General features: G+C 64.6%; 53 protein-coding genes (2 of these 53 only partly in view). 14 read left to right on the top strand and 39 right to left on the bottom strand.

The genetic code is table 11. The features are described 5' to 3' along the window. A protein-coding gene (gene fliL / locus RMET_RS27090; protein ID WP_017514583.1) for a flagellar basal body-associated protein FliL crosses the window boundary here: on the bottom strand, nt 1–206 show its beginning. Its footprint begins 283 nt before the window's first position; the window shows 206 of its 489 coding nt (coding positions 1–206); the start codon lies at nt 204–206; its stop codon lies off the left edge, out of view. 448 nt (nt 207–654) lie between these two features. On the opposite strand from fliL, the gene RMET_RS27085 reads away from it, so the two are divergent. Then, nucleotides 655–3,246, top strand: a complete 2,592-nt coding sequence (locus RMET_RS27085) for a bifunctional aconitate hydratase 2/2-methylisocitrate dehydratase (RefSeq protein ID WP_011519701.1) — start codon at nt 655–657, stop codon at nt 3,244–3,246. 244 nt (nt 3,247–3,490) lie between these two features. On the opposite strand, the gene RMET_RS27080 is transcribed toward RMET_RS27085, so the two are convergent. Further along, entirely contained in the window at nt 3,491–4,534 is a 1,044-nt protein-coding gene (locus RMET_RS27080) for an AraC family transcriptional regulator (protein WP_011519700.1), read from the bottom strand. Between the two features lie 286 nt (nt 4,535–4,820). Between RMET_RS27080 and RMET_RS27075 the strand changes: the two genes are divergently transcribed. After that, nucleotides 4,821–5,813: a Bug family tripartite tricarboxylate transporter substrate binding protein gene (locus RMET_RS27075; RefSeq protein ID WP_011519698.1), complete on the top strand. Its 993-nt coding sequence runs from the start codon at nt 4,821–4,823 to the stop codon at nt 5,811–5,813. A 54-nt stretch (nt 5,814–5,867) separates the two neighbouring features. Here the strand turns inward: RMET_RS27075 and RMET_RS27070 are convergent, their stop codons facing one another. Then, nucleotides 5,868–6,437, bottom strand: a complete 570-nt coding sequence (locus RMET_RS27070; RefSeq protein ID WP_011519697.1) for an RBBP9/YdeN family alpha/beta hydrolase — start codon at nt 6,435–6,437, stop codon at nt 5,868–5,870. Nucleotides 6,438–6,464: 27 nt separating this feature from the next. Beyond that, on the bottom strand, nt 6,465–7,310 hold the full coding sequence (locus tag RMET_RS27065) for a TauD/TfdA dioxygenase family protein (protein ID WP_011519696.1): 846 nt from the start codon (nt 7,308–7,310) through the stop codon (nt 6,465–6,467). Nucleotides 7,311–7,510: 200 nt separating this feature from the next. Between RMET_RS27065 and RMET_RS27060 the strand changes: the two genes are divergently transcribed. Beyond that, complete coding sequence (locus RMET_RS27060; protein WP_011519695.1) at nt 7,511–8,446, top strand: beta-keto acid cleavage family enzyme; 936 nt, start codon at nt 7,511–7,513, stop codon at nt 8,444–8,446. A 61-nt stretch (nt 8,447–8,507) separates the two neighbouring features. Then, on the top strand, nt 8,508–9,254 hold the full coding sequence (locus RMET_RS27055) for an SDR family NAD(P)-dependent oxidoreductase (RefSeq protein WP_029307076.1): 747 nt from the start codon (nt 8,508–8,510) through the stop codon (nt 9,252–9,254). A 79-nt stretch (nt 9,255–9,333) separates the two neighbouring features. Here RMET_RS27055 and RMET_RS27050 read toward each other — a convergent pair whose 3' ends face one another. From RMET_RS27050 to RMET_RS27030, 5 genes are all read right to left on the bottom strand, one after another. Beyond that, complete coding sequence (locus RMET_RS27050; RefSeq protein WP_011519693.1) at nt 9,334–10,092, bottom strand: SDR family NAD(P)-dependent oxidoreductase; 759 nt, start codon at nt 10,090–10,092, stop codon at nt 9,334–9,336. 94 nt (nt 10,093–10,186) lie between these two features. Next, a complete protein-coding gene (locus RMET_RS27045) occupies nt 10,187–11,347 on the bottom strand; it encodes a porin (RefSeq protein ID WP_011519692.1) in 1,161 nt (386 codons plus the stop codon). 309 nt (nt 11,348–11,656) lie between these two features. Beyond that, nucleotides 11,657–12,649 (bottom strand): Bug family tripartite tricarboxylate transporter substrate binding protein, encoded by a 993-nt coding sequence (locus tag RMET_RS27040; RefSeq protein ID WP_011519691.1) that lies wholly within the window; start codon nt 12,647–12,649, stop codon nt 11,657–11,659. Between the two features lie 117 nt (nt 12,650–12,766). Beyond that, a complete protein-coding gene (locus RMET_RS27035; protein WP_008644170.1) occupies nt 12,767–13,834 on the bottom strand; it encodes a beta-keto acid cleavage family enzyme in 1,068 nt (355 codons plus the stop codon). Between the two features lie 70 nt (nt 13,835–13,904). Then, nucleotides 13,905–14,885 (bottom strand): quinone oxidoreductase family protein, encoded by a 981-nt coding sequence (locus RMET_RS27030; RefSeq protein WP_011519690.1) that lies wholly within the window; start codon nt 14,883–14,885, stop codon nt 13,905–13,907. 331 nt (nt 14,886–15,216) lie between these two features. Here RMET_RS27030 and dbpA point away from each other — a divergent pair, with 331 nt between their 5' ends. Then, on the top strand, nt 15,217–16,620 hold the full coding sequence (gene dbpA / locus RMET_RS27025; protein WP_011519689.1) for an ATP-dependent RNA helicase DbpA: 1,404 nt from the start codon (nt 15,217–15,219) through the stop codon (nt 16,618–16,620). A gap of 162 nt (nt 16,621–16,782) precedes the next feature. Here dbpA and RMET_RS27020 read toward each other — a convergent pair whose 3' ends face one another. Then, complete coding sequence (locus RMET_RS27020) at nt 16,783–18,135, bottom strand: serine hydrolase domain-containing protein (protein ID WP_011519688.1); 1,353 nt, start codon at nt 18,133–18,135, stop codon at nt 16,783–16,785. Nucleotides 18,136–18,401: 266 nt separating this feature from the next. Here RMET_RS27020 and RMET_RS27015 point away from each other — a divergent pair, with 266 nt between their 5' ends. Next, nucleotides 18,402–19,406 (top strand): dienelactone hydrolase family protein, encoded by a 1,005-nt coding sequence (locus RMET_RS27015; protein ID WP_011519687.1) that lies wholly within the window; start codon nt 18,402–18,404, stop codon nt 19,404–19,406. A gap of 163 nt (nt 19,407–19,569) precedes the next feature. Here the strand turns inward: RMET_RS27015 and RMET_RS27010 are convergent, their stop codons facing one another. Both RMET_RS27010 and RMET_RS27005 read right to left on the bottom strand, forming a co-directional pair. Next, nucleotides 19,570–19,911 (bottom strand): hypothetical protein, encoded by a 342-nt coding sequence (locus RMET_RS27010; protein ID WP_011519686.1) that lies wholly within the window; start codon nt 19,909–19,911, stop codon nt 19,570–19,572. A gap of 164 nt (nt 19,912–20,075) precedes the next feature. Further along, entirely contained in the window at nt 20,076–20,555 is a 480-nt protein-coding gene (locus RMET_RS27005) for a polyhydroxyalkanoate granule-associated phasin (RefSeq protein WP_035821776.1), read from the bottom strand. Nucleotides 20,556–20,582: 27 nt separating this feature from the next. On the opposite strand from RMET_RS27005, the gene RMET_RS33770 reads away from it, so the two are divergent. The 3 genes from RMET_RS33770 to RMET_RS26990 all read left to right on the top strand — a co-directional run bounded on the left by RMET_RS33770 (nt 20,583) and on the right by RMET_RS26990 (nt 22,796). Then, complete coding sequence (locus RMET_RS33770; RefSeq protein WP_152560240.1) at nt 20,583–20,762, top strand: hypothetical protein; 180 nt, start codon at nt 20,583–20,585, stop codon at nt 20,760–20,762. A gap of 11 nt (nt 20,763–20,773) precedes the next feature. Next, nucleotides 20,774–21,700: a LysR family transcriptional regulator gene (locus tag RMET_RS26995; RefSeq protein WP_011519684.1), complete on the top strand. Its 927-nt coding sequence runs from the start codon at nt 20,774–20,776 to the stop codon at nt 21,698–21,700. Nucleotides 21,701–21,800: 100 nt separating this feature from the next. Further along, nucleotides 21,801–22,796, top strand: a complete 996-nt coding sequence (locus tag RMET_RS26990; protein WP_011519683.1) for a Bug family tripartite tricarboxylate transporter substrate binding protein — start codon at nt 21,801–21,803, stop codon at nt 22,794–22,796. Between the two features lie 54 nt (nt 22,797–22,850). On the opposite strand, the gene RMET_RS26985 is transcribed toward RMET_RS26990, so the two are convergent. The 7 genes from RMET_RS26985 to araD all read right to left on the bottom strand — a co-directional run bounded on the left by RMET_RS26985 (nt 22,851) and on the right by araD (nt 30,855). Next, nucleotides 22,851–23,468, bottom strand: a complete 618-nt coding sequence (locus RMET_RS26985) for a LysE family translocator (RefSeq protein ID WP_011519682.1) — start codon at nt 23,466–23,468, stop codon at nt 22,851–22,853. Between the two features lie 74 nt (nt 23,469–23,542). Next, the gene (locus tag RMET_RS26980; RefSeq protein WP_011519681.1) at nt 23,543–25,132 is read right to left on the bottom strand and encodes an EAL domain-containing protein; all 1,590 of its coding nucleotides are present in this window, start codon (nt 25,130–25,132) and stop codon (nt 23,543–23,545) included. A 285-nt stretch (nt 25,133–25,417) separates the two neighbouring features. Beyond that, nucleotides 25,418–26,251 (bottom strand): intradiol ring-cleavage dioxygenase, encoded by an 834-nt coding sequence (locus tag RMET_RS26975; RefSeq protein WP_011519680.1) that lies wholly within the window; start codon nt 26,249–26,251, stop codon nt 25,418–25,420. Between the two features lie 107 nt (nt 26,252–26,358). Continuing rightward, entirely contained in the window at nt 26,359–27,297 is a 939-nt protein-coding gene (locus RMET_RS26970; RefSeq protein ID WP_011519679.1) for a 2-hydroxyacid dehydrogenase, read from the bottom strand. A 43-nt stretch (nt 27,298–27,340) separates the two neighbouring features. Further along, complete coding sequence (locus RMET_RS26965) at nt 27,341–28,309, bottom strand: Bug family tripartite tricarboxylate transporter substrate binding protein (protein WP_011519678.1); 969 nt, start codon at nt 28,307–28,309, stop codon at nt 27,341–27,343. 79 nt (nt 28,310–28,388) lie between these two features. Then, nucleotides 28,389–29,108 (bottom strand): ribonuclease activity regulator RraA, encoded by a 720-nt coding sequence (locus RMET_RS26960; RefSeq protein WP_011519677.1) that lies wholly within the window; start codon nt 29,106–29,108, stop codon nt 28,389–28,391. Between the two features lie 7 nt (nt 29,109–29,115). Next, nucleotides 29,116–30,855 (bottom strand): L-arabinonate dehydratase, encoded by a 1,740-nt coding sequence (araD, locus tag RMET_RS26955; protein WP_029310012.1) that lies wholly within the window; start codon nt 30,853–30,855, stop codon nt 29,116–29,118. A gap of 248 nt (nt 30,856–31,103) precedes the next feature. Between araD and RMET_RS26950 the strand changes: the two genes are divergently transcribed. Continuing rightward, a complete protein-coding gene (locus RMET_RS26950; RefSeq protein ID WP_322790412.1) occupies nt 31,104–31,394 on the top strand; it encodes a helix-turn-helix domain-containing protein in 291 nt (96 codons plus the stop codon). Between the two features lie 51 nt (nt 31,395–31,445). Here the strand turns inward: RMET_RS26950 and RMET_RS26945 are convergent, their stop codons facing one another. The 9 genes from RMET_RS26945 to fliF form a co-directional block, all read right to left on the bottom strand. Beyond that, a complete protein-coding gene (locus tag RMET_RS26945) occupies nt 31,446–32,915 on the bottom strand; it encodes an SLC13 family permease (RefSeq protein WP_029310013.1) in 1,470 nt (489 codons plus the stop codon). Between the two features lie 156 nt (nt 32,916–33,071). Beyond that, the gene (alkB, locus tag RMET_RS26940; protein ID WP_029310014.1) at nt 33,072–33,734 is read right to left on the bottom strand and encodes a DNA oxidative demethylase AlkB; all 663 of its coding nucleotides are present in this window, start codon (nt 33,732–33,734) and stop codon (nt 33,072–33,074) included. 66 nt (nt 33,735–33,800) lie between these two features. Beyond that, entirely contained in the window at nt 33,801–34,835 is a 1,035-nt protein-coding gene (locus RMET_RS26935) for an alpha/beta fold hydrolase (RefSeq protein WP_011519672.1), read from the bottom strand. 182 nt (nt 34,836–35,017) lie between these two features. Then, complete coding sequence (locus RMET_RS26930) at nt 35,018–36,505, bottom strand: flagellar hook-length control protein FliK (protein ID WP_011519671.1); 1,488 nt, start codon at nt 36,503–36,505, stop codon at nt 35,018–35,020. A 15-nt stretch (nt 36,506–36,520) separates the two neighbouring features. Next, nucleotides 36,521–36,973: a flagellar export protein FliJ gene (gene fliJ / locus RMET_RS26925; RefSeq protein WP_011519670.1), complete on the bottom strand. Its 453-nt coding sequence runs from the start codon at nt 36,971–36,973 to the stop codon at nt 36,521–36,523. Next, nucleotides 36,966–38,426, bottom strand: a complete 1,461-nt coding sequence (gene fliI, locus RMET_RS26920; RefSeq protein WP_011519669.1) for a flagellar protein export ATPase FliI — start codon at nt 38,424–38,426, stop codon at nt 36,966–36,968. The genes fliJ and fliI overlap by 8 nt, the downstream gene beginning before the upstream one ends. Beyond that, nucleotides 38,419–39,255 (bottom strand): flagellar assembly protein FliH, encoded by an 837-nt coding sequence (gene fliH / locus RMET_RS26915; RefSeq protein ID WP_011519668.1) that lies wholly within the window; start codon nt 39,253–39,255, stop codon nt 38,419–38,421. The genes fliI and fliH overlap by 8 nt, the downstream gene beginning before the upstream one ends. Then, on the bottom strand, nt 39,242–40,255 hold the full coding sequence (gene fliG, locus RMET_RS26910; protein ID WP_011519667.1) for a flagellar motor switch protein FliG: 1,014 nt from the start codon (nt 40,253–40,255) through the stop codon (nt 39,242–39,244). The genes fliH and fliG overlap by 14 nt, the downstream gene beginning before the upstream one ends. After that, complete coding sequence (fliF, locus tag RMET_RS26905) at nt 40,242–41,933, bottom strand: flagellar basal-body MS-ring/collar protein FliF (protein ID WP_011519666.1); 1,692 nt, start codon at nt 41,931–41,933, stop codon at nt 40,242–40,244. Before fliF ends, fliG begins: the two co-directional genes overlap by 14 nt. A gap of 369 nt (nt 41,934–42,302) precedes the next feature. Between fliF and fliE the strand changes: the two genes are divergently transcribed. Then, entirely contained in the window at nt 42,303–42,623 is a 321-nt protein-coding gene (fliE, locus tag RMET_RS26900; RefSeq protein ID WP_011519664.1) for a flagellar hook-basal body complex protein FliE, read from the top strand. A gap of 70 nt (nt 42,624–42,693) precedes the next feature. Here the strand turns inward: fliE and RMET_RS26895 are convergent, their stop codons facing one another. From RMET_RS26895 to RMET_RS26860, 8 genes are all read right to left on the bottom strand, one after another. Continuing rightward, entirely contained in the window at nt 42,694–42,969 is a 276-nt protein-coding gene (locus RMET_RS26895) for an EscU/YscU/HrcU family type III secretion system export apparatus switch protein (protein WP_011519663.1), read from the bottom strand. Continuing rightward, nucleotides 42,966–44,309 carry a flagellar hook-length control protein FliK gene (fliK, locus tag RMET_RS26890; protein WP_011519662.1) on the bottom strand — a complete coding sequence of 448 codons (1,344 nt, stop codon included), beginning with the start codon at nt 44,307–44,309 and terminating at the stop codon, nt 42,966–42,968. The genes RMET_RS26895 and fliK overlap by 4 nt, the downstream gene beginning before the upstream one ends. Nucleotides 44,310–44,408: 99 nt before the next feature. Further along, on the bottom strand, nt 44,409–44,753 hold the full coding sequence (locus tag RMET_RS26885; protein WP_011519661.1) for a flagellar protein FliT: 345 nt from the start codon (nt 44,751–44,753) through the stop codon (nt 44,409–44,411). A 21-nt stretch (nt 44,754–44,774) separates the two neighbouring features. After that, nucleotides 44,775–45,209, bottom strand: a complete 435-nt coding sequence (gene fliS / locus RMET_RS26880; RefSeq protein WP_011519660.1) for a flagellar export chaperone FliS — start codon at nt 45,207–45,209, stop codon at nt 44,775–44,777. 24 nt (nt 45,210–45,233) lie between these two features. Further along, nucleotides 45,234–46,706 carry a flagellar filament capping protein FliD gene (fliD, locus tag RMET_RS26875; protein ID WP_011519659.1) on the bottom strand — a complete coding sequence of 491 codons (1,473 nt, stop codon included), beginning with the start codon at nt 46,704–46,706 and terminating at the stop codon, nt 45,234–45,236. Nucleotides 46,707–46,748: 42 nt separating this feature from the next. Continuing rightward, on the bottom strand, nt 46,749–47,129 hold the full coding sequence (locus RMET_RS26870; RefSeq protein ID WP_011519658.1) for a flagellar protein FlaG: 381 nt from the start codon (nt 47,127–47,129) through the stop codon (nt 46,749–46,751). Nucleotides 47,130–47,244: 115 nt separating this feature from the next. Continuing rightward, nucleotides 47,245–48,441 carry a flagellin FliC gene (locus RMET_RS26865; protein ID WP_011519657.1) on the bottom strand — a complete coding sequence of 399 codons (1,197 nt, stop codon included), beginning with the start codon at nt 48,439–48,441 and terminating at the stop codon, nt 47,245–47,247. 222 nt (nt 48,442–48,663) lie between these two features. Then, on the bottom strand, nt 48,664–48,984 hold the full coding sequence (locus RMET_RS26860) for an RNA chaperone Hfq (RefSeq protein ID WP_011519656.1): 321 nt from the start codon (nt 48,982–48,984) through the stop codon (nt 48,664–48,666). Between the two features lie 911 nt (nt 48,985–49,895). Between RMET_RS26860 and RMET_RS26855 the strand changes: the two genes are divergently transcribed. Next, complete coding sequence (locus tag RMET_RS26855) at nt 49,896–51,929, top strand: methyl-accepting chemotaxis protein (RefSeq protein WP_011519655.1); 2,034 nt, start codon at nt 49,896–49,898, stop codon at nt 51,927–51,929. A 67-nt stretch (nt 51,930–51,996) separates the two neighbouring features. Here RMET_RS26855 and RMET_RS26850 read toward each other — a convergent pair whose 3' ends face one another. Both RMET_RS26850 and RMET_RS26845 read right to left on the bottom strand, forming a co-directional pair. Further along, nucleotides 51,997–53,109, bottom strand: coding sequence for a CoA transferase (locus tag RMET_RS26850; RefSeq protein WP_011519654.1), 1,113 nt, complete (start codon nt 53,107–53,109; stop codon nt 51,997–51,999). An 8-nt stretch (nt 53,110–53,117) separates the two neighbouring features. After that, a complete protein-coding gene (locus tag RMET_RS26845; protein WP_011519653.1) occupies nt 53,118–54,119 on the bottom strand; it encodes a tripartite tricarboxylate transporter substrate binding protein in 1,002 nt (333 codons plus the stop codon). A 141-nt stretch (nt 54,120–54,260) separates the two neighbouring features. Between RMET_RS26845 and RMET_RS26840 the strand changes: the two genes are divergently transcribed. After that, nucleotides 54,261–55,202 (top strand): LysR family transcriptional regulator, encoded by a 942-nt coding sequence (locus tag RMET_RS26840; RefSeq protein ID WP_035820604.1) that lies wholly within the window; start codon nt 54,261–54,263, stop codon nt 55,200–55,202. On the opposite strand, the gene RMET_RS26835 is transcribed toward RMET_RS26840, so the two are convergent. After that, the gene (locus tag RMET_RS26835) at nt 55,159–55,713 is read right to left on the bottom strand and encodes a DMT family transporter (RefSeq protein ID WP_011519651.1); all 555 of its coding nucleotides are present in this window, start codon (nt 55,711–55,713) and stop codon (nt 55,159–55,161) included. The two genes, RMET_RS26840 and RMET_RS26835, sit on opposite strands and share 44 nt — an antisense overlap. A gap of 109 nt (nt 55,714–55,822) precedes the next feature. On the opposite strand from RMET_RS26835, the gene RMET_RS26830 reads away from it, so the two are divergent. Next, a protein-coding gene (locus RMET_RS26830) for a LysR family transcriptional regulator (protein WP_011519650.1) crosses the window boundary here: on the top strand, nt 55,823–56,546 show its 5' portion. The gene runs 188 nt beyond the window's last position; only the first 724 of its 912 coding nucleotides appear in the window; the start codon lies at nt 55,823–55,825; its stop codon lies off the right edge, out of view.

Below are 56,546 nucleotides of genomic sequence, written 5' to 3'. Positions count from 1 at the left end.
GTGAACGCATCCAGCGGCACGAAGATCGGCGGTGGCACCACCGGGGCAGCAGGAGCCGCCGGTTGACGGCTGCCACCGATGATGTTGCCCAGCACGAAGCCGCCAACGCCCAGCGCCACCACCAGCACACCGCCGCCGATCAGCAGGAGCCGGCCGCGCTTGCTCGGGGTGCCACCGGTCTGGGAGGGGGAAAGCGTGTTCGCCATGAGATGCCTGTGTCGGAATGCCTGCATTCTTCCCGAATTGCAGGCAAGCAAAGGGCCGATAAAAAGGGGGAATCCCGCTCAGCTTGGCCGTTTGAGCTGGGCGGACGTCGGGCGCACGGGTGCATAGGAGCGCCATTTGCGCCTCCTTGCTGGTTAACGAATGTGAAGAGCGGAACTTAAGACCGGCACGGCGGGCGAGTCACCAGGTCCGTCCGCGCGGCACCGTGCGGCCAAGTGGGGCTCCGGCAAAGTGCTTGCGGGGGCAGATGAATCGTGTTTCGGTAAGTAATTGATCTGTAACGGTTTGCTCGTATCGACTCTTATATAAGATATAAGACATTTGATCTGGCGGGGACTTCGGTCTACAATCACGCGCAACTGGCCGCCTTGCGCACCAGTCCTCACAGAGACGGCAGTACCGTTACAACCCTATTACCAGCAGGTTCCTATGCTTGATACCTATCGCGCCCATGTCGCCGAACGCGCTGCGCTTGGCATTCCCCCTCTGCCTCTGACCGCCAAGCAGACCGCCGACCTGATCGAACTGATCAAGAACCCGCCGGCGGGCGAGGAGCAGGCGCTGCTGGACCTGATTACCTATCGCGTGCCTGCAGGCGTGGATGACGCCGCCAAGGTCAAGGCCTCGTACCTGGCCGCCGTGGCCCTGGGTTCGGAAAAGACCCCGCTGATCTCGCGCGCCCGCGCTACCGAACTGCTCGGCACGATGCTGGGCGGCTATAACATCTCGCCGCTGATCGAGCTGCTGGACGATGCCGAAGTGGGCACCGTGGCTGCCGAGGCGCTGAAGAAGACGCTGCTGATGTTCGACGCCTTCCACGACGTGAAGGAAAAGGCGGACAAGGGCAACGCCAATGCCAAGGCCGTGCTGCAAAGCTGGGCCGACGCCGAATGGTTCACGAGCCGTCCGGAACTGCCGCAATCGCTGACGATCACCGTGTTCAAGGTGCCGGGCGAGACCAACACCGATGACCTGTCGCCGGCCCCTGACGCCACCACGCGCCCGGACATCCCAATGCACGCGCTGGCCATGCTGAAGAACAAGCGCGAAGGCGCCGCGTTCCAGCCGGAAGAAGATGGCAAGCGTGGCCCGGTCAAGTTCATCGAGTCGCTGAAGGACAAGGGCCACCTGGTGGCCTACGTTGGCGATGTGGTCGGTACCGGCTCCAGCCGCAAGTCGGCCACCAACTCGGTGCTGTGGTTCACTGGCGAAGACATCCCGTTCGTGCCGAACAAGCGTTTCGGTGGCGTGTGCCTGGGCAGCAAGATTGCTCCGATCTTCTACAACACGATGGAAGACGCCGGCGCGCTGCCGATCGAACTCGACGTGTCGAAGATGGAAATGGGCGACGTGGTGGAACTGCGTCCCTACGAAGGCAAGGCCCTGAAGAACGGCGAAGTCATCGCTGAATTCAAGGTGAAGTCGGACGTGCTGTTCGACGAAGTGCGCGCCGGTGGCCGCATTCCGCTGATCATCGGCCGTGGCCTGACCGCCAAGGCCCGCGAGTCGCTGGGCCTGCCCCCGTCGACGCTGTTCCGCCTGCCGCAGAACCCGGTCGACACCGGCAAGGGTTTCACGCTGGCCCAGAAGATGGTCGGCCGCGCATGCGGCCTGGCCGAAGGCAAGGGCATCCGCCCGGGCACGTACTGCGAACCGAAGATGACCTCGGTGGGCTCGCAGGACACCACTGGCCCGATGACCCGTGACGAGCTGAAGGATCTGGCTTGCCTGGGCTTCTCGGCCGACCTCGTGATGCAGTCGTTCTGCCACACCGCCGCTTATCCGAAGCCGGTGGACGTGAAGACGCACCACACGCTGCCGCAGTTCATCAGCACCCGTGGCGGTATCTCGCTGCGTCCGGGCGACGGCGTGATTCACTCGTGGCTGAACCGCATGCTGCTGCCCGACACCGTGGGCACCGGCGGCGACTCGCACACCCGCTTCCCGATCGGTATCAGCTTCCCGGCCGGTTCGGGACTGGTTGCCTTTGCCGCCGCCACCGGCGTAATGCCGCTGGATATGCCGGAATCGGTGCTGGTCCGCTTCAAGGGCAAGATGCAGCCTGGCGTGACGCTGCGTGACCTGGTCAATGCCATTCCGCTGTACGCGATCAAGCAGGGTCTGCTGACCGTGGCCAAGCAAGGCAAGCAGAACATCTTCTCGGGCCGTATCCTCGAAATCGAAGGTCTGCCCGACCTGAAGGTGGAACAGGCCTTTGAACTGTCCGACGCCTCCGCAGAGCGTTCGGCCGCCGGTTGCTCGGTGCGCCTGAACAAGGAACCGATCATCGAATACATCAACAGCAACATCACGCTGCTGAAGTGGATGATCGCCGAAGGCTACCAGGACCCGCGCAGCCTGCAGCGCCGTATCAAGGCCATGGAAGCATGGCTGGCCGATCCGAAGCTGCTGGAGCCGGACACCGACGCCGAGTACGCCGCCGTGATCGAAATCGATCTGGCCGACGTGCACGAGCCGATCGTGGCCTGCCCGAACGACCCGGACGACGTGAAGACGCTGTCCGACGTGGCCGGCGCCAAGATCGACGAAGTGTTCATCGGTTCGTGCATGACCAACATCGGCCACTTCCGTGCCGCTTCGAAGCTGCTGGAAGGCAAGCGCGACATCCCCGTGAAGCTGTGGGTCGCCCCGCCGACCAAGATGGACCAGAAGCAGCTGACCGAGGAAGGCCACTATGGCGTGTTCGGCACCGCTGGCGCGCGTACTGAAATGCCGGGCTGCTCGCTGTGCATGGGTAACCAGGCACAGGTGCGCGAAGGCGCGACGGTGATGTCGACCTCGACGCGTAACTTCCCGAACCGTCTGGGCAAGAACACGAACGTGTATCTCGGCTCCGCCGAACTGGCTGCCATCTGCTCGCGCCTGGGTCGTATCCCGAACAAGGAAGAGTACATGGCCGACATGGGCGTGCTGAACGCCAACGGCGACAAGATCTACAAGTACATGAACTTCGACCAGATCGAAGACTTCAAGGAAGTCGCGGACACGGTGTCGATCTAAGTGTCGATGTTCCTCGGCGGCGACGCCGAGGAGCGAACTGAAGTCCGATGAACCCCGCGTGCGCGTGAAGCGCACGCGGGGTTTTTTCATGGGTGATTGCGCAAGCCCGATCAGGATTGCCTGATGGCTGCCGCGTGTGACTGTCATTGGGGGGATGGACCAGCGTGAAGGAGATCGGCCGGATCGTGCTGGCTAGTGGCTGATTCTCCGGTCGCCGCTTACGCGTGATCAGCTGCGGCCAGCATCACGCATTGCTCGCTGGTGCGGATGCGGTCTGTCGGCGTGTGGTGCCATGCGCGGCCCGGCTCTCCTTGGGGCTGCAACCGAACTGCGCGTGATACCAGCGCGAGAATCCGCTCGGCGCGGAAAAGCCGAGGAGGGTCGCCACCTCGGTCAATGGACGATCGCTCTCGATGACATGACGCGTCGCGAGCTCCGTACGGATTTCATTGACCATCGACGAGAAGCTCTGCCCACGTTCGGCCAGCCGGCGCTGGACCGTGCGGCACACGACGCCCAGGTGATCGGCGACCTGCTCGGCGCTGCAACGGCCACTGGGCAACAGCAGGAGGATGGTGCGCCGCACGTCCTCGAGCATCGTCGCCTGTTGCATGACGGCCGACTCGTCTATCAGTTGCTGCGCGTAGCGCGCCATGGCCGGATCGGCCCACGGGTTGCGCGCATCGAGATCGGCCTTCGCGCAGATGATGCCGTTGAAGTCACAATCAAATTCGACGTGGGGACCGAAGAACCGGTGGTGCGCGCTCAGGTCGTGCGGCGCGGGATGTTCCAGGCACACGCGTTGCGGCTGCCAGTCGGCCTTGATGAGCTGACGTATCAACCGCACCATGACCCCAAGCGCCAATTCAACCCGTTGGCGAGTTGGTTGATGGGCGTTGCCAGCGATCAGCACCTCGCGAATGATGACCCGTCCGCCGCAATCCTCGACCGCCAGTGACTGCGCGCCGTTGAGCAACGGTTGATAGCGCATCAGCAGGGTAAGGGAGTCACGCAGCGTCGCCTGGTCGCGGATCAGCATGCCGACCGCCCCGAGATTGGACAGCAGGCGCGACTCGGCCATGGCCAACCCGAAGCTCTCGTTGCCCGACATGGTTGCGGAGGTCTGAAGCAGGCGACCGTAACGCTCGACGGGAATCATGAGATCTGGTTCGCGCAGCACGCTCGGACTGATTCCTGCGTCCATCATCATCCGCACCGGATCGAGCCCGGCGGCACGAGCGACCTCGCTGTAGTTGGTGAGGGCTGCGGCCCGGACAAGTAACGACATCGGGAACTGACTAAAGAATGAAAGCCCATGATAGAGAGCGGCAATGGGTTGTCAAGCGGGAGGAATCCCGAGCTTCAGGCGCGAAGGTAAGGTTGTTTGCGCTGCATTCGCCTCATCGGCGATCCCCGGCTTTCCGCGTTGGAATCGCTGTCGCCAAAAGCCAAATCACGACGCGATAGGCAAAGCGGGAAGGGGGGGTAGGGCGGGATGATCCGAATCGGGAGTCCCTGAGCAATCGTCACATCGATGGCGATGATGACCCCCGTCCGATAGAAAGGAGCCCCCGATGACATGGATCACTCACGGTGCCCGCCAGGCCATGGCGCTCGCACTCGTCCTTGGTTCTGCGCTGCCGGCCATGGAGGCGGCCCGGGCCGCCGACTGGCCCACCAGGCCCGTGCGGATACTCGTAGGCGCTCCCCCGGGTGGTACGGCGGATATCGTGGCACGCCTCGTTGCCCGTGAGTTGCAGGCATCGCTTGGCCAACCGGTCATCGTCGACTACAAGGCGGGCGCGGGGGGCACCATCGCCGTCCAGACCATGCTGGCTTCGCCGCGAGACGGCTACACGTTCCTCTTGATCCAGAAGGGGATCGCATCGGAAGTGCCTCATGCCATCAAGGTGTCCTACGACCCTTTCAAGGACATCGTCCCGATTGCTCAGCTTACGCAATATGGTCTCGTTCTCGTCGGGAATCCCAATCTGCCCGCGAAGGACCTCGGTGAGTTGGTCAGGTACGTGAAGTCGAAGCCGGGCAAGTTCGACTATGCGAACTTTGGCGTCGGCACGCGCGGTCAGACGATGGGTGTGCAGTTCAATCGCGTTGCCGGGCTCGATGCTGGCACCGTGAGCTACAAGGGCTCACCGGCCGCGCTGCAGGATGTGATGGGTGGACAGGTGCCGCTCATGTTTGACGGTCCGGCGACTTCGCTGCCGTTCATCAAGGCGGGGAAGCTCAGGGCCTATGCGGTGGCATCGCCCAGGCGAATGGCCGCGCTGCCTGACGTTCCGACCTTTACCGAGTCGGGATATCCAGACCTGCAGGACGTGAGCTGGATGGGGATCTGGTCCGCCCAGGGCGTGCCGCCAGCCGTGATGACGAAAATGCGCGACGCGACGCTCAAGGTGACGCAATCTCCGACGCTCCGGCCAAGGCTCGAGGACATGGGTATGGAGCCCGGTTCGCCGGCTACCACCGATGAGCTTCTCAAGGATGTGCGCGAGTCGTACGAGCGTCAGGGCGCGTTGCTGCGCTCCATCCACTTCAAGCCGGACTGATGGTGAATCGACGGTGAATCGCGGCGCTGGTTGCCAGCGCCGCGATGCGTTGACTCAGAGTTGCTGAACCAGTTCTTCCGCCAGCGGCCATGTGCCAAAGCCATCCACAGGTCCGAGATGCCCGACTTCCCCGGCGTCGATGCAACGACTGCCCCACGCCTGCGCCAGTTCCTGGATTCGCTCGAATTTTCCGAGCGGATCATTGCGGCTTGCGACCACGATGCTCGGGAATTTCAATTGTCGACGTGGAATCGGCGTCCAGCCTTCCTTTGCCAGCGTCGGCAGATCGGTGTATCCGGGCGGCAAGGGGTTGTCAAAGTCGGCCGGCGCAGCAAGCAGCGCGCCTTGCACCGCGCACTTCGTCTCCTGTGCCCAGTGAACGGTAATCAGGCAGCCCACGCTATGCGCGACGAGGATGACCGGCCCTGGGATGCCGCTGACGACACGCTCGAGGTTCTCCACTCTCGCGCGGCGCAACCTCTTGTCGTGATCGATCTGCGGCACGATGCGCACCGCTCGCCCCTGCTGCTGCAGGCGCTCCGCAAGCAGTGACTGCCAGTGCTCAGGCATGTGATCGCGAAAGCCGGGAACGATTACGACCGTTGGCTGGTTTCCGGATGTCATGGAATGCACTCTCCTCTGTCTTTCAGCTCAGTACGGGATATCACCGACGATGCCGGCGCGCTCCATCTTGCGCGGCGCCGGATAGTAGTCGTTGACGGCGTAGTGCTGCGTGCTGCGGTTGTCCCACACCGCGACATCTCCCTCCTGCCAGGCCCAGCGCACCTGGTACTCCGGAATGGTGGCGCGGCTGGTCAGATAGTTGAGCAGCAGCGAGGCGCCAGGCGATTTGTCGATGCCATGGCGCACGTTGGCCGGCGTGCTGTAGTTGGTGAAGTGCGTCGTGAACGAGGCACCGACGAACAGGATCTTCTCGCCGGTTTCCGGGTGGATGCGCACCACAGGATGCTCCACCGGTGGATGATCCTGCGCCAGCTTCGCGCGGTTCTCCGGCGTCATTACCGCCCCGAAACTGTGTTCGATGCTGGCCCTGGCGCGCAGGCCGTCGATCTTCGACTTGATCTCATCGGGGAGTTCCTCGTACGCCTTCACCATGTTCACCCAGATGGTGTCACCGCCGATCTCGGGACATTCGAGGCAGCGCAGGACAGCCCCCATGGCCGGATTGGGGCGCCACAGACCGTCGCAGTGATAGCTGTTCTCGAAGCTGTGCGGGTTGTCGCTACGGTAGACCTTCACCAGGCCCGGGTAGTCCGGAACACTGCCAACCACGGGATGGTCTTCCAGCTTGCCGAAGCCGCTGGCGAAGGCCACGTGGTCGGCGCGCGTGATTTCCTGCTTGCGAAAGAAGAGGACCCGGTGCTTGAGCAGCGCCGCGCGGATCTCGGCGAAGACTGCCGGATCGCGTGCCGCCTCGCCGATGTTGACGCCGGAAATCTCGGCCCCGATCGCAGGGGTGATTTGCCTGATCTTCATTTCCATGTCTCCTGCTGTCTTGTAAGTGCCTGGCAACGAGTATCTGGTGTTCCAGGCATCCATGCTTACTTCGGCAGGACATTCACTTTCCAATTCGCGACATTCCGGCCGTAGCAGCGGCCTGCGAAGGTCAAGTTCCGTAGCATGCGACATCGCACCGGGCAGTTCATTTTCGAGCGAAGTAACGGAGGGCATCCACCATGGCAGCACCACAGAGCAAGGTGATCGTCACCTGCGCCGTGACCGGCAGTATTCACACCCCCACAATGTCGCCTTATCTCCCCATCACCGCCAGGGAGATCGAAGACGAGGCCGTTGCCGCGGCGGAGGCTGGCGCGGCCATTGTCCATCTCCATGCGCGAAACCCGGAGAATGGCCAGCCATCGCAAGACCCGGCCCTCTTTCGTGCGTTTCTCCCACGGATCGCGGCCCGTTCGGACGTCGTGATCAATCTCACGACTGGTGGCGCCCCCAACATGTCGGTGGAAGAACGCTTGCAGCCGGCACTTCAACTCAAGCCCGAGGTTGCCTCGTTGAACATGGGGTCCATGAACTTCGGTCTCTATCCGATGCTCGCCCGGCACGCGACGTTCAAGCACGACTGGGAACGTCCTTACCTCGAAGGCTCCGAGGACCGTGTGTTCCGCAACACGTTCAAGGAGATCCGCTACATCCTCGAATCCTGCGCCGACAACGGCACACGCTTCGAGATCGAGTGCTACGACACGAGCCACCTTTACACGGCCGCGCACTTCATTGATCGCGGCATCCTCAAGCCGCCTTTCTTCATCCAGTCCGTGTTCGGCCTGTTGGGCGGCATCGGCACGCACGCCGACGATGTCATGCACATGCGCCGCACCGCGGAGCGCCTGTTCGGCAAGGACTACTACTGGTCCGTGCTCGGCGCTGGTCGCAGCCAGATGCCGATTGCATCGATGGCGGCGGCGATGGGCGGAAACGTCCGCGTTGGCCTGGAGGATTCACTCTGGGAAGACCGCGGCAAGCTGTCCACCAGCAACGCCGACCAGGTCAAACGCGTGGTTGGCATTCTGAGGTCGCTGAACCTCGACGTGGCATCGCCGGACGAGGCCCGCGACATGCTGCAGCTAAAGGGCCGCGATGCCGTCGCGTTCTGACCGGCCGATCTTCCCCAAGGGCTCACGAACAGTCTCGCCTGACTTATCCAAGGAAACGCTTATGTCTCATCCTGTTGTCTTGATTACCGGCGCGACCGCCGGCATCGGCCGTGCGACGGCGCTTGCCTTTGCAGCCAAGGGCGCGCGGCTGGTCTGTTCCGGGCGGAATGCCGCAGCCGGAGACGCCCTCATCTCCGAACTTCGGGAGATGGGCGCGGAAGCAGACTTCCTGGCGGCCGATGTCAGCCGTGAGGACGATGTCATGCGTCTTGTCAGTCATGCCGTCGAGCGCTTTGGCTGCCTCGATATCGCAGTGAACAGTGCCGGGACGGAGGGCACACCGGGGTCGATCGTCGAGCAGACCGTCCAGTCGTACGCGACGACGTTCGATGCGAACGTCCTTGGGACGTTCCTTTGCATGAAGCACGAGCTGAAAGCAATGATCGGGCAACAGCGCGGAGTCGTTGTCAATCTGTCGTCCACGATGGGCAGTCGCGGCAATCCGCGCAATCCGATGTATGTGGCGAGCAAGCACGCAATCGAGGGCCTGACCAAGTCCGCGGCCCTTGACGTCATCCAGGCGAATGTCCGCGTCAATGCCGTGGCGCCGGGCCCGATTGAAACGGCCATGCTCGGGCGCATTGCCGGTGGCGCGGATCGGCTTGCCTCCGTCGCTGCGACGATCCCTGCCGGGCGCGTTGGCACCCCGGAAGAGGTCGCCGATGCGATTCTGTTCCTGGCATCCGATCAATCGACGTACATCACGGGGCAGATCCTTCATGTGAACGGTGGGAAGACCGCCGGGTAAGTCGGCGGTGTCCCGGGGGCGCGGTCAAGGGCCCCGGGAATGTCGGGGCTGCGGCGCGCGCTGCAGCGATCAGGAGCGATCAGTACCTGATGGTGCCGGGGCTCCCGCCAGCGACAGAAATGGCATCGCCATTGATCGCCACACTCACTGGCGATGCAAGGAATGCCACGACGGCTGCAACCTCGCGGGCTTCCACAATGCGGCCCAGCGAGGTCCTTGCCGCGGCCCAGGCCTCGAATGCCGCGTCGGTTGTCTCCGTCCGTGTCGCTCCGGGATGGACCGCCGTGACATTGATGCCCTTCGGCCCGAGTTCATCCGCCAGATTCTTGGTGATCGCAGCCACGCCGACGTTGCGCAGCGTGGCAATGGGGCGGCCGGTGCGATAGATCGCCAAGCCACCAATGTTCACGATCCGTCCCCAGCCATTGGCAATCAGGTGTGGCGCGAGCGCCCGCGCGGTGCGCAGATAGCCAATCACCTTGATGTCGATGTCTTCAATGGCTTGCGCATCGTCGATTTCATCGAGCCGGGACGCCGATGAGATTCCACCGGGCAATGCAGCGGCGTTGACCAGTATATCGATGCCGCCCAATGCGGCGATGGCCTGGTTCACCATGCTGTCCACGGAAGCCTTGCTGGAAGTGTCGACGGCGAGTGGCACGATCCGTCTTCCTGTCAGCGTCGCCAGCTCCGCAGCCGTCGCTTCCAACGCCGCGCGTCCACGGGCTGCCACCACCACGTCGACGCCTTCTTGCGCGAGCTGGAGCGCAATCGCCTTGCCGATACCCCGGCTGCCGCCGGTGACTATCGCTCGTTTGTCCTTCAGACCAAGATCCATGGTTCGCTCTCCCGCAGTATGCGGACAACGTCAGTGAAGCCGGAAGTCGCCTCGAGTCGCCTCAAGTCGCATCAAGGCGCTTCCGGCCGAACGCTCAGAACACGTGTCGAATCCCCAATGCCGCGCCGAACATGGATTTCTGTCCGTTGGCCAGCGCATAGGAATTGCCCAACGCCAGGCTGGTCGCGAAGCCGCTCGCTGCCGATTCCATCGCCAGGCCGGCGTTCCTGCTGTATGCCGTGGTCAGGTACACGTCCGTTCGCTTGGAGAAAGCATAGTCTGCGATCAGGGCAATCTGCCAGGGGTTGGCCACGCCGTTGTTTCCACCCAGGTTCTTCACGTTCTGATAGTCATACTCGAGCGTGAAGTCCAGCGCCGACGAGAAGCGGTATTGGCCACCAATCCAGTAGAAGTCATCGCGCAGGATCGTCGTGCCGCCCGGATCCTTGTTCTGCCCCCATCGGTAACCACCCATCAGCTTCGCCGTATCGTTGAACGCGTAGCTGGCCATGACAACGGCCTTCTTGAATGTGCCATTGCCCGTGCCGATGGTCGGATTCCACTGGTCATAGCCAATACCCAGCCCGACCGGCCCAGCCAGATAGCTCAAGGCGACACCATAGGCCGAATCGCGGCGGAACTGGCCCGGTACTTCACCGGCACCACCCGCCGTCGGCACCGTGGGGTAGGTGGACGGCAGCGTCGTGCCAACCCCGAACGACCAGTCCGCCTGCGCGGTGAAGGGGCCGAACGTCCCTGAGTACTTGACCGTGTTGTCCTGGCGGAAATTGGCCCCTGCCACCACACCCGTCGGCTCATACTGCGTGGCATATCGCGCTGGGACGAAGTTGGCCATGGTGGAGAAAATCGATTGGTACTGTCGGCCGAACGTGAACACACCGAAGCGTGTGTCGAGGCCCACGAAGGCCTGGCGCCCAAACATGCGTCCACCCTGTTGCAGCGTGCCGGTATCGGCATTGAAGCCGTTTTCCAGCACGAAGATCGACTTCAGGCCGCCCCCGAGGTCTTCGACGCCGCGAAGACCCCAACGCGATCCGGAGTAGCCGCCAGAATTCTCGCGAAACACCGTCTGGGGTGGACCGGGGTTGTAGCCGTTACCTGCCTGCGGCACGGCCCCGACGTGGTTGACGTATTCCACGTTCACATCGACCACACCGTACAAGGTCACGCTCGATTGCGCGTTGGCCGCGCCACACGCGCAAGCGGCGGCCAGGGCAAAAAGTCTCTTGTTCACCAGCACTCCTCCACGTTCATTGTTTTGGTTTCCAGGCTGGTAACGCGCGGGCGCCACCGGCCTGGAACGTTGCCAGGTCCGAATCGAAGTCCGGTTCCCTTTCTTGCGCAGAACCCGCGCGTTTATCCATGGGCGAGCACGGCTCTCGCCCTTTGTGTGAGCGATGGCGTTCGTCCTGTCTTGCGCTTGGATTTGCAGTAGAGCTACGGGCAAGGCAGATCAACGGCTTGCTCCGCTTTGCGTCGCGAATTCCACTCGCCGTCGACGCAAGACGCCGGGCACCGTGGGCGCCTGGCGGTCGTCAATCCACTAGTCGATCTGAATCCCCGCATCGGTGGCGATCTTCGACCAGACATCGAGGTCGTGGCTGACCGTCTCGCCGAATTGCACCGCTGTCTTCACAGGCGGGGGACCAAAGTTCATGGCCTTCATCGTGGCAGCGAGATCCGGGGATGCCTGGGCCTTGTTGACCTCATCGGACAACCGCTTCACGATCGCCGGGTTGGTTCCTGCCGGTGCGAACATGCCGAACCAGCCCACCGCATCGAACGCGTAGCCCTGTTCACCCATGGTCTTGACCTCCGGTAGCTGCGGCGCGCGAACGTTGCCGGCAATGGCAATGGCGCGGACCTTCCCGGAGCGCAGGAATGGGACTGGCGCGCCCGGGTCTGTCCAACCGATCTTCACGATTCCCGAGGACAGGTCGGTCAGCAACTGGGTCGAAGTCCGATACGGGACGTGATCGGTCTTCATGCCGGTCTGCTTCTTGAGCCATTCCATCATCAACTGGCCTGACGATCCCGTGGCCCAGGTTGCGTAGCCGTACTTGTCCGGGTTCGCCTTGAGCAGCTGGATGAGTTCCGGCAGGCTATGGACCGGCAGGTCGTTGCTCACCAGCAGTACCACGCCACCCGAGGCCGTCTCGGCGATGGGTACAAGGCTTTTCTTGGGGTTGTAGGGGATGGTCTTCAGTACGGCCGGGGCAACGACCATGTTCGATGCCGTGGTGTAAAGGATCGTGTATCCGTCAGCAGGCGCCTTGACGACAGCGTTGGTCCCGATGACGCCACTGCCGCCGGGCCGGTTATCGACAACGACAGGTTGCTTCAGCGCGATCGACAGACGCTGCGCCATCAGGCGCGCCAGCGCATCGACTCCGGACCCTGCCGACGACGCCACGACCATCTGAATCGGGCGCGAGGGCCAGACGTCCTCAGCCAGTGCCTGCGCTGAAGCGCACAGCGCCAGAAGCGCCGCAGCACCCAGCACGACCGCAGTCGGCTTTTGCATGCGTAATGCCATTGTCTACCTCCATGTACTTGGTCTTTTGACGGTCGCTCAACCGATGTGTGAGGTCGATGCGTGAGGTCGATGCCAGCCCCGGGGGCAGGGGCTGGCGTCCGGCCCGCCGGGCTGACTTCAGGACGGCAAGTTCTCCTGCTTGCGCAGGAAACCCTGGTTGGCGCCGTTACGATTCGGCGAGAAGCCATTGGCCTGAAGCGTCTCTTCCACGGTGTCGTAGAAGACCCCAAGCTTGAGGATTTCCCGTGTCTGCTTGGCTGTGGCGATGGGACGACCGAATTCGCGGGAGATGCGCACCAACTGCTTGATTTGCTCGACGGAGCTCATCTTTCCAGTGCGGGACTGGTTCCAGAGCACGTCCTCGATGCCGCAACGAACGTGCAGGCCCAGCGCGATGCCGATCATGTTGATGGGCAGCACATTCAACACCGAACTCTCGACCGTTACCACGGCGCCGTCCGGCACGGCACGCAGCATATTTGCCAGGTTGAAGATGTTCGCCTGATCCATGCCGCCACTGATGGCCACCCAGTTCATCACCAGCGGCCCCTTGTAGACGCCGCGGCGAATCATTCGCTCGATCGTTTCGAAGCTGTTGATGTTGTAGCACTGGAACTCGCTCTGGATGCCGGCAGCGGTCAGACGACGGATGTGCTCCTCGGCCCAGCTTGGGTTCGAGGGCACGACCATGTCCTTGTAGGTCTTGTAGAGATGCGGAAAGCCGCGCGAGACACCCTTGAAGTCGTCGAGGCCGGCATGTTCCGTCACGTTCATCTGTGAAGTGTTGACGGTGACCGTCACCTGGTCGGGTTTCGGATCGAGCTCGGCGAGCATGTGTCGCGTGTCATCGCTGAGCCATTTGGCGTCCTGGCCCTCTTCCGGCGCGAAGCTGATGGAGCCGCCCACCTGGATCACCATATCCGGCACGGCGGCGCGCACGCCCGCAATCAGCTCATTGAACATCGACAGACGCTTGCTGCCCTTGCCGTTGGCCTCGCGCACGTGCAGATGCAGCACTCTGGCGCCGGCTTCGTAGCAGTCCACCGCCTTCTGGATCTGTTCTTCCATGGTGACCGGAATGTCTTCCGGGAAATCTTCGGGAATCCAGCCCGGCGCATACGGTGCGGCGGTGATGATCAGCGGTTGCTGGTTCTCGGGGTACAGGTGGCCGTCAAGGAAATGCATGGATGGGTCTCCGGATGAATGATGAATAGCGGGGATGGCGAACGGGATGCTCCCCAGGGAAGGGCAACCGTCAGATTGCGAAAATGGACGAACCGACGATCTTGCGAGCCTCAAGGTCGCGATGCGCCTGCACGGCATCCTCCAGCGCGTAGCGGCGATTGATGTCGATGCGAATGCGGCCAGCGGCCACGTGGCCGAACAGCTCATCGACCAACTCCGCCTTTTCGGCGGGATCGGCGATGTAGTCGGCCAGGCCCGGTCGCGTCAGATACGCGGAGCCCTTGCGGGCCAGAATTGCCGGGTCAAATGCAGGGACGGCTCCGGAGGCGAAGCCCACGCAGACCAGCAGGCCACGGCGCTTGAGTGAGTCCAGCGACGACATAAAGGTGTCCTTGCCCACGCTGTCGAAGACCACGGACACGCCTACGCCATCCGTCAGTTCCCGCACGCGCTTGGCCACGTCTTCATGGCTGTAGTTGATGGTGTGGTCGCAACCATGGGCGCGCGCCACTTCGGCCTTGGCGTCGGTAGAAACCGTTCCGATGACGGTCAGCCCCAGCAATTTGGCCCATTGCGAGATGATCAGGCCGGCACCACCCGCGGCCGCATGGAGCAAGATGGTGTCGCCGGCCTTGAAGGGATAGATCCGGCGCATCAAGTACGCGGCTGACAATCCCCGCATGGTCATGGCCGCCGCGACTTCGCAACTGATGGCTTCCGGCAGCTTGATCAGCGGGTCGGCGGAGATCAATCGGTCGGTGCTGTAGGCGCCCAGCGTGGGTGTAAAGCCCGTATAGGTTACGCGGTCGCCGACGGCAAGATGCGTGACGCCGCTACCGACGGCCTCGATCACGCCGGCGGCTTCGTTGCCAATGCTGCTGGGCAGGGGAACCTTGTAGAGGCCGCTGCGAAAGTAGGTGTCAGCAAAGTTCAGACCGACCGCCACGTGACGGACACGGACCTCGCCCGGTCCCGGCTCACCAACCGTGGCGTTCTCAAAACGAAGGACGTCGGGCCCGCCCGTTTCATAAATCCTGACGACTTTCGCCATGTGGTCTCCTGTCTGCTGTCGAATATGGAGGTCCACCTGCGGCGTGCGGATCGAGCGCGTCAGATGGACAACCTGTGTGGTGAATCATCTGATCTGGCCAAGCTTTCCGCTTTTCCGTGCATGTCTTGAACTTTCCCTTTTGCGACAGGGATATGGCTGGCGTGGTCACGTTGGGGTAATCGGCTCGCGGGCGCGCTGCCGCCGCATTCGCACCCGTCAACGTTGAGCGTGCCGGTCGCGGCGATGGCCCAGCGTGTGCTGATTTCGTCATGCCGTCGGGCCGCAGGGCAGGTAAGGCGTGCAAGACGCGGCCGCGCATCTATAATCCGGCATGACTTCTTCAGCCCCTACCTCATTCGCCACGCTGCCGCTGTCCGCGGCCATGCAGGCTACCCTCGTCCAGCTCGGCTACGACGCCATGACGCCGATCCAGGCCGCCAGCCTGCCGCTCGCGCTGGCTGGTCACGACCTCATCGCCCAGGCCCGCACCGGCAGCGGCAAGACCGCAGCGTTCGCGCTCTCACTGCTGCATCGTCTCGATCCGCGTCCGCTCGACGTACAGGCGCTGGTGCTCTGTCCCACACGTGAACTGGCCGATCAGGTCACACAGGAGATCCGTCGTCTCGCCCGCGCGGAGGACAACGTCAAGGTGCTGACGCTCAGTGGCGGCACGCCAATCCGGCCGCAGGTGGAGAGCCTTGTTCACGGCGCGCACGTTGTCGTAGGCACGCCGGGCCGCATCATCGATCACCTCGATCGCGGAAGCCTGAATATCGATGCGATCAACACGCTGGTGCTCGATGAAGCGGACCGCATGCTCGACATGGGCTTTCACGATGACATCGCATTTATCGCCAGCCACGCACCGAAGGACCGGCAGACGCTGCTGTTCTCGGCCACCTATCCGGCTGCCATCGACAAGCTCGCCCATCGCTTCCTGCGCCAGCCGAAGACGGTGAAGGTGGAGGAGGCGCACGACGCGGCCACCATCACCCAACGCTTCTACGAGGTGGAGGAGGGCGATCGTCTCAACGCCGTCGGCCGATTGCTCGACCATTTCCGCCCGGCCACCACACTCGCCTTCTGTAATACGAAGGCGCGCTGCCGCGATCTGGCCGACCTGCTGCGCGCGCAGGGATATGCCGCGCTTGAACTGCACGGTGACCTCGATCAGCGCGATCGCGACCAGGTGCTGGTGCAGTTTGCTAACCGGAGCTGCTCGGTGCTGGTAGCTACCGACGTGGCCGCACGCGGGCTCGACATCGCGCAGCTGGAAGCCGTGATCAACGTGGACGTGACGCCCGACCCCGAGGTCCATGTCCACCGCGTCGGCCGTACCGGACGCGCTGGCGAAGCAGGCTCGGCCTTCAGCCTCGTCAGCCTGGATGAAATGGGTCGCGTCGGCAACATCGAGCAGCACCAGGGCGGTGAGTTCGAATGGCACGCGCTTGACGAACTGAAGCCGTCAGGCGGCGGACGTCTGCTGCCGCCAATGGTCACGCTGCAGATGCTGGGTGGGCGCAAGGAGAAGATCCGGCCCGGCGACATCCTCGGCGCGCTGACCGGAGAGGCTGGCTTCACAAAGGAGCAGATCGGCAAGATCAGCGTGATGGAGATGTCGACCTATATCGCCGTGGACCGCGCCATCGGTCGCGAGGCGGTGAAACGGCTGAACGAAGGCAAGGTGAAGGGCCGCAAGGTGAGAGTGAGAATGCTGACGACCGATCAGCGGTAACTCGGCTGAGCCATACCAGCGAGCCTGGCGCAGCGGTGATCAGGATATGTGCGACTGATCCGATCGCAAACGCCAGGTCGCCGGCTCTACCGTCACCATAAGGTCGACACGCAGGGGTTCGAGCGCCGGTCTTGCTGCACCTGACCCCGTGATCCGGTGGGCTTAGTGCGGTATGGCCCCGTAGACGGCCCGGATTGCGGCGATAAAAGCTGTCGATGATTCCAGCGATCCATTGCGTGCCGCCACAGTCTTGCCCGCCTCTGCCGAAGCGCCGCGAGGCGCCGAATCAGGACTCGAAGAGAACTTCACTACGCTCAGTTCTTTTTTCGGATTGATGTAGATCTTCTGCCCGAACCGGCCGCTCGCCTCCACGGAGCCATCGCCATCGTTCACCTGATACCAGTAGTCACCATATGCGTAGCCCGACCGGCCAGCCGCGAGGCGGCCCGTGGCGAACCCGGCCTGGTTTCCGCGCGGGTGCAATGCGGCACGGACAGCTTGAACAGGAATGCCCGCGTCGGCATCCCCGGCCTGCGCGCGCCGGACTGCGTCGGCAAAACGGGCCGCATCGCGCAAGGTCGTGCTCAGGCCACCGCTTGCCATTTCTGTTCCGAGTGAGTCGACCTGAATGTAAGCGTCGTCCTGGGCCAGCTTCGACCAGACCGTTTCCTGCGCCAGTTCCGCCCACGATTTGCCAGAGATTCTGCGCATCGCCCATGCAACAGCTTCCGGCGATCCGTTCTGGTAGAACCAGTAATCTCCCGTAACAGCCCTCTTGTCGGTGGAGACGGTCTTGAGGAAGTCATAGATATTGTCTGGCGCACCCGCGCGACGCGGGATGATTCCGACCGCGCCGAACAATCCCAGATCGGGCGGAAGCTCTGGCGAATACGCGACGGGCACTTCCATGTCGAGGTTCTGCGCGACCGTGGCGTCGCCGAATGGATTGCCCACCAACTCAGGCACATAGGTGGCCAGCCTTGCTTCGGGGTTAAGCCTGCCATCGACGATCAGCATGGCCGCCATCAGGCCCGTGAGCGATTTGGTCATCGACGCCCAGATGTGCGGCTGCGCAGGTCCGAAGCCATCCAGGTACCGTTCAAAGACAATCTGGCCTTTGTGCAGCACGATGAAGCCATCGGTGTGGGTGTCCCGAAGGTAATCGGACAATTTGACTGACTGTCCTTCCACATTGAACTGCACGTCATCGAGACTTGCTGCCGGCCGCTCCGGCAGAGTCATTGGCGTTGAAGCGTGCCGAACTCCCGCCGTCGGCGAGGTCTCGCGCGCATGACGGAAGGCCCAGCGCATATATGGTGGCTGGAATGCGTTGGTCTTGGTCACACGCATGGCTGGAGACGGCGGAAAGCCCTCCATGACATCGACGTCCTTCCGGTCGTTGCTCTGGCCCAGCGACTGTGCCGCGACCCCGCCCGTCACGGCGAGGAGCGCTATCGTGGCGATTGCCCTGCACTTGCGCTGCCAATGAATGCGGTGGCGAGGCACGGTGTCCATTCTTTCTCCTTTGCAAAGCATGCTCCGGAGTATGAAAGCGAGGATTCTGCCTAACAAGAAACCGAGGGGCATCGAGTCATAACTGATGGGAATCCCCTGCGGTGCGGATTCAAGTGTCATCTCTTTTCAGGAAATGCCCCGTTCGCCACGCTGGAAGCATCATTTAGCGGATGGGCATGGTGCTACCTAGACTATCTGGGGGGCAATACTCCGCGTGTGAGTATGTGCTCACAGCAAGGCACAAGAAGACACAAGAAGGGGGTGCCATGAAATCCGCAATTTCCTATCTGGCTGCGCAATTCTGCTTGCTCTTCACACTCGGGTGTCTGTCACCCGACGGACTGGCGCAGGTCGCCCGGACCGAAGTCATTCCCGTACCGACTGTCACCATGTCGGACCAGGAATTTCTGGCCGGAGTCGAGGGCGGGCGGCCTGCAACGATTGCGGGCGAACTTCGGCTCCCCAAGGCCGGGGCGGACCGGCTCCCACTGGTGATTCTGCTGCATGGCTCAGGCGGCATCGGTAGTTCGGTGACCGACTGGGAGCAGGATCTTCTGGGGATGGGCGTCGCGACGTTTGTCCTTGACAGCTTTTCTGCCCGTGGCATCACCAGCACGATCAACGACCAGACTCAGCTACCTCGCCTGGCGCAAATGGAAGACGCCTTTCGCGCGCTCGCGATTCTTTCAAGGCACCCGCGTATCGACCCGACGAGAATCATGCTCGTGGGTTTTTCGCGAGGCGGGCAGAATGCGCTTTATGCAAGCCTGAAACGGTTTCACCGATTGCACGCGTCACCCGGAACCGAGTTCGCGGCCTACGTCGCCTTCTATCCCGACTGCTCCTATACGTATCGCGAAGACGATGACCTTGTTGCAAAGCCATTAAGAATTCTCCAGGGCAGCGCAGACAACTACGACCCGGTTGGCCCGTGCCGCGCATATGTCGATCGGCTAAAGGCGAAGGGTAACGATGCGATGTTGATCGAGTATCCAAAGGCCAATCATGCCTTCGATTCGCGGGCGCTCGCGTCGGCCGTGCAGCTTCCGCGCGCGCAAACAACGCGGCATTGCAGGACGATGGAGTTGGAGAATGGGTTGCTGGTCAACGCCCAGACCAGCAAGCCTTTTACCTACGATGACCCGTGCGTCGAGCGGGGCGTGACCGTCGCCTATGATGAGCAGGCAGCAAGGGAGGCGAGGCAGGCGCTTCACGAGTTGGTGATCGCGGTGCTAAAGCCGGGTGCCGTCGCAACCGTAACGCGCCCGTGATCGTAGTGGCAATTGCCAAGGCGCCAGGCGCCCGCGGTTGCCCAGACGGCGCGGACGCGCTGAAGTAGTGCGGCTGTAGACGGCCCGTCACCCGAAGCAGAAAGCCCGGCGCGGCCTTGCGGCGGCACCGGGCGGGTTCATGGCGTCAAACGAGGGATGAGGGCTACTTGTCGGAGTCGGACTTGGCGCCGTCCACGAAGGGGTCGAACTTGCCGGTGCGCGCGCCGTCGGTGTACGGGTCATACTTGCCCGCCTTCGCGCCCTCGGTGTACGGGTCGGCCTTCTGGTCCGGCACCAGATTGGATTGCGCCGACGTGTTCGCGCCCTGGGTGTAGGGATCGAACTTGTCGCCGGTCCTGGCGCCATCGGTGTACGGGTTGTACTGATCCGACTTCGCGCCTTGCGTGTAGGGGTCGAACTGCTTCTTGTCCTGGGCATGTGCCATCGGCGCGGCCGCCACGGCCGCCGTGGCAACAATCAGGCTGGTGAGGAGGATCTTGCGCATAGTCGCCTCGCGAGATGGGCGCGAATCACTTGCCTGGCCGGGTGCGCCCAGAATGTCATCGGGCAGGCGGCATGACGCGGAGGTCAGTCCCTTGCAGCATAGTCGTTACAACGAAGAACGACGATCTCCGCGTGATGCCGCCAGAACGAATCTGCAACCGTTGGTTACGTCGACGACGCGGCTTTACCCTTGCGCGGATGTGGCGTCTCGCGGATGGACGCAGCGGGAACGTCTTCGACCTCGCCCTTCGGTGCTGCGGCAGGCATATCGGTGACGGCCGCTGGCATCAGTGACAACGGTGTTGGCAGCACCGGCAGCCCGAACATGTGACCCCAGGCATCCATCCATGCGCGCTGCGTGGAAGCCGTCAGTTCGATCATGGCCGTGGCGTAGCGCAGCGGGATCGACAGGAGCGGGATCTGGCACGACCATTCGCGCACGTAAAAGTCCTCGGGGTCCTGCGGCACGAAGCATGATGCCCAGTCGAACTGGACTTCCTCGAACATTGAACGCGTGAAGTCGGCATTGAGGCCCATGAATTTGTGCCAGCTCTCCATTGCGCTGTGATCGAACGACGTCAAGGCCTGGAAAGAGAATGTCGGCATCGGCCACAACGTTGCGGCAGCCGGTGGAGTGCTTTGCATGGTGGAAGCTCCGTTTGGATACACGTGGTGATCAATAGCGTGGCAAGCGAGGACTGTGCCTGCCATCTGCCGGTCATCTGGCGGGTGACGGTGCAGCGCGGTGACGGTAGCGTCACCGCGCTGCACGGCGAGGACGATGTCGACATGCTCGACCATCGTGCCCACCCGGTCAACCCGCGTACAAGGCACAATACCGGGGGCTTGTGACAGGAGAGGAAATGGAACTGCGGCAGTTGCGCTACTTCGTGCATGTGGTGGAGCTTGGCAGCATGGGGCAGGCGGCCCAGCGACTGGGCGTCGTCACGTCCGCGTTGAGCCAGCAGATCAGCCGCCTCGAGAGCGAGCTATCCACGCGACTGCTGCAGCGCACGTCGAGCGGCGTGGTGCCGACCGACGCGGGTCTGGCCTTCTGGCGTCAGGCGCAACTGGCGCTGCGCCACGCGGACGATGCCGCGCGCGCGGCGCGGACGGCGCGGCTGTCGGGCCACGTCAGCGTGGGCATGGCACCGAGCACGCTGGCGGTGCTGGGGCCTCCGTTCATGGTCGCGATGCGCGAGCGTTATCCCGATATCCGTCTTCATCTGGTCGAAAGCCTCTCCGGCAACCTGGCTTCGATGATTGGCGCGCGCCAGCTTGACCTGGCCGTGCTGTTCCAGCTCGAAGCGGGTCAGCGCTGGAGCACCACGCCATTGCTCGAAGAGCGGCTTTTCCTGATCGCGCGCCCCGATCAGCCCGGCTTGCCAGCGGCAAATGCGGTGCGGCTCGAGGACATCGGCGACATCCCGCTGATTCTGCCCAGCAGCGCGCACGGTCTGCGTGCCGTGCTGAACGCGGCCGCGGCCCGTCACCAGCGTGCGCTGAACGTGGTGGCCGAAATCGACGGGCTGGCCGTACTGATGGACGCCGTGCGCGCCGGCATTGGCGCGACGATTCAGCCTGGCGCCGCCGTGGCGCGCCATCTGGGCGACCCGCTGGCGCTGATCGAGATCGCCGATGCCAGCGTCAGGCGTCCGAACCTGCTGGTCAGCCTGTCGGACGACGAACTGTCGCCGGCCGGCCTGGCAGCGCGAGGCGTGCTCGAATCAGTGGCCCGCCAACTGGTCACGGCCGAACGCTGGCCCGGCGCCACCCTTCACAAATCCTGAACACCTCCCGCCGGCACGGGGCTGGTGCAGGCTTCGCCACCTTCGTAAAGTCTCAGGGATCAGGCATTTCAGAATTCCATAGTTCCCCGAGGAGACTCGCATGACCCCATGCATGGCGCGCCGCACGGCGCTCAGGATGCTGGCGGGGGCGGCCATTGTCGTGGCCGCCGTCCCGACCGGCTCCGCATTTGCCGCCGACCACTGGCCGTCGAAGCCGATCACGCTCGTTGTGCCGTTCGCGTCGGGCGGCACCACGGACATCATCGGCCGTGCGGTCGGACAACGGCTGGGCGAGGCGCTTGGCCAGCCCGTGGTGGTCGATAACCGTCCCGGCGCGGGTGGCACCATCGGCGGCGCGCTGGTAGCGCGTGCGAATCCGGACGGCTACACGTTCCTGCTGGCGACCGTGGCTCACACCATGGCCCCCGGCATCTACAAGACGCTGCCGTACGATTTCCAGAAGGATCTGGAGCCGATCGGCATGGTGGCGCTGACGCCCAACGTCGTGCTGGTGAACACGTCGATTCCCGCCAGGAACGTGCAGGAACTGATCGCCTACATCAAGGCCAATCCGGGCAAGGTGAACTACGGTTCGGCGGGCATCGGCAGCACCGAGCACCTGTCCGGCGAGCTGTTCCGCTCGGCCACGGGCACCGATATCTCGCACGTGCCCTACAAAGGCGGCGCGCCGATGATGACCGACCTGATCGCGGGCCAGATCCAGATGGCGATCGAGACCAGCCCGTCGGCGAATCCGCACGTGAAGAGCGGCAAGGTCAAGGCGCTGGCCGTCACGTCGGCCAAGCGTTCGCCCGCCTATCCTGGCGTGCCGACGGTGGCGGAAAGCGGCGTGCCCGGCTACGAGGTGACCACGTGGTATGCGCTGATGGCGCCGCGCGGCACCCCGGAGCCGATTCGCCAGCGTATGAGCGCGGAACTTGCCAAGGTGCTGAAGCAGTCGGACGTGCAGAAGCGCTTCGACGATCAGGGCGTGACGGCTGGCGACATGACGCCGCCGCAGCTTGCCGCCTTCATCAAGACGGAAACCACCAAGTGGACCAAGGTGGCGAAGGATTCGGGCGCGAAGGCCGAGTAATCAGCGGTACGGCATCGGGGTGGTCATATCCCCGGTGCCGCCAGGGGTATAGGGCTACAGGGCGCGCCGGATTTCCGACACACCGAACGCCGCCAGCGCCACGCCGGCCGCGCGATCAATCCATTGGCGCACGCGCATCCCCAGCGCATGACGGGCGCCACTGACGATCGTCACCAGCACGCACCACCACAGGATCGAGCCGCAGAACACGCCGAGCACCGTTGTCATCGCGATCGGGGTCGAGAACGCGCCACGCGGCGCCAGTGTGGCGAACAACGCGGCGAACATGATGATCGTCTGCGGGTTGGTGAGCGTCAGCAGCAGCGCGCTGCCAAAGGCCCGCGCGCCGTAGCCATTGCTGTTCAGCGTAGCCGCCTGGTCGGTCGGCTTCTGCAGGAACGTGCGCAGCCCCAGGTAGACCAGGAACAGCCCGGCGGCCAGATGCAGTGGCTTGTCGTAGGCCAGCATGAATTGCGAGACGCCTACCAGCCCCAACGCCGCCACCAGTCCGTAGATCGCATCGCCGCAGGCAATGCCGAAGCCGATGGCCAGCCCGGCGCGGGGCCCGTCGGTCAGCGTCCGCCGGATGCAGAGCATTCCCATCGGGCCGACGGGGGCGGCCACGGCCAGACCCACGCCGGCAGCGGTCAGGAACAGGGCAGGTAGCGACATGCGGGGGCTCCGGGGTCAATACGTTGGGAAATGATTCGGCGGCGTATCACCGGTGGGTTGGTCGATTCTAGCCGTCAGGCCACCGCTTGCGGCGTGGCCCGCGTCATCAGTTGCGCCAGTTCCACAGCGGGCATGGGCCGCCCGAACAGCCATCCCTGGCCGTAGTCGACGCCCTGCTCGCGCAGGAAGTCGGCCTGCATCTTGTCCTCGATGCCCTCGGCGATGACCTGCAGGCCGAGCGACTGCGCCATCGCGATGATGTGCGGCGCCACGGTACTCGACGCGGCCTCCTGGCCGATCGTGTCGACGAACGACTTGTCGATCTTGAGCGCATCGACCTTGAAGCTCTGCAAGTACGACAGGCTCGAATAGCCGGTGCCGAAGTCGTCGATATAGACCGGATGTCCGGCATCGCGAAATGCCTGGATCGTGTCGCGGGCCACGTCGGGCTCCAGAAAGCCGCGCTCGGTGGCCTCGATGCGGATCTGCTGGGGCGCGATGCCTGAGCCGCGCAGCCGCGCATTGAGCACGCTCAGAAAGCGCCGGCTCTTGAGGTCTTCCACGCCGACGTTGATCGACACGTAGAACGACGGGAACCGGCGCAGCAGCGTGCCGAGTTCCGACAGGATAATGTCCAGCACCTGGTCGGTGATCTGCTGGATCAGACCAGCGTTCTCCGCCATCGGAATAAACAGGTTGGGCCGCACGAGCCTGCCGTTGCGGCGCCAGCGGACCAGCGCCTCCACGCCCACCCAGTGGTTGTCCGCCAGCGAGGCAATCGGCTGGTAATGCACTGCCATCTCGTGGCGGCGCACGGCGCTGCGCAGTTCGCCTTCCAGGCTGAAGCGCCGTGTGGCCCGTCGCCAGACCAGGATGCCGAGCGGCACGCCGGCGGACAGTCCCACCACCAGCCCGCCGATCAGCAGCGATTTCCAGTTGGCCAGCAACGCCGCGCGCGGGGCAAGCACCACGACCGCCAGCGGCATGTTGCGTGATTTACGCAGGACGATCGAGGCGTCGTCTTCCTGCGCGGCGTCGGCGCCTGACCCATATGAGTGTTCCGAGTAGGCCTGCTGCAGCCGCGTCAGGTTCGCGCCCTGCGTTGCCGAGAAGATACGGCCGGCGTCGGTCTGCACCACGGCCAGCATTCGCGATTCGCGATCGACGACATCGACGAAGACCTGCGAGTCGAGCCCGACGTTGTTGCCGTTGCGGCCGATCAGCACCACGTGGCGCTGGGCATTGAACGGGACGGGCTGGTCGAACCAGTAGTCCAGCCCGTCAGGCGTGCGCCAGTCGGGCGGCGGCAAGGGGAGCTGTCCAGGCTCGATGGGGCCAAGCAGCGCCGAGCAAAGCCGTTTGCCGGCGCGATAGATGCCGGCGTCCTGAATATAGGAATAGGTGTAGGTGATGCGGCGAAGCTGGACCAGGTTGGCGGGTGTGCATGGCTCCTCCCGGAGCATTTCCATATCCTGCAGCGCATTGATTGCCTGCGTCATGACCAGTTCGGCCCGCCGGGTCGCGGCATCGGCAAACACGCTTAGTTGGTCTGCCTCGCGCCGGTTCGCCTCGAGCTGCGCCATGAACACACCGATTCCCACGGGAAACAGCGTGGCCAACGTCGTCAGCACGATCGTCACCACCAGGAACCAGCTTCGCTGCATCGGGGGCCCTCACGAGACTACGCTGCACGCGGCGCCTTCGGTGGGCGCCATCCATTGACCAACTAGTACTGAGCGGAGGTGAGCTGCAACAGGGAAATCATTGCCGTTGTGGGGAGCATAGCGAACAATTGCCGATCATGTCTGATACTTTTTTCGGCGGCGGCAAGCGCCCGGACGCCGCTACCATGGGTTTGGCGGCGGCAATCCGTACAGCGTAGGGGATTTGACTGCACCCGGTATATCCGTCATGCGGGTGAGACGGAACCGGGGCGGTGGGGCGGGATGCTACTTCTGGAGATGCTGGCCGGGAACGATCGCCTCGACGCGGGCCATGCCTTCGGCAGGCACCATGGATTCGCCGAAGCCGCCGGGTGCGCCGGGTGGTGGCCCCGGCGGATGGCCTGGCTCGCGCGGCGCCGTGGCGGTGGGATCAACCACCAGGGTCAGCGCGATCACATACCGGTCGCGGGCTTCGCGCACGGCGCCCAGCACGGTATCGCCGGCCATCAGCGCGATACCGTCATTGCGGTTGAGGACTTCGCGCACGCCCTTGCGGCGGTATGTCGGCAGTTGCGTATAGAGATACTCGCTGAGCGCATCGGGCAGGAAACACTGCGTAGTCAGCAATGTACGGCTGCCGTCGATTACCTTCATATGCAGATGCGTGGCGCGCCCCGCGTACCAACCGGGGTAGATGGTGCGGAACACCGCCACGCCGTCGGCGCCCACCGGCTGGCTTCCGCGCAGGAATGTGCGGTCCCGCATGGACACGCGCTGGCCGTGGTCATCCACCTGGCCCGCATAGCCGGAATAGACCCCCGAGGCATTGCAGTGCCAGAGGTCGACGCGCCTGCCCGCGAGCGGCCGGCCATGCATGTCGACCACCGTGAAGCGGACCTCCACCGGCACGCCTGGCTGGCCTTCGGTGATGTCCTGGCGGACCTTGCCGGCATCGAAGTAGAACGGCCCCTCGGTGGTCTGCGCGGTGAGGGGCAGAGGCGTGGCGGGCGTTTGCGCCGTGGCCATGCGCGATGCGGCCATCAGGCCGGCGCCGCCAAGCCCCATGGCCAGCAGATGACGGCGGCGCCCCGAGGGCTGGGGCCGAGAGTCTTCGGGCATCACACGTTCCGTTAGGGCGATGAAGATGTGGGATGCCAGTGTAGTCCGGGCCGGGGCGCGCAGTATTTCTGCCTGGTGTCGACCCGGCTACACTTCGGATCGCGAAGTCAGACGGCGGATTTCAGCACCGCGCCGGTGGCGAAGAAGCTCTGGAGGTTGTCGAATACCAGATCGGCCATGGCGGCACGGGTCTCATGCGTGCCGCTGGCCACGTGCGGCAGCAGCACCACGTTGTCGAGCGCGAACAATGCTTCGGGCACGTGCGGCTCGCGCTCGAACACGTCGAGCCCTGCGCCCGCGATGCGCTTGTCGGTCAGCGCGCTGACGAGCGCGGCTTCGTCCACCACCGTGCCGCGTGCGATGTTGATCAGATAGCCCTGCGGCCCGAGTGCCTCCAGCACGCTGGCCGAGATCAGGTGCCGCGTGGACGGGCCACCCGACGTCGCTACCACCAGGAAGTCCGCCCAGCTCGCCAGGGCTTCGAGCGACGGCTCAAAACCGTAGTCGACACCGTCCTGCGGCTTGCGGCCGAAGTAGCGCACCTCCATGTCGAATCCGATCGAACGCCTGGCGATGACCCGTCCGATGCGGCCCATACCGACGATGCCCAGACGCTTGCCGCTGACGCGCGTGGTCAGCGGATACGGGCCCTTGGGCCATTCGCCGCGCCGCACGAAGCGGTCCGCGGCGCTGACCTGTCGCGCGGCGTCCATCAGCAGCGCGAACGCGGTGTCCGCCACGCAGTCGTTGAGCACGTCCGGCGTGTAGCCGACCGCGATGCCGCGCGCGCGGGCCGTCTCCAGATCGAGCTTGTCGGTGCCCACGCCGAAGCTCGAGATCACGCGCAGGTTCGGCAGAGCGGCCAGCATCGCGGCATCGACGCCGATCGCGGCGCGCGTGGTCATCGCCACGAACTCGCCACCGTGTTTTGCCAGATAGCCGGCGGGATCGGTCTCGGCCCAGAACGGATGGATATCGAACTGCTCGGCAAGCTGGGCTTCGGTCTTTTCCGGGAGTCGGCCATGCTGAAGGAGGCGGGGTTTCATGCGAGAAGAGTCCTGTGTTATCGGTGTTTTGGCTGGGTGCGGGTTAGTCCGCGCTCAGATGATTATCGGCGATGATCTTTGCATAACGCTTTCGGTCCTGGGCGATGATGGCGGCGAACTGCTGCGGCGTATTGCCCACTGGAATCGCGCCTTGCTCAATGAGTTGCTTCTTCACGTCGGGAATGACCACCACCTGCTTCACGCTGGCGGCGATCTTGTCGACGATCTCCTTCGGCGTGCCGGCCGGCGCCAGCAGTCCCACCCATGAGCCCGACTCCGCGTTCTGGATGCCGGCTTCGGCCAGCGTCGGCACATCTGGCATCGACGGCGAGCGCACAGTGCCGGTCACGGCCAGCGCGCGCAGCTTGCCGGCCTTTACGTGGCCGGTAGTTTCGAGGATCGACGCGAACAACATGTCGACGTTGCCGGCCATCAGGTCGGTCATCGCCGCACCGCCGCCCTTGTATGGGACGTGGAGCATGTCGGTGCTGGTCGCCGCCTTGAAGATCTCGCCAGACAGATGCGGCGAGCCGCCGGTGCCTGAACTGGCAAACGTTAGCTTGCCCGGCTTGGCCTTGGCCAGCGCCACGAGTTCCTTCGGCGTATTCGCGGGCAGGCCCGGCGTGACCACGAGCGCAAATGGCAACTCGGCCATCATCGTCACCGGGACGAAGCCGTCAGGGTTGTAGGAGAGCTTCTTGTACAGGAACGGATTGATCGATTGCGTGCCGACGTTGCCCGCCACCAGCGTGTAGCCATCGGGTTTGGCGCGCGCGGTGAGTTCCAGGCCAACGTTGCCGGCCGCGCCGGGGCGGTTGTCGACGACCACCGGTTGTCCCCAGAGCTGCGACAGGCGCTGGGCTACAAGGCGCGTGCCGATGTCAGTGCCGCCACCGGGGGTGAACGGCACGATGATTGTCACGGCGCGTGTGGGCCAGTTCGTCTGCGCGGGGGCGGTGACGGAGAGCGTGGCGGCGCAAAGCGCCACGGCAAGGCGGGCTGTCTTCAACATGGGGTCTCCCGATCTTTATCGTTATCGTTTGTGATGCGCTCCCCTCGCCCACGTTGTGGGAGAGGGGAGACCGAACGCGTTACCGCCTGTTTTCCTTCCGCCAGACCGCGAAATCCTCGCGCGCTTTTTCGGTGGTGGGCGGATACAGCCCGATGATCGAGCGGCCCTTGCGTACCTCCTCGGTCACGAAGTCCTCGAACGCGGTCATCTCCACCGCTTCGGCGGCGATGTCCTCCACCATTTCCTGCGGGATCACGACCACGCCTTCCGCGTCGCCGACGATCACATCGCCGGGAAACACCGCCACATCGCCGCAGCCGATCGGCACGTTGAATTCCAGCGCCTGGTGGAGCGTGAGATTGGTCGGGGCAGATGGGCGATGGTGATAGGCGGGCATCGCCATCTGCGCGATTTCAGGAGAATCGCGGAAGCCGCCGTCGGTCACGATGCCGGCGCCGCCACGTTGCATCAGTCGGGTCACCAGGATCGAGCCCGCGGATGCGGCGCGCGCGTCTTTCCTGCTGTCGATGACCAGCACCGCGCCGGGCGGGCATTGCTCGATGGCCTGGCGTTGCGGATGGTTCGGGTCCTGGAACACGGTGATCGGATTCAGGTCCTCGCGCGCCGGGATATAGCGCAGCGTGAACGCTTCGCCGACCATCGTGCCGGGGTTGGACTGGATCGGCCGCACGTCCTGGATGAACTGGTTGCGCAGCCCGCGCTTGAACAGCGCGGTGCACAGCGTGGCGGTGCTGACGGTTTTCAGCGCGGCGCGCAGGGCAGGGGTGAGCTCGGACATGGCGGGTTCAGTAGATGCTCGGTTCGCCGGCGGCTTCGCCGAAGTCGGTTTGCAGGAAATCGAAATCGCAGCCGTCGTTGGCCTGGCGGATATGGCGAGAGAACATCCAGCCGTAGCCGCGCGAGTAGCGGGGCGGCGGCGGTTGCCATGCCGCGCGGCGGCGTTCGAGCTCTTCGTCGGAGACTTCCAGATGGATGCTGCGCCGGTCGATGTCGACCGTGATCAGGTCACCGGTTTGCACCAGCGCGAACGGCCCGCCGATGTACGCTTCCGGCGCCACGTGCAGGATGCAGGCGCCGTAGCTCGTGCCACTCATCCGCGCGTCGGACATGCGCAGCATGTCGCGCACGCCCTGCTTCACGAGCTTCTTCGGAATCGGCAGCATCCCCCACTCGGGCATGCCTGGCCCGCCCTGCGGCCCCGCATTGCGCAGGATCAGCACATGATCGGCCGTAACGTCGAGGTCTTCGTCCTCGACCGCTGCCTTCATCGACGGGTAGTCGTCGAACACGAGCGCCGGACCGGTATGTTTGAAGAACCGTTTTTCGCACGCGCTCGGCTTGATCACGCAGCCGTCCGGTGCGATGTTGCCGCGCAGGACGGCCAGCGCGCCTTCCTGGTAGAGCGCGTTGTCGCGCGTGCGGATCACGTCGTCGTTGTAGACCTCGGCCCCGGCGATGTTCTCGCCCAGCGTGCGGCCGGTGACGGTCAGCGTGTCGAGATGCAGCTTGTCCCGGATACGGCCCATCAGCGAGGGCAGCCCGCCCGCGTAGAAGAAGTCTTCCATCAGGTACTTGTCGCCGCTGGGCCGAATGTTGGCGATCACGGGCACGTGGCGGCTCATGCGGTCGAAATCGTCGAGACCGATGTCATGGCCCGCGCGGCGCGCCATGCTGATGACGTGGATGATCGCGTTGGTCGAGCAGCCCATGGCCATGGCCACCGCGATGGCGTTTTCGAACGCACGGTGCGTCTGGATGCGTGCGGGCGTCAGGTCTTCCCAGACCATCTCCACGATGCGGCGACCCGATTCGGAACACATGCGGATATGATTGGCGTCCGCCGCCGGAATCGACGACGCACCCGGCAGCGTCATGCCAATGGTTTCGGCGATCGCCGTCATCGTGCTGGCGGTGCCCATCGTCATGCACGTGCCGTGGCTGCGCGCGATGCCGCCCTCGATGCCGATCCACTCGGCCTTGCTGATGTTGCCGGCGCGGCGTTCGTCCCAGTACTTCCATCCATCGGAACCGGAGCCGAGCACCGTGCCCTTGTAGTTGCCGCGCAGCATTGGCCCGGCCGGCACGTAGATCGCCGGCACGCCGGCGCTGGTGGCGCCCATCAGCAGGCCCGGCGTGGTCTTGTCGCAGCCACCCATCAGCACGGCCCCGTCGATCGGGTGGGAGCGGATCAGCTCCTCGGCCTCGATCGCCAGCAGGTTGCGGTAGAGCATGGTGGTCGGCTTGACCGAGCTCTCGGACAAAGAAATGGCCGGTAGCTCCACGGGGAAACCACCGGCCTGCAGGATGCCGCGCTTGACGTCTTCCACGCGCTGCTTGAAGTGCGCGTGGCACGGGTTGATGTCGGACCACGTATTGATGATGGCGATGAGCGGCTTGCCCATCCATTCATCGGGCGAGTAGCCCATTTGCATGATCCGTGAGCGGTGCCCGGATGAGCGCAGATCGTCAGGCGCGAACCAGCGCGCGCTGCGGAGTGCGTCCGGCGTCTTTCTGTGAGCCGTCATCTTGTCTCTTCCACGTTGGTATTCGTCATAGTCGTCAGTTGTCATACGACTATTGGCTGGCACAGTGTACTCACCGACGCAACCGGGCGTCAATGCAAGTCAGATATGTGGCGGTTGGGATTGCGCGACAGAAAATTCGCCCTATGCTCCACATTCAAGGCGCATCGGGCGTGAAAATTTGTCATGAATATCGCGAAATTGATAGATTTCAGATATTCATTTCTCGGTAATCAATGATGTCGAGAGTCGTGATTTCGAGCAGCGAGCAGCTCGGCCAGGTGCTTCAGGGCGCGCGGAAGATCGCCGGGCTTTCCCAGGCAGATGCCGCAGCCCGGCTGGCCATCAGCCAGAGCCGCATTTCGCACCTGGAACTCAACCCCGAGACGATCAGCGTGGCGCAACTGCTGGCGCTGCTGGCAGCCTATGACCTCGACCTGTTCGTGGAGCCGCGCGCGTTGGATGACAAGCCGGACGACAAGCTGGACCCCAAGCCGGGCACCACCTTGAGCGACGCGGAGATCGACAGGCTGGAGTGGTGAGGTCGTGAGGTTGTGCGGTTGTGCGGTTGTCAGGTTAGGGGGCTGGGTGGTTCAGGGCAGGTAGCCCAGCAGGCGCCACCAGAGATAGTCCAGCGGCAGCAGCGCCACGATCGTGATGGCCGCCATGGTCAGGCACAGGCGCGTGCCGTGCCGCAGGCCCACGCCGCCCAGTTGCATCGCGATCATGATCGGCGGTGACTGGTACGGGAAGAATACGGTGGAGAACACCGGCACCTGCAGCATCAGCACGGATTCAAGCGGCAATCCGGTGGCCTTCGCCAGATCGGCGGCAAGTGGCGTCAGCACGGCCGGCAGGGCCGGCAGCGTGGACAACATGCCGATGACCGCGCCCATCGCGCCAATCGTGCCGACATTCGCCGCGGTGTGGCCGGGCGTCATCGGCAGCCAGTGCAGCAGCCCCGCGCTGATCGCGCTGCCCAGGCCCGTCGATTCGACCACCGCGCCCAGCCCCAGGAAGCCAGCCACGTAGATCAGCGGTACCAGGTGGACCTGCTCGGTCATGGCCTTGGGTGATACCAGCCCGATGCCCGGCAGCAGGCAGATGATGCACGCAGCCAGCGAGATCCACGCGGGCGATACGCCATGCCAGGCATCCGTGGCAAAGCCCGCCACGGCCAGCGCCAGGATGATCGCCAGCGCGCGCTCCTGCGGCCCCATCTGCGTGCGGACGCTGGCGGCTTGCGGCGCGATCGGCCCGCTGTCCGGGAACATGCGGCAGATTACCCAGATCAGCACCACGGTCTTCAGCACGCCGAGCACCGGGAAGTGCAGCAGCAGATAGCTGCCGTAGCTCAGGTTGATGCCATAGAGCGAACTGGCAGCGCCCAAGAGCACGCTGTTCGGAATATTGGCGGGCAGGATCGACGTAGGCGGCATGTAGCTCGCGGCCGCCACGGTCAGCACCATGCCGATGCGGCCGTTGGAGCCGGGCGCGAAGCCAAGGCGGTCGGCCAGCGCCAGCACGATCGGCATCAGCAGCAGCACGCGGCCCGTGGTGGAGGGCATCAGGAAGGCCAGGCCCACCGCGCTGAGCGCCACCGTGGTGATCACCTGCGGATAGGTGCCAACGCGCTTGTGGAAGATGATGTCGGCCAGCCGCAGCGCCAGTCCCGTGTTGCGCAACGCCACGCCGGTGACGGCGCCACCAAACATCAGCCACCACGCGGTGGATGTGAACCCCGAGAACACCACCTTTGGCGGGGCAATATGGAACACCACCGCGGCAAGGAAGAAGAGCAGTGTGGCGGTGGGCTCAGGTAGCGCCCCGACTGCCCAGCAGCACACCGTCGACAACACCAGCGCGCCGGCCCAGATCAGCGCAGGCGGCGCCTGCAGCCACTGCCCTGCGATCCATACCACGCTGATGCACGCGGCGATCAGCAATGCCGCGCGGATCGAATCGGCGGGCCGGCCGCCGAGCGGCGCAGGTTTGGGTGATGGGGTTTCCTGCAATGGCGCGGTGTTGTCGGGCTGGCCGGTATGGCCGGGAGAGGTTGACATCGGGGTTGTCTCGCTGGCTGCCGGGCGCAACGTGGCGCCGGCCTTGTTCTGATGATGGTGCGGTGCCGCTATCGTAGTGGTTGTCCTACTGTGCAGGCAACTGCCCATGCACTCCCGCGTCATTGGCGGGTCTTGGGTCTTGCTTGGCGGTCTTGCTTAGCGGGTCTTGCGAAACGTCAGGTTGATTCGCTCGCTTCCGGTCAACGCATGATCGCCGTCGGCCAGCGGGGCGATGCCGTGGAAGACCAGCCTGGATGGTCCACCCCAGACCACCACGTCACCATGCGCGAGCCGGAATCGGCCCGGCCGGTCGGCGCGACGCAATCCACCCCAGAGGAAGACGGCCGGCAGGCCCATTGAGACAGAAACGATCGGTGCGCGCAGATCGAGTTCGTCGCGATCCTGATGCAGCGACAGGCGCGTGCCCGGCAGATAGCGGTTGATCAGGCAGGCATCGGGTGCAAAACCGGGATAGCCAGCCGCTTCCGCCGCGTGTTCGGCCAACGACCGGAACACGGCAGGCATGGCCGGCCACGGCCGTCCTGACTCCGGATCGACCGCATCGTAGCGATACCCGGTGCGATCGGACACCCAGCCACGCTCGCCGCAATTGGTCATGGCCACCGACATGCGCAGGCCGCCCGGCGTGATCAGATGGCGGAACGGCGCCTCGGCACTGATCGTCTGCACGGCGGCGAGCAGTTCCGGCCCCGCATCCCGCGCGAATCCATGCAACACCACGGCGCCCGGCGCAAGCGTCTCCACGGCAGGCGGGGCGTTGGAATCGGCGGGAAGGGCGTCGAAGAGGTCGAAGGTCATGGCGGGCATTTCGGGTACCTGGGATGGTACCCGGGATCGCAGTTGCCGTTCACCCGCCCGTCACGCCTACTTGCCACCCACCTTCGCCAACCCCTCCAGCAATGCCTTGTGGAACGCCTGCGGATCCTGCATCTGTGGCGCGTGGCCCATGTCGGGGAATTCGACCAGTGTCGTGTTCGGAATCGCCCTGGCCGTCGCTTTCGCAAGTTCGGGGTAGTGGCCGAGCTTCGCCTGCACGTCTGGCGGCGCGGCGTCCTTGGCGATGGCGGTGGTGTCCCGGTCTCCGATCATCAGCAGGGTCGGGGCCTGGATCGCGCTCATCTCATAGACCACGGGTTGCGTATAGATCATGTCGTAGAGCAGTGCCGAGTTCCACGCAACGATCTGCTTGCCCGGGCCGCGGTTCATGCCGGCCAGCATCTGCACCCAGGGCTCGTACTCGGGCTTCCACTGGTTCACGTAGTACGTCGATTTCTCGTAATTGCGAATCCGGTCGGCTGTCACGTTGAGTTCGCGCGCGTACCACTGGTCCACCGACAGCGACGGCACGCCCTTGGCCTTCCAGTCTTCCAGGCCGATCGGGTTGACCAGCACCAGTTGCGCGGTTTCCTTCGGATACATCAATGCATAGCGCATCGCCAGCATGCCGCCCGTGGAATGGCCGATTACGGTGACGTCGTGCACGCCGATCGAGGCCAGCAGATCGTGGGTATTGCGCGCGAGTTGCTGGAACGAATACTGGTAATGCGGCGGTTTGGTCGATTTGCAGAAGCCGATCTGATCGGGGGCAATCACGCGGTAGCCGGCGGCGGTGAGCTGCTGGATGCTCTCCTGCCACGTGGCAGCGCAAAAATTCTTGCCATGCAGCAGTACCACGGCGCGGCCGTTCGGCTTCTCCGGCTTGACGTCTATGTAGGCCATCTCGAGCGGCTGCCCTTGCGAACTGAAGCGATATTGCTGAACCGGATAGGGGTAATCGAATCCCTCGAGTTGGGGACCGTAGGCCGGGCCGCTATCGGCGGTCTGGGCAGCGTGGGCAGCTTGGGCGAGTGGGACGGAGAGGGCGATGGCTGCGAGCAGCAGCGGACGGACTTTGAGCATGGTGCGCAAGGGGGCGTGCGGATCGGGAGGGGAATCGTCGCACAAATGCCCATGTCGTGCTTGGGCGGCCCCTCGGCCTTCGTGGGCGAAGGCGTGCGTGCCGGCGCACGCATCAAGCGCGAGTTGTGTTCCCCCTCTCTCTCATGAAATGGGAGAGAGGGGGAAACCGTGAGGCAGTCGAATCAGGCAAACGTATCGACTTCCCCACGCGCCAGCACGCGCGGTGCGCGAGGCGCTGCCGCCGTTGCCTGGACTGGCGCATCCTGCGTCAGCCCGGCGGCCTGCGCGAATGCGCTGCCGCTGCCCGGTTGGCGTTGTTGCTGCTGGCCGCCGTTGCCAGCCTGGGCGAAACCATCGCTGCCGACAGACGTTTGGCCAAGCTGGATACCGGCTTCGGCCATCGACGTGCGCAGGTGCGGCAGCGCGGCTTCCACCGCGGCGCGCACGGCCTGGTGCGGAGAGACGAACTGGGCCTGGGCCTGATCGTTGACCACATTGAGCACGACCTTGAGCGGGCCGAGGTTCGGCGGGTTCAGGTCGAGTTCGGCGGTCTGGCTGCCTTGCGTGGAGAGTCGCACCATCTGCTGGCCCAGTGCCTGAGCCCACTGGCTGTCGCCGAGATTCGGTGCGACTGCCGGGCGTGCCGCTGCTGCGGCGGCTGTGGCCTGTGCGGCGTTCGTCTGGGATTGCGCGGACAGGGCCGATGCCAGCATGGCAGCGCTGCTCGGATTCGTGGCGCCGGTGTCGGTGCCTTCACCCGTGCGTGCGCTGGCCTGTGCCATGGCATATGGCGTGGCGATGGGCGTCTGGCTGGCTTGCGTCGTGTCGGCTTGCAAGGTCGGTTGCGCGCCGTGGCCGAGGCCGGTCTGTTGCTGGCCAGCGTTCTGGCCGCGTGCGTCCTGCGCGCCCGTCTGTGTGCCCGTCTGTGCCGGGTTGTTGAGCGCGGCGGCGATCTTGTCAGCGGCGGTCGGCGTGCTGTTCTGCGCAGCCGCGCGCTGCTGGGCGATCGTGGCCAGCGTGTCCGCCGGGCTTGGCGTGGTCCCCTTGGCGGCAGTGCCCGCGGTAGTCGTGGCCGATTGCGCGTCGGCGGCCTGAGCCAGCAGCGTGGCGGCGTCGGTCGCCGGGTTTGCTTGCGTAGCGGTCGTGGTGGCGGCCGTCTGAGCGGCGAGCGGGAGGCCGTTGGCTCCGGCCAATCCGGCACCATTGGCGGCTGCATCAGCGGCCGCGCCACCGGTCAGTGCCGTCGTGGCGGGCGCGGCCTGCTGTGCCAGCATCGCGGCGGCCAGGGCTGCTGCGGCAGCCTGCGCGTCGCTCGAGGGTGTCGAGCCATCGTCGCTGGCTTGCGTGCTGTCGTCTTTCTTGCCGGTCGTGGCGTTGGTCTTGCCGTTGTCTTTCTGCTGCGGTGTGCTGGAAGCGCCCGACGTACTGGCCTGCGTAGTCTGCTGCCGCGTGTTTTGCGATGCGTCTTCCTTCGGCGCGCTGGTCTGGCTTGAGTCCCTGGGCTTGCTGGCGACCGGTTGCGCGCTCTGCGGGGCGCTATCACGCGCGCGCGAAAGCGCGTCCTGGAATGCCTTGGCGTCCGCGGCGGCGGTGCTGGCGGCGTTGGACTGCGTCAGGGTCTTGAGGGCGGCGTTGGCGGTGTTACCGATAAGCTGGCTGATATCGATCATGGTCTCTTCGTCGGATCAGGTTCGGCCGGCCGCCGGCTGGCGGGCGATGCGGGCCGCGTATTCGTCGTTGGCGCGCTGCTCGCGCCGGGCGGAGACTTGCTGCTCGCGTGTTTCCGCCCGCGTGATCAACGTATCGAACGAGTTCTGGCGGCGCTTCTGCTGCTGCCAGTTTGCGCGTCCGGCCAGCAGGTCGGCCTCGGCCTTGGCCAGCGCATTGGTCTGCTGACGGATGGCGTGGTCAAGCGAATCGAGGAAGCGAGAGAAGTCGTGCCAGCGGCTCGACGACATGCCTTCGGCGGCGATCGCTTGCATCCGGATCCGGTACTCCTGCCGGTACTGTGTCAGCGCGTTGAGCTGTTGCTCGGCCTGGGTGCGCAGCCCCTGCAGACGGCCCAGTTCGCGCGCGGCCTTGTCCGTGTCGTCCTGGGCCAGATCGGCCAGAGTATTCAGCGGATTGTGCTTAACCATGATGCGTCCTCTCGAAGAGATCGTGCAACTGGGCGATCGAGGCGTCGTAGCCGGCGCGTTCGTGAATGTCCTGCTGCAGGAAGGCCTCCATGCGCGGATACATGCGAATCGCGAGATCGAGCTCCGGATCGCTGCCGGGCACGTAGGCCCCGACACTGATCAGGTCGCGGTTGCGCTGGTAGCGCGACATCAACTGCTTGAAACGCCGCACGGAGGCAAACTGCGGCGCGTCGATCAGCGCAGTCATGGCGCGGCTGATCGAAGCTTCCACGTCGATGGCCGGATAGTGGCCGGCTTCGGCAAGGCTGCGGGATAGCACGATATGGCCGTCCAGAATGGCGCGGGCGGAGTCGGCGATCGGATCCTGCTGGTCGTCGCCCTCGGTCAGCACCGTATAGAACGCGGTAATCGAGCCGCCGCCTTCGGGGCCGTTGCCGGTGCGTTCCACCAGCGTCGGCAACTTGGCGAACACCGAGGGCGGGTAGCCTTTGGTGGCGGGCGGCTCGCCGATGGCCAGCGCGATCTCGCGCTGCGCCATCGCGTAACGGGTCAGCGAGTCCATGATAAGCAGCACGTGCTGGCCTTTGTCGCGGAAATACTCGGCCAGGCGCGTCGCATAGGCAGCGCCCTGCATGCGCAGTAGCGGCGAGGTGTCGGCCGGCGCGGCCACCACCACCGAACGCTTGCGGCCTTCCTCGCCGAGGATGTTCTCGATGAATTCCTTCACCTCGCGGCCGCGTTCGCCGATCAGGCCGACCACGATCACGTCCGCATTGGTGTAGCGTGCCATCATGCCCAGCAGCACGCTCTTGCCCACGCCGGAACCGGCGAACAGGCCCATCCGTTGGCCGCGACCGACGGTCAACATGCCATTGATCGCGCGCACGCCGGTGTCGAGCACGGTTTCGATCGGCGCGCGTGTCAGCGGGTTGATCTGCGTGCCGGCCAGCGGAACTTCGCTGGCGGCGGTAATTGGGCCGAGGCCATCGAGCGGCCGTCCGGCTGCATCGAGCACACGGCCGAGCAGGCCATCGCCAACCGGCAGCCGCTTCGATCCCTGCTCGCGCGGCGCGCCGGCGCCGATGATGCCGTTGGGCAGCGGCGACGGCTCCAGCGGATAGACGCGCGCGCCCGGTACCAGGCCGGCCACGTCCGATTGCGGCATCAGGTAAAGACGGTCCGCGCCAAAGCCGACCACTTCGGCTTCTGCCGTGCGTGGGCCGCCATGCGAATGCTGTCCGGTGGGCAGTTCGATCAGGCAGTCGCTCCCCACGGGCAGACGCAGCCCCACGGCTTCCAGCACGAGTCCCGCGGCACGCGTCAGGCGGCCACAGGTGCGCTTGCTGTCAATGTCGCTGACGCCGGCCGATGCGGCTGCCAGTGCGTCGCGCCAGCGGCCGACGTGCGCGGCGGGGGCGTCCGGCGCGGTGGCCTGCGCTGGCTCGTCATGCATGGGGCGGCTCCCACGGATCGTTGCGGCCCAGCGCCTTGACCACGCGCTGCCAGCGCGTGGACAGGCTGGCGTCCATCTCGCCGCTTGCGGCGCTGGCGATGCAGCCACCGCGCGCGATCGACGGGTCGGCCCGCAGTGTCCAGCCGGCGGCTTCGAGTTCGCCGCTCAGGTGTGTTTCCACCAGCGCGATGTCTTCCGGGTTCAGCAGCAGGCAAGGCGCGCCGGAGAGCGGCGGCTCGGCGGTCAGCAGTTCCCGCGCAGCCGGCAGCAATGCGGCCGGATCGAGCTCGACGGTCTTGCGCACGAGCTGGCGGGCCACGTCCAGGGCCAGGCCGATCAGCGCGTTGGAGATATCGTTGTCGACGCGGCCAAGCGCGTCGCGGAAGTTGGCGGCAAGCTGCTGCATGCGGGCCGCTTCATTGCGTGCCGCTTCGAGCCCGCGTGCGTAGCCTTCGCGGTGGCCATCGCCATAACCTTGCGTCTGGCCCTGGTTGTAGCCCTGCGCGTAGCCCTCCTTGCGGGCGCCGTCGCGCATCGCGTCCAGCGCTTCGAAATCGATCGCCGGGGGCGGTGGGGGCTCGGCGGGCAACTGCGCCGCCAGCGCCTTGCGCAGGACATCGCGTGGATCCAGCGACTCCATTTGCCAACGCTGCCAGCTTTCGCCGCGCGAGCGTGGACGGGCAGGGGGCTGGAAGCCCTGGAAGCCGTCGTCGCTCTCGTGCAGGTTGGTCAGGCCGCCGGTTGTGCCCGTGGAGGGCGCGCCGAAGAACCCTGGATCGCCGTGGCCCGGGCCACGGCCAGCGGAAAAACCGCGGTCAAACGTAGGCATCGTCGCCTCCGCCAATCTGGATTTCGCCGGCCTCGGCCAGACGTCTCACGACCTGCAGGATGGCCTTCTGCTCGGCCTCGACCTGCGACACGCGCACCGGTCCCAGCGCCTCGAGGTCCTCGCGCAGCATCTCGCCGGCACGCGTCGACATGTTGCGGATGAACTTGTCGCGCAGCTCCTGCGGCGCGCCCTTGAGCGCGACGATGAGCGATTCGGTGGCCACTTCCTTGAGCACGCGCTGGATGCCCCGGTCTTCGATTTCCAGCAGGTTCTCGAACAGGAACATCTCGTCGATGATCTTCTGCGCCAGGTCGGCGTCGTGCGTGCGCACACCGTCGATGACCGCTTCCTCGTGCGCCGTGCTCATCAGGTTGATGATCTCGGCCGCCGTGCGGACGCCGCCCATGCGGCTGCGCTTCAGGCTCTGGCCGGCCAGCAGCTTGGTCAGCACGTCGGTCAGTTCCTGCAGCGCGCCCGGCTGCACGCCACCGAAGGTGGCGATACGCAGGATCACGTCGTTGCGCAGGCGTTCGGTGAAGAAGCCCAGCACTTCCGAAGACTTCTGGCGGTCCAGGTGGATCAGGATCGTGGCGATGATCTGCGGGTGTTCATCCTTGATCAGTTCCGCCACCGACGTCGAATCCATCCAGTTCAGCGAGTCGATGCCGCCACCCGGATCGCGCGATTCGAGGATGTCCTCGATCACGGACAGCGCGCGCTCCTCGCCCAGCGCCTTGTTCAGCACGCTCTTGATGAACGTGCTCGAATCGACGTCCAGCGCCAGGTACTGCTCGGTTTCGTTGCGGAACTCGGACAGGACCTCGGACATTTCCTCGCGCGTCACCGATGACAGGTTGGCCATCGCCGAACCGAGTTGCTGCACTTCGCGCGGCGACAGGTGCTTGAAGACTTCGGCGGCTGCATCCTCGCCCACGGCCATCATCAGGATGGCGCTCTTCTGCAGGCCCTTTTCGGGCACTCCCTTGTTAGCCTTCGTCATTTGCCATCCAAGTCTTGATTACGCTGGCGACCAGGCGCGGGTCGCGTTGCGCGGCGTCGCGCACCAGGGCGAGATCGCTTTCATATTTCGCGGCCAGGCGCAGCACTTCCGGATTGGTTTCTTCTTCCGGCGGCAGCAGAACGGCTTCGGTGGCGGCTGCCGTCTCGGTAGGCGCGGGCAACGGCGGCGCGGTGTACTTGCGCAGCACCGGACGCGCGACCTTGAACCACAGGAACACGGCCAGCAGGGCCAGCAGCAGGTAGCCGACGCCGGTCTTGGCCAGGTCGATCATCTGCGGCTGCTTCCACACCGGCACTTCCGGCTCCGTCTTGATGTCGCTCGTGAACGGGCTGTTGACCACGTTCAGCGAGTCGCCGCGGTCGGCGGAGAAGCCCATCGCTTCCTTGGTCAGGTTTTCGATCTGGGCCAGTTCCTTGGCCGACAGCGCTTCCGTCACCGGCTTGCCCTTGGCATCGACCTTGGTGCGGTAGTTCACCACCACGGCCACCGACAGACGTTTCACACCGCCTGCTGCCTGCTGCACGTGGCGCACCACGCGGTCGAGTTCGTAGTTGGTGGTGGAGTCGCGGCGGCTGTTGCTCGGGCCGGTCTTCTCGGCCGTCTGGGTCGTCTGGGTCGTCTGCGCGGGCTGGTTGGCCTGTGCGGGCGGATTCGGCTGGCCGGGCTGGCGCGGCGGTTGCGGCGTGGTGACCGGCGCGGCGGCGGCGGCTGGCGGCTGGTTCGACAGCGCGCCGGGCACGCCACCTACAGGCGTGCCACCCTGCGAGTTCGATTCGCTGGTCTGCTGGCTGCGGATCGCGGCCTTGGTCGGGTCCTGGTTCGGCTTGTAGCTTTCGTCGGTATGTTCGACCGACGAGAAATCGACATCGGCCGTGACCTGGGCGTGGATGTTGTCCTTGCCGAGGATCGGCGCGAGGATCGACTCCACGCGCTTGACGTAGCCCTGCTCGACCTGTTGGACGTACTTGAGCTGGCTGGCATCGAGCGAACGATCGTTGGTGCCGGACAGCAGGTTGCCCTGCTGGTCGACGATCGAGATCGACTTCGGCGTCAGTTCTGGCACGCTGGAAGACACCAGGTGCGTGATCGCGGCCACCTGGCCTTCATCGACGGCGCGCCCCGGGTAGAGTTGCAGCACCACGGAGGCGGTGGGCTTCTGGCGCTCACGTACGAACAGCGTGGGCTTGGGAATCGCCAGGTGCACGCGGGCCGACTGCACCGCGCCGATCGATTCGATCGAACGGGCCAGTTCGCCTTCCAGCCCGCGTTGATAGTTGACCTGTTCGGCGAACTGGCTGATGCCGAACTTCTGGTTGTCCATCAGTTCCATGCCGGTCGTGCCGCTTTTCGGCAGGCCCTGGCTGGCCAGGCGCAGGCGCGTCTCGGCCACCTTGTCGGCCGGCACCATGACCGCACCACCACCTTCGGCGAACTTGTAGGGCACGTTCATCTGCTGGAGCGACTGGATCACGGCACCGCCGTCACGCTCCGACAGATTGGAATAGAGCACCTTGTAGTCCGGCGCGCGGGACCACATCACACCCACGGCGATAGCGGCGACCAGCGCGGCGCCGCCCAGCATCATGGGCAGGCGCGGGTTGGCCTTGACCTTTTCGAGCAGGGCCGTGCCGTTCGGCAGGGTTGCGGTCGCGTTCATGCGCGCGTCTCCGGCTTGGCGAGGCAAAATTCGCCCTTGCCACTCTGGCCTTTGCTGCCGTTAATCTTCCCGGCACGGCTCAAATCACGCTGCAGAAAAAACACGCGCACTCCCCGCGATAGTTGATGTTCATGGCCGGGGGCGGGCTGCAATGGTCGCGGCTGTTCCGCCAGATCCGGCACGGTAGCGATGATCGGGCAGAAGGGCCAACGACAATCGGCTGAATAGGGGAGGTTTTCCCGTCGATTTCGTGCTTTGGCCGGCACGGGCGGATGGGTACAGTGCGAGGACTGAAACTGGATGATGTGTGATTCATTGGGCGCGTCGTCCGTTCGCCTCTCTCTTCAAGTTCAAGGACCCGGACGCGTCATGACCATTTCTTCCATCGAGGGCATGCTCCAGCAAATGCGCGCCACCGCGCAGGTGGCCGGCGGCGGCGCCGCGCCCCAGGAGGCATCGGCGGCAACCGAAAGCTTCGCGGGCGAGCTGCAGCGCTCGCTGCAACGCCTGAATGCCACGCAGGACCGTGCCTACGGCAAGGCCGAGGCATTCGAAATGGGCAAGGCTGGTGTGTCGCTCAACGACGTGATGATCGACATGCAGAAGGCCAACATCTCGTTCCAGACCGCCGTGCAGGTGCGTAACCGCCTGACCGCCGCGTATCAGGAAATGATGAACATGCCCGTGTGATGACGATCAGGATCGCCCGGCCTAATCAATTGGCCGGGCGTATTCAGCAAGGATCCGGCGATGCGCCGGATCAACCCTGGCTGACCGTGGCATCCTCGATCTGATGCAGCCACGCCAGCAATTGGGCCACCGCCAGATAGAGCTGGGGTGGAATCTGGGAGTCCATGTCCACCTGCATCAGCAGGTTGACCAGCGCCGGAGAATTGTGGACATAGACTCCGGCTTCCTGGGCGCGGGCGATGATTGATTCGGCCGTGACGCCGTAGCCCTTGGCCACCACGCGTGGGGCCTTCTCGCCTTCTTCATATGACAGCGCCACCGCGGCGCCGCGCGACGTGTCGCTCATGACGGGACTCCCGCTTCCGTTGGCGCCGTATCGGCGCGTGCCGTGATCTGGCCCACCACGAAGCCGCTGGCCGCCAGACGCCCGTGCAGATCGGGAATGGCTGCGCTAAGTCTTGCGACAGTGTCATCCAGCGGCGCATTGACTCGCACGTCCAGCATCGATGGCGATAGCGTCACACTGGCTTCGACCATGCCCATGCCTGGCATCTGCACGACCAGCCGTGTGGTCCAGCTCCGCGCCTGGTGCTGCGTGCCGGATCCATCCTCGTCGACCGGATTCGGCGACACTTCCCATGACATCTGCGTACCTGACCAGGCTTCACCTTGCCAGCGGAACTGCTGGGCGGCCAGCAGTTCGAGTTGCTGGCGCATCAGGCCCTCTGTCGCCGGGTGCACGATCTGGCCTTGCGCTGGGGGCGGTGCGGCGGGCGGTTCGGACGACGACGCATGCGTGGCCAGCAGAGACGCGCGTGGCGCGTTGCCCGCGTCGGCAACGCTGGCATACGACTGGGCTGCCTGCAGCGATTGCGTGCGTGCGCCGTCGGGTGCGGGAATCGGATCGCCGACGGTGATGGTGCGGGTGACCGGCGGGTGACGGCCGAATGACGAAACCTCCGCGGCGCGATTCGCGGCCATGCCGCCTGCGCTGCCCGTTCCGTTGGCAGTACCCGCGCCATGTGCGGTGTTTCCCGCCCGGCCGGTGGCGTCGCCATCCGGTGCGTCGGGAAGGTCCACGGCAGCAAGCATCGTCGCACGCGCCGCATCGGCGGCCCGAGGTGAATAGGGCAGCGCCAGCAGCTGGCGCAGTGGCTCATCAGGAGCGGGCGGGTTGGCGCCGTTGGCGGTGGCGCGTGCCAGCACGGCCTGGGGCTCGCGTGCGATGTCCTTGAGCGTACGCGCTCCGCTCACCCATTCGGCGAGATGCGCTTCATAAAACATGCCGCTCTGGTCGAGCAGGCTGGCAAGCTTGGTGGCCAGCAGCGGCGCGGATTGCATTTCCGTGCGCGTGGCGAGTGGTGTGGTCGACTTTAGCGCGGCGGCGGCCTCGTCGGCATTCGCGAACAGGTCGAGGATCGTGCGCGCTGCGAAGCTCAGCGTTTCGCGCGTCGAAGTGACGACGGCGCCGGCGGTATTGCCGGCCGATGCTTCGCCGGGCCGCGCACCGGGCACGCGGCCAGCGGTGCCGAGATCGGTGCTGGTGTCACGCGAACTGGTCTCGTTCGTGTCCTGGACCGGCATCAGCGCGGCCAGCTTGTCGACCGCCAGCGCCGTGCGCTGTGTCAGCAGGTCGTTACGTGCGAGCTGGCCAGCGTCAGGCTGGGAATGAATCGGAATCGACATGGAACGGGCCGTGACATGGGGCGTTACGGATGCATGAGCTCAAGGCGCCGCATTGGCGCCGCGCGGGGCGCCCTGTGAACGTATCTCTCAGCGAATCTCTCAGGCGGAAACGCCGTAGGCCTCGTTGACGTCGCGGCGGCGGCGGGCGCTGCCGAGCAGTTCCCCGAGGCGTTGCAACTGTGGCATCACCAGATCGCGGATCGCGGCGTCGTGAGCCAGCAGCTTGGCCAGCAGGGCCTGACGCTGCATACGTTCCTGAAGCGTCGCGGGCGGGTGTGTGTCTCTGCCGCGGAGTGTTTCCACCTGAGCCACATACACACGCTGGACTTCGGTCATCGCGTCCCAATTGCCATGGCGGGCAGCTTCGAGCATCTGCTCCGAGAGCAGGACGAGTTCCTCGTAGATCTGGATGACCGACGGGGTGGCAGGCATTTTGGAGTACATCGTCTCAGTTCCGGAAGGTAGTCACGAGTTGGCAGCGATCGGCTGTGCGGCCAGCGCGCCGTTGGCGGCTGGATTGCCGATCTGTGCCCAGGCGCTGGAGAGGTCCTGCAGCAGGCTGTCGACCTGGTCGAGCAGCGCTTCGTCGTTGCGCAGGTTGGCCAGCATGAGTTGGCGCGACATATAGTCGTACAGCCGTTCAAGGTCCGCGGCAACGTCGCCGCCGGCATTGTGGTCGAGCACGGCGCGCAGGCCGTTGTCGATGATGTCGATCGACTTGGAGATGGCGTTGCCCTTGGCTGCGATGTCGCCGGCCGCCAGGTGGAACTTGGCACGTGCGATGGCCGCGCGCGCGCCGTCGTAGAGCATGACGATCAGCTGGTGCGGACTGGCACTCATGGCTCCGGTTTCGACACCCACCTGGGCGTAGGCATTGACGGCATTGCGGCGCGCGAACATGTGGACTCCTGCTGTTGGCTGACGTTACTTCTTGCTACTGCTTGTGCCGTTCATGGCGCTGAACTGCTGCGTCAGGTACGAACTGGTGTTCTGCATCTGCGACATGATCACGTCGAGTTGCGTGAACTGCGTCTTGTAGTTGGCGATGACCGCGTCGACGCGGGTCTGCGTTTCATCGTACTGATTGCTCAGATCCTTGAGCGTGTTGTTGATGCCGGCCGTGGCCGTCGTCAACGCGCCGTTGCTGCTGGTCAGGCCCGTGACGAGCTTGTTGATCTGGTTGCCGTAGCCACTCACGCCGTCGGTGTTGCCGAACAGCCCCGCAACCGCGCCGGGGTTGCTGTTCAGCGCCGAGGTCAGCTTGGTGGTGTCGAGAGCAAGCGTGCCGTCGTTCTGGAACGAGATGCCGATCTGCGACAGCGTGGTGAGCGCGTTGCCCGACTGCGGCGTGTTCATCACGCTGCGCATCTGGGACTGGATGATGCTCAACGTGGAATCGCCCGTCAGGGGAGAACCGGTCTTGGTGCTCGGGTCGTAGGCCGACAGCGACGCAGCGGTGTTCTGGAGGTTGTTGTAAGCCGCGACGAAGGCCTGCACGCCGGAGACGATCGAACTGTTGTCGCGCTGGACCGTCACACTGCTCGTACCGGTCTGGGTCAGGTTAAGGACCACGCCTGGCACCGCGTCCGCCACGGAATTTCCCTTGCTCTGGACGGCGATGTTGTTGACCGTGAGCTGGGCGTTCTGGGCCGCAATGGTCTGCTGCATGTTCTGCGTGCCGGCTGGATCGTATGCCGCCAGATCCGAGAGGCCGGTGCCGCCATCGGTTTCATTCACCGACATGCGCACGCTGTTCGTGGCACCGGTGGCGTTGGAACTGATGACCAGGCGATAGGGCGTGCCCGAACCGTCGTTGACGATGCTGGCTGTGACGCCGGCATTGGCCTTGTTGATCGCGTCGCGAACGCCCTGCAGCGTGTTGTTGCTGCTGTCGATCGTGATGTCGACGCCGGTGGAGCCGCTATTGGCAGTGAAGGTGGCGCCGGTGTACTTGCCGTAGGTGGCGCTGGCCGGGTTGCTGTCCAGCGTGCCACCCGTGATCGCACCGAAATCGATATGGATCGTGCCGGTGCCGACGGCGGTGGTCTGCGATGCCTGTCCGGTGGAAACCACCGACTGCGACTGCGCCAGTTGCGTGACGTTGACCGAGTAGGTGCCTGGCACCGCAGTGGTGCTGCCGGTGGCGCTCAGTACCGAGGTGTTGCTTGCGCTTGCCGTGGTGGATTGGAAGAACGTGGGGTTCGACAACTGGTTGGCCGAAGCCTGGAACGCCGCGAGCATGCTCTGCAACTGGCCGTACGCGGACAGTTTGGTCTGGTAGCTGCTCTGCTGGGTCTTGATCGCGGTGAGCGGGGCCTGTTCAGCCGTGGTGAGCTGATCGAGCAGGCTGCTCAGGTCGAGACCGGAGCCGACGCCGAGGTTGGAGATCGTAGTCATTTCTTGTTTTCCAGGGGGCTTCTGGTTGGGGCTGCGACGATGTCAGGCGGTCTGGTTGACGAACAGCCCTTGCAACTGGGCCAGCGCGTCGGCGATACGCACGACTTCCTCTGTGGGAATCTGTCGGATGATTTCGCCGTTGGCCTTGTCGACGATCTTGGTCACGACGCGGTTGGTCTCGCGGTCGATTTCAAACTGGACGCTGACCGATGCAGCGCGCAGGGCCTCGGTCAGTTTCCTGACTGCCGCGTCCGTGCTGGGGCGCACCGCCGGTTGGTCAGGCGCCGGTGTGGCCGACGTGACGCCCGCCGGTGCTTGTGATGTATCCGCAGGCGTTGCGGATGCGCGTAGGCCGGGCTGTGGCAGGGACACGCCGACTGCCGCTTGCACTACGCCGGACGATGGAGCAGTTTGGGTTGCCATGATTGTCCTGACTCGGTCATCTCGAAATGTTTTCCCAGAGCCGAAGCCCTGGGGAAATACTCCGGGCGCAAGAAAGCCGGACACGAGGTCCGGCCTTCCTGCTTACGCGGTGCGATTAACGCAGCAGCGACAGCACGCCTTGCGTGGTCTGGTTCGCTTGAGCCAGCACCGAGGTACCAGCTTGTTGCAGGATGTTCGCGCGGGTCATGTTCGACACTTCCGTTGCGTAGTCAGCATCCTGAATGCGCGAGCGCGACGACGACAGGTTGGTGATGGTCGTGCCCAGGTTCGAGATCGTCGAATCCAGACGGTTCTGGATAGCACCCAGCGAGCTGCGCAGGCTGTTCACCGTTTGCAGGGCGTTGTCGAGCGTGGCCAGCGGGTTGGCCGAGGCGCTGCCCGTCAGGGTGGAAGCGGTCACGCCAGTGGTGTTCAGCGTGAACGATGCCGTCGCGCCCGTCGTGCTCGTCGTCGAGTTCGGGTTCAGTGCAACGTACATGGTCATGGCCGAGCCGCTGGTTGCGGTGGTCATGCCCTGGTTCTTCAGTGCCTGAGCTTCCGTGGCCGACGCCGGCGTGACGGTGACTTGTGCGAACCAGTTGCCGTTCGCGTCAACCATGGCCTGGTTGCCGATGGCCACGCTGCTCGAGCTGATACCCAGGGTCGTGGCCAGCGTGCCGCCGACGGCTTCCGTGATCGACGACGTCGTGAACGTGGTGGAGCTACCGAAGACCTTCTGGAAGTTGGCAGCGGTGGCGGCGGTGACGGCGCCTTGCGGGCCGTTCACGTTGAAGCTGTTCAGGCCCAGCGTCTTCGTGCTGATTTCCTGCAGGTTCACAGCGATGGTCTGGCCGTCTTGCGCGCCAACCTGAATGTTCACGCTCTTGGCGGTCGACGACAGCACCTTCACGCCGTTGAAGTCGGTCTGGGCCGACAGGCGGTCGATTTCCGACATACGCTGCGTGATTTCGTCCTGGATCGACTTCAGGTCCGAAGCCGAGTTCGAACCGTTGGCGGCTTGCACCGACAGGTCGCGGATACGCTGCAGGTTGTTCGTGACTTCGGTCAGCGCGCCTTCCGTCGTTTGCGCCAGCGAGATGCCGTCGTTGGCGTTACGCTGGGCAACGGTCAGGCCGTTGATGTTCGACGTGAAGCGGCTGGCGATGGCCAGGCCGGCTGCATCGTCCTTTGCGCTGTTGATGCGCAGACCCGACGACAGTCGCTGAATGGCGGTGTTCAGCGCCGATTGCGACGTGTTCAGGTTGTTCTGAGTCATCAGAGACAACGAGTTGGTATTAATGACTTGCGCCATGGTACGACTCCTATTTGCAATGTTTTAGGCATTCCGGCGGGTGCCGTAACGTTGGCTGCCTGCGTTGCAGGGCGTAGAGTGCCTCCGTTGCAAAGGTTATCGACCGGGCAGGGGGAGACTTTAGAGTGATCTTTGCGGGGGTTGCGCGCGCAACTTGACCTGGTGTTTGCGTGGTCGTGGGCCCGCATCTATATAGAAGGGCGCCACGACTTGCTGCGCCGCTCAGCGGCGCTTGCGCGTGCGCGGGGTGTAGAGGCGCACGAAGTCCGGCGATGTTTCGGCCTCGAGCAGCACCGACGTCGTTTCGGGCGCGTGGGCGGGGGTCACGACGGTAATCGCGCGTTTGTAGATCAGCGTGGGGGTGGGATCTTCGGCGCTCTGCCCAAGCAGCACCATATAGTTGTCCGATGCCAGGACGACACCGGTCAACCTCGTGCCGTTCGACAGATGGACGATGACTGCGTTGCGGCTTGCGCCGTGGGCTGCGTAATGCAGGTGCTGCAGTTTCCGGCTGGGTCTTGGAGCCTTTTTTTCCTTCTTCACAACTTCTCCGGAAGAACCCGCGAGGGATCTGGCGGCTGACAACGGTCCGATGACCACATGATTCGATCTGTAACGCACTATGGGTGACGTTTTGTGCGCTCAGATCGTGGTGCGCTTTGAAACATTCGCTCTCGGAGCCGGAGGTGGCGCAGGAGCTGGCCGGCATGAACGCGGCGGGCAGACGATTCGCGAATATCGGGGGCGCTGCCCGGCCATCACGTCCAATCGGCGCAGCCAGGAGAGAAGGGGAATACTTCAGACGGGGAGAGTAACAAAGTTTTACAAGCATTGACTGAGCGGCTGCTTGTCTTCGACTAGAGTCATTACTCTATTTGTGATGTTGTCGCGTGGAGCGAGTTGTGGCAGGCGCATGCGGTATGCTGCCATCGGAACGCCCGGCCAGATGCCGCCAACCCGCGCCAGCTAATGCTTTGCGGGAAATTGCCGATATCTGACGAAGAGCCCGCACGTGACTTTCGCGCTACTGAGAAGCTATCAAGTGATCTTCGGATTACACCCGCCATCAGGGGAATCCCTGATAGAAGCGCGATTTACACCTCATGTAAGCGGGTTTATATTCGAGCGCTGGACCGGGTACAGCCGGTCCTTCTGAGCAGTCCTGGAAAGCCTACGAGCACCCCGCGCGTAGGCTTTTTTTTCGCGCTGGCTGGTCGGGCCGACGATGGTCTGACGCCGTCTGTCTGGTCTCCGGTGCCGGTGCGTGTTGCGCAGATGGATTAGATGCCATTTGTTGTGCAGTCAATCCACCGAATACCTGCCGATTTCCCCCTCAATTCGTTTTTGCGCTTAAGTCCGCCCGCGACGCCGCCGATAGGAGGCCGTGCGATGCCCGGTTTCGGGCGGATATCGCTCGTACGAACAATCGGATCACAAGAGAAAGGTACGAAGTGATGGGCTTGCGAAAAATGGGGATCGGGGCGCGGCTGACCTTTGCTTTCAGTCTCGTGGTGCTGCTGCTCGCCGCGGTTGCCGCGGTTGGGGTGTCGGCGCTGGGCAGCATGAACGATGCCATGCACATGGCGGTGGAGAAGCGGCTGCTGCGGGTGATCGATCTGAATCACGCCAAGGCGCAGGTGCTGACGATCGGTCTGATGGTGCGCGATGCGGCATTGACCGAGGATGCCGCGCTGGTCACGGCGAACGCGGCGAAGATCGCCCGGTTCCGCGAGGAAATCGACGCGACGCTCGAACCGATCGGCAAGACCCTGGTGGCGTCGGGCAACGCGGAATGGAAAGCCGTGTTCGAGCAACTGACGCAGGCACGCGCCACCTATGACGGTCAGCTCGACCTGGTCATGCGCCAGCTGGGCGCAGGGGAATACGATGGCGCCCGCGCCGGGCTGACTGCCACGCTGCCGTCATCGCAGGCCGCGTACTTCGACAAGCTGGACGCGATCGCCCAGCTTGGCCAGAAGCTGGCCGTGGAGGCGGTGGAGGATGCAACAGCGCGCTACGCTTTTACGCGCAACCTTCTGATCGGCATGGCAGCTCTGGCGGCGATCATTGCCGCGCTGCTGGGTATCGGCATGACACGCTCGGTGACGCGTCCGGCCCGGCAGGCGCTTGATGCTGCCGAGGCGCTGGAGCAGGGCCAGCTTGCGCACACCATCGAAGTACGCAGCCAGGATGAGATGGGCCGGATGCTCGGCGCGCTCGAGCGCGCCTTTGGCCAGCTCGGCACGCTGGTTCGCGGCATCCAGCACGCGGCCGGTTCGATCGACACCGCCGCGCGCGAGATCTCCAGTGGCAATACCGATCTGTCCCGCCGTACCGAGCAGCAAGCGGCATCGCTGGAGCAGACTGCCGCGTCAATGGAGCAGTTGACGTCCACCGTGCGCCAGAACGCCGAGAACGCGCGACAAGCCAACCAGCTTGCCGCGAACGCATCGGATGTCGCCACCGAAGGCGGCCGCGTGGTGCGCAGCGTGGTGGATACGATGGACGGCATCACCCAGTCCTCGGCACGCGTGGCCGAGATCATCGGCGTCATCGAAGGTATCGCATTCCAGACCAACATTCTTGCGCTGAACGCCGCTGTGGAAGCGGCGCGTGCCGGCGAGCAAGGTCGTGGCTTCAGCGTTGTGGCGGCCGAAGTGCGCAGCCTGGCGCAGCGTTCATCGTCGGCGGCCAAGGAAATCGGCGATCTGATCAATGGCTCCGTGCGGCAGGTAAAGGAGGGCGCGCGCCAGGTCGAAGTAGCCGGCAAGACCATGGATGACATCGTCGGCGCGGTACGCCGCGTCACGGACATCATGGGCGAGATCACCGCCGCCAGCGAGGAGCAGAGCGCCGGCATCGAGCAGGTGGGCCTGGCGATTGCGCAGATGGAAACCGTGACGCAGCAGAATGCCGCGCTGGTGGAAGAAGCCAGTGCTGCCGCCGAAAGCCTGATGCAGCAGGCCGGCGGGCTGGTGACGGAAGTCGCGCGTTTCGATCTGGGCCAGCAACAGCAGCGCGAAGTGCCGCGCGCGCCGGGGCCCGTGGCAGTCGTTGCGCAGCCGGTTCAACCGGCGCCACGCTTGCCCGCTGCTGCGCCGAAGGCATTGACGCCGAGGCCATCGCCCCAGAAGGCATTGACCCAGAAGGTATCGACCCAGAAGGTATCGACCCAGAAGGTATCGACCCAGAAGGTATCGACCCAGACGGCCGCCGCTGCCCCGCAGCGCCCGGTGCAGCCATCACACCAATTGCGCGCGCCCGCAGTGCCCGCCGCCGTGCGACCGCCCGTGGTACGCAAGACCTCGGCGGCCCCGGTACTGGCGCGCCAGCCAGCCACGCCAGCCAAGGCCCGCCAGCCGGTCACCCATCAGCGCAAGGAACCCGTACTGGCTACGCCCTCGAGCCGTCGGCCCGTGGCAAAGGCGAGGCCATCGGCCGCACCGGTGCCCGCGACGGCCGATGGCGGCGATTGGGAAACGTTCTGAGCGCGCGCCGGTGCGAGGAGGCCAGCATTAGTGCGGATTAGCCCGGATTAGCCCGGATTAGCCCGGATTAGCCCGGATGTCGCCGGGCACCGAAGCCCAGGCCCGGCGACATGACTTCGGTGTCGCCATCGCGCAGTGTGACAGTCGATATGCGGCCGTGACCTAGCGCCGCTTCGGCAAACTCGCCCAGCTTGCGTACCTTCGCTGCGGGTACCCCGCGCGTGGCGAGGCGTTCCTCGAGTTCGTCGGCGCGCAGCATTTGCAGGCGTTGCGCGATGATCGTTTTCAGCGCGGCAGGGTCGCGTGAGCGCACGAAGGTGGCGGGGGACTCCGCATCCAGTGGTTCGGCAAAGTAGGCCGGGTCGGCGGCAAGCTCGGACAGTTCCAGGACTTCGAGAAGGCGCAGCAACTGGCGTGGGGTGTTGGCGCCGAGTGCAATCCAGCCGTCGGTCGTGGGGAAGAAGTCCGCCGTCGGGCTCCCCGAGTAGCCCCGGTTGCCCACGCGAGAGGGCGAAGTGCCATCCGTCAATGCCTCGCAGGCAAAGCCATACATGAGTTGCATCGCTGCGCCGGTCATGGAGATGTCGAGCTGAATGGCGCAGCCGCAGCGATCGCGCTCGCGCAGGCCGGCCAGAATGGAGAGCGCTGCCTGCATGCCCGTTGCGGCGTCGACGACAGGGAATCCGGTCTTGATCGGCGGGTCGTTCTCGTTGCCCGCCAGAAAGGTCATGCCTGTGGCCGCCTGAATGACATGGTCGTATGCGGGGCGGCCCGACCAGTCGGCACTGCCGCGACCAAAGCCCGAAATCGAGCAATACACCACACGCGGATTCACCGCCCGCACCGCTTCGAAGCCGAGGCCGAATCGCTCCAGCACGCCGGGGCGCAGGTTGTCGACGACGACATCGCACGTGGCCGCCAGGGCGAGAGCGTCGGCGCGGCCCGCTTCGGAGCCCAGGTCAATGTCACGACAGTCCTTGCCCGCATTGAGCGCGAGAAAGCCCTTTCGGCCAGTTTCGGTCCTGCGCATGACATCGCCGCCATTGGCGTTTTCCATCTTCAGCACATCGGCCCCGAGCTGTGACAGGTAGAACGTTGCCAACGGGCCCGCGATGACATGCGAGAAATCCAGTACGCGGACGCCGGCAAGGGGGGAGAACGAGAGGTTTTCGGTGGTCATGGGTGGCCTCATTGCAGCGAAATATGGTTCGATTCGATGATCCGGCGGTACTTGACCATCTCGTCGGCAACGAATCGGTCAAAGGCTTCCTGGCTCGGTGTGGGGTCGATCACCGAACCCGCCTTTTGGAACATGTCACGTGTGCCCGGATCATTCAGGGCCTTGATCACAGCAGCCTGCAGGCGTGCAACCACGGGCTTTGGCACGCCGGCGGGCGCCCAGATGCCGAACCATGAATCCAGCGCCAGATCGTTCCGGCCCAACGCCTCGTTCAGGGTTGGCACCTGGGGCAAGCCGGGCAAGCGGGATGCGGAGGTAACCGCCAATGCACGCACCTTGCCGTTCTCGATCTGTGGAATCGCGGTCGATGCAATCGGGAAGCCAAGTGTTGCATCGCCCCGGATCAACGCGGGAACAACCTCGACCGAGCCTTTGTACGGCACATGGACCAGGTCGATCGTCGCGGCGCTTGCCAATGCCGCGCCCGACAGATGGGCGGCGCTGCCGATACCCCCCGACGCATAGTTGAGCTTGCCCGGCGATTTGCGCGCTGCCGCGACAAGATCGGCCACGGACTGGTAGGGCGAGGTGCTCTTCACCAGCATGACCTGCGGGCTGAAGCCCGTACGGATGATGTGGGTGAAATCCCTGGCAGGGTCGAACCTGACCGACGGCTGCATCAGTTTCTGCACCAGGTGTGTGGAGGCGCCGATCATCAGCGTGTAGCCGTCAGCCGGCTGCTTGGCGACGAATTCAGCGGCAAGAATGCCCCCTGCGCCAACCTTGTTCTCCACAACGACCGGTTGCCCCAGGTCGCGCGAGACGACTTCGGCCAGCTTGCGGGCCTGGATGTCCGGGCCGCCACCTGCGGCGTAGGGAACGATCAAGTGCACGGGCCGCGCGGGATATCCGGCTTCCGACGAGGCTGCTGCCGCGCTAGCCACCCCTGTCGTGCCGATCGCCACTGCCAGGCCGGGTAGCCATGCCAGTCGCCTTGCGATTCGCCGCATTTTGTCTCCTCTTGCTCTGGTCTTGCTCTAGTGAGCTTGTTCGACAGCATTGTGCGAGCCGGATTCTTTCCTGTAAATTATGATGTCTTGATAGCATCATCACGATTTGTTATGACGCGGGTATCGCCTGAGCAACACGGTATGGGCCTCCACAGGCCAGCGCGCGCGCAGCGGCTGGATCGCTTGCGCATCCGGCATCTACGCTTTCTGGAACTCGTGGCCGAGCATGGCTCGTTGACGACGGCGGCCGCACAACTGGCGCTCAGCCAGCCTGCCGCAACCAAGATGCTGCAGGAGCTGGAATCCGCGTTCGGGGTGGAACTGGTCGCGCGTACCACGCGCGGCGCGGCACTATCCCCTGCGGGACTGGTTGCGCTGGACCGCCTGCGTATCGCGCTCAGCGCGCTGGCGGTGGCGGCTCAGTCAACGACGGAAACACCCCCCGCTCCCGTGGTGAGGCTTGGCGTACTCCCGCTGGTTGGCGTGGTGATCCTGCCGAGATTGCTGGCGGCAATGGCTGCGCGGCCAGACTGCCCAAGACTCGTCGTGCGTGAATCGACGGTGGGCGGGCTGCTTCGAATGTTGAGCCGTGGCGATGTCGACTGCGTGATTGGCAGAATCGGCGTGGAGCTGGATGAGCAGGCCGCCAGCAGGCTGGCGGTGACGCCGCTGTGGCAGGAGCCGCTCGCCATTGCGTGCGCACAGGACCACCCACTGCGCCGCAGGCGCAACGTCGGGTTGGCGGAACTGCGCGAGCTGGGTTGGATCGTGGCGTCACGCGAGGCCTATACGCGCCAGGTGTTCGACGACACCTTCCTGTCCGCAGGCCTGGTGCCGCCCCATCCCAGGGTCGAGTCGTTCTCGTTCCACACGAATCTGAGTGTGGTGGCAAGCAGCGATCTCTTGACCGTCGCACCGGAAAGCGCCGTGGCGCACTATGCGCAACTGGGAATGGTGCACCCGGTACGCCATGATTTTTCGTTCCCGGTGGGGCGCACGGTATTCATCACGATGGCGGAGATGGGGGCCTGGCCCGGCATTACGCTGATCCGGGATGCCTTGGCTGATCTGACTGTCCCCTGAGATTTCGCTCGCTCAATGCGCTGCCCGTGGCCCGCGTCGGCTGCCATTGCATGACGCAGATGCCCGCCAGGACCAGCACCACGCCGGCCAGGCGCGCCAGCGTGACTGGCCGGGCCGGCAGGCCGACCAAACCGAAATGATCGACCAGCATCGAGGCCAGCAACTGGCCGGCCACGGCGCCGACGATGAAGTTCGCGGCGCCCATGCGCGGCGCCAGCCACAGCGCCGCAGTGATGTAGATCACGCCGAACAGCCCCCCGATCCATTGCCACCACGGTCCCTGCGCGGCCGCTGCGAGATTGGGCGGCGGCGCGCGCAGTGCCAGCAGCACGGGCACGACGGCAACCAGGCTGATCACGAGCGAGATCACGGTGGCCCAGAGCGGGTGCCCGAGCGCGCGGCCCAGCGTGGCGTTGCTGCCGGCCTGGAACGGGATCATCGCGCCAGCCAGAAGCGCGACGCCCAATGGCATCCAGAGCGAGCCAGCGGATGCGGCAAGCGGCGAGGTCATGATAATTTCTCCGATTCGAATGCAATCTGAATGCAATCTGTTGCCGGGCATGTTGCACGCGCCGCCGCCGCAATGGAAATTCGCAATCCATACATGAGACATTCGCCGCATGGATGACCTGCGCCGTATCGACCTGAACCTGCTGTTGACATTGCACGCCTTGCTGACCGAGCAGCATGTGACGCGTGCCGCCGTGCGGCTGCACAAGAGCCAGCCGGCCGTCAGTCACGCGCTGGCCCAGTTGCGCGATATCTTCGACGACCCGCTGCTGGTGCGTCGCGAGAACGGCCTGACGCTCACCGCGCGCGCGCGCGATTTGCTGGGCCCGCTGGACGATGCACTGGGTCAATTGAACGGACTGGTGGGCGAATCCACGTTCGACGCCGCCCATGCGCGCCGCTGTTTCCGGCTGGCTCTGTCCGACTATGGCGCGCGCAGCGTGTTGCCCGCGCTGATGCGACGGCTGCGCCGCGAGGCGCCCGGCATCGACGTTGCCGTGGTCCAGGCTGGCCGCGAGGCGATGCTCGCGCAGCTTGCCGACGGGGAGACCGATCTGGCGATCGGTGTCTTTCCACGGCTGCCCAGCGATATCGAGGTGGCTACGCTGTTCGAAGACCACTACACGAGCGTGGCGGACCGGGCCACGCTGCCTCGGCGGGGGCCGCTGTCGGTGGAGGGCTGGCTGGCGCGGCCGCATGTGCTGGTGGCGATGCGTCCCGACGCGCCCAGTGAGATCGATCTCGCCCTGGCCGAGGCTGGCATGCAGCGGCATGTGGCCCTGGTGCTGCCTCATTGGGGCGCTGCGCTCGATCTCGTGCCCGGCACCGACCTGA

It is taken from the genome of Cupriavidus metallidurans CH34 (assembly GCF_000196015.1).
Taxonomy (GTDB): Bacteria; Pseudomonadota; Gammaproteobacteria; order Burkholderiales; family Burkholderiaceae; genus Cupriavidus; species Cupriavidus metallidurans.
The sequence above is the reverse complement of the archived record's forward strand: the minus strand, read 5'-3'. Positions and strand labels throughout refer to the sequence as shown.

Bases quoted from the DNA above. Each gene is read 5' to 3' on its own strand.
- RMET_RS27085 (WP_011519701.1), top strand. From the start codon at position 655: ATGCTTGATACCTATCGCGCCCATGTCGCCGAACGCGCTGCGCTTGGC.
- RMET_RS27080 (WP_011519700.1), bottom strand. From the start codon at position 4,534: ATGTCGTTACTTGTCCGGGCCGCAGCCCTCACCAACTACAGCGAGGTC.
- RMET_RS27075 (WP_011519698.1), top strand. From the start codon at position 4,821: ATGACATGGATCACTCACGGTGCCCGCCAGGCCATGGCGCTCGCACTC.
- RMET_RS27070 (WP_011519697.1), bottom strand. From the start codon at position 6,437: ATGACATCCGGAAACCAGCCAACGGTCGTAATCGTTCCCGGCTTTCGC.
- RMET_RS27065 (WP_011519696.1), bottom strand. From the start codon at position 7,310: ATGAAGATCAGGCAAATCACCCCTGCGATCGGGGCCGAGATTTCCGGC.
- RMET_RS27060 (WP_011519695.1), top strand. From the start codon at position 7,511: ATGGCAGCACCACAGAGCAAGGTGATCGTCACCTGCGCCGTGACCGGC.
- RMET_RS27055 (WP_029307076.1), top strand. From the start codon at position 8,508: ATGTCTCATCCTGTTGTCTTGATTACCGGCGCGACCGCCGGCATCGGC.
- RMET_RS27050 (WP_011519693.1), bottom strand. From the start codon at position 10,092: ATGGATCTTGGTCTGAAGGACAAACGAGCGATAGTCACCGGCGGCAGC.
- RMET_RS27040 (WP_011519691.1), bottom strand. From the start codon at position 12,649: ATGGCATTACGCATGCAAAAGCCGACTGCGGTCGTGCTGGGTGCTGCG.
- RMET_RS27035 (WP_008644170.1), bottom strand. From the start codon at position 13,834: ATGCATTTCCTTGACGGCCACCTGTACCCCGAGAACCAGCAACCGCTG.
- RMET_RS27030 (WP_011519690.1), bottom strand. From the start codon at position 14,885: ATGGCGAAAGTCGTCAGGATTTATGAAACGGGCGGGCCCGACGTCCTT.
- dbpA (WP_011519689.1), top strand. From the start codon at position 15,217: ATGACTTCTTCAGCCCCTACCTCATTCGCCACGCTGCCGCTGTCCGCG.
- RMET_RS27020 (WP_011519688.1), bottom strand. From the start codon at position 18,135: ATGGACACCGTGCCTCGCCACCGCATTCATTGGCAGCGCAAGTGCAGG.
- RMET_RS27015 (WP_011519687.1), top strand. From the start codon at position 18,402: ATGAAATCCGCAATTTCCTATCTGGCTGCGCAATTCTGCTTGCTCTTC.
- RMET_RS27010 (WP_011519686.1), bottom strand. From the start codon at position 19,911: ATGCGCAAGATCCTCCTCACCAGCCTGATTGTTGCCACGGCGGCCGTG.
- RMET_RS27005 (WP_035821776.1), bottom strand. From the start codon at position 20,555: ATGCAAAGCACTCCACCGGCTGCCGCAACGTTGTGGCCGATGCCGACA.
- RMET_RS26995 (WP_011519684.1), top strand. From the start codon at position 20,774: ATGGAACTGCGGCAGTTGCGCTACTTCGTGCATGTGGTGGAGCTTGGC.
- RMET_RS26990 (WP_011519683.1), top strand. From the start codon at position 21,801: ATGACCCCATGCATGGCGCGCCGCACGGCGCTCAGGATGCTGGCGGGG.
- RMET_RS26985 (WP_011519682.1), bottom strand. From the start codon at position 23,468: ATGTCGCTACCTGCCCTGTTCCTGACCGCTGCCGGCGTGGGTCTGGCC.
- RMET_RS26980 (WP_011519681.1), bottom strand. From the start codon at position 25,132: ATGCAGCGAAGCTGGTTCCTGGTGGTGACGATCGTGCTGACGACGTTG.
- RMET_RS26975 (WP_011519680.1), bottom strand. From the start codon at position 26,251: ATGCCCGAAGACTCTCGGCCCCAGCCCTCGGGGCGCCGCCGTCATCTG.
- RMET_RS26970 (WP_011519679.1), bottom strand. From the start codon at position 27,297: ATGAAACCCCGCCTCCTTCAGCATGGCCGACTCCCGGAAAAGACCGAA.
- RMET_RS26965 (WP_011519678.1), bottom strand. From the start codon at position 28,309: ATGTTGAAGACAGCCCGCCTTGCCGTGGCGCTTTGCGCCGCCACGCTC.
- RMET_RS26960 (WP_011519677.1), bottom strand. From the start codon at position 29,108: ATGTCCGAGCTCACCCCTGCCCTGCGCGCCGCGCTGAAAACCGTCAGC.
- araD (WP_029310012.1), bottom strand. From the start codon at position 30,855: ATGACGGCTCACAGAAAGACGCCGGACGCACTCCGCAGCGCGCGCTGG.
- RMET_RS26945 (WP_029310013.1), bottom strand. From the start codon at position 32,915: ATGTCAACCTCTCCCGGCCATACCGGCCAGCCCGACAACACCGCGCCA.
- alkB (WP_029310014.1), bottom strand. From the start codon at position 33,734: ATGACCTTCGACCTCTTCGACGCCCTTCCCGCCGATTCCAACGCCCCG.
- RMET_RS26935 (WP_011519672.1), bottom strand. From the start codon at position 34,835: ATGCTCAAAGTCCGTCCGCTGCTGCTCGCAGCCATCGCCCTCTCCGTC.
- RMET_RS26930 (WP_011519671.1), bottom strand. From the start codon at position 36,505: ATGATCGATATCAGCCAGCTTATCGGTAACACCGCCAACGCCGCCCTC.
- fliJ (WP_011519670.1), bottom strand. From the start codon at position 36,973: ATGGTTAAGCACAATCCGCTGAATACTCTGGCCGATCTGGCCCAGGAC.
- fliI (WP_011519669.1), bottom strand. From the start codon at position 38,426: ATGCATGACGAGCCAGCGCAGGCCACCGCGCCGGACGCCCCCGCCGCG.
- fliH (WP_011519668.1), bottom strand. From the start codon at position 39,255: ATGCCTACGTTTGACCGCGGTTTTTCCGCTGGCCGTGGCCCGGGCCAC.
- fliG (WP_011519667.1), bottom strand. From the start codon at position 40,255: ATGACGAAGGCTAACAAGGGAGTGCCCGAAAAGGGCCTGCAGAAGAGC.
- fliF (WP_011519666.1), bottom strand. From the start codon at position 41,933: ATGAACGCGACCGCAACCCTGCCGAACGGCACGGCCCTGCTCGAAAAG.
- fliE (WP_011519664.1), top strand. From the start codon at position 42,303: ATGACCATTTCTTCCATCGAGGGCATGCTCCAGCAAATGCGCGCCACC.
- RMET_RS26895 (WP_011519663.1), bottom strand. From the start codon at position 42,969: ATGAGCGACACGTCGCGCGGCGCCGCGGTGGCGCTGTCATATGAAGAA.
- fliK (WP_011519662.1), bottom strand. From the start codon at position 44,309: ATGTCGATTCCGATTCATTCCCAGCCTGACGCTGGCCAGCTCGCACGT.
- RMET_RS26885 (WP_011519661.1), bottom strand. From the start codon at position 44,753: ATGTACTCCAAAATGCCTGCCACCCCGTCGGTCATCCAGATCTACGAG.
- fliS (WP_011519660.1), bottom strand. From the start codon at position 45,209: ATGTTCGCGCGCCGCAATGCCGTCAATGCCTACGCCCAGGTGGGTGTC.
- fliD (WP_011519659.1), bottom strand. From the start codon at position 46,706: ATGACTACGATCTCCAACCTCGGCGTCGGCTCCGGTCTCGACCTGAGC.
- RMET_RS26870 (WP_011519658.1), bottom strand. From the start codon at position 47,129: ATGGCAACCCAAACTGCTCCATCGTCCGGCGTAGTGCAAGCGGCAGTC.
- RMET_RS26865 (WP_011519657.1), bottom strand. From the start codon at position 48,441: ATGGCGCAAGTCATTAATACCAACTCGTTGTCTCTGATGACTCAGAAC.
- RMET_RS26855 (WP_011519655.1), top strand. From the start codon at position 49,896: ATGGGCTTGCGAAAAATGGGGATCGGGGCGCGGCTGACCTTTGCTTTC.
- RMET_RS26850 (WP_011519654.1), bottom strand. From the start codon at position 53,109: ATGACCACCGAAAACCTCTCGTTCTCCCCCCTTGCCGGCGTCCGCGTA.
- RMET_RS26845 (WP_011519653.1), bottom strand. From the start codon at position 54,119: ATGCGGCGAATCGCAAGGCGACTGGCATGGCTACCCGGCCTGGCAGTG.
- RMET_RS26840 (WP_035820604.1), top strand. From the start codon at position 54,261: ATGGGCCTCCACAGGCCAGCGCGCGCGCAGCGGCTGGATCGCTTGCGC.
- RMET_RS26835 (WP_011519651.1), bottom strand. From the start codon at position 55,713: ATGACCTCGCCGCTTGCCGCATCCGCTGGCTCGCTCTGGATGCCATTG.